This window comes from Aurantimonas marina (assembly GCF_017183135.1).
GTDB lineage: Bacteria > Pseudomonadota > Alphaproteobacteria > Rhizobiales > Rhizobiaceae > Aurantimonas > Aurantimonas marina.
This window is the reverse complement of sequence record NZ_JADDXW010000012.1, coordinates 1-55,984: the sequence shown is the minus strand read 5'-3', so window position 1 is coordinate 55,984 and position 55,984 is coordinate 1. Positions and strand designations below refer to the sequence as shown.

Here is a 55,984-nt window from a genome sequence, read left to right as displayed (position 1 = left end):
CGCCGCGAGCGCATCAACTTCCTTCAACTGAGCCCGACGCTTCGGCTCCGTATAGTCAAGCCAAACAATAGCCCGGTCCGAGCCGAGACGTTCCAGAAAATCCTGTATTTTCGAGGGCAATTCGCCGCTGTGGAGAGTCTCGCATATTGAAGTCGGGAGCACCGCATTGAAGCGCTGTCTCGCAACCACGTTCGGGTCTATATCAAACGAAACGAACTTGGTGAGACCTGCCCTCCGCAGAACGGCAAGATGATCAGAGAGGTGCCTCCCGCCCATGGACAAATAGGCGTATTTATCCGCGCCTTCGCGCGCGACGGCGACGGACACGAGTTCCGCGAAAAGTTCGCGATCAACGTATTTATTGGGGCGCAGTCGATAGGGAAGACCGCTGCCGCTCATTTCTTTACAAGCTCATTCGCTACGCGATCCCAGGCAGCCGCGCCGACGTCGCCGGGCTTGGCCTTGGCGTCATCCAATAGTTCCGCCCCGAGGCGCTCAATTTCGGCACGATCCTTCGAGAACGCCACACGCCGTTTTGTGTTTGCTGACGGGGGGGTCGGCAGCGTCGGCCGGTACACCTTGGCTTCGTAGGGCGAGCCACGAACTATTTTTCCATCCTCCGACGCGGCCAATTTTATGCTCCGGGCTTCGACGCGTTTGCCTGTTGTCAAAAAGGTGTCGGTGTCTTCTTCGCTGCCCTTCCACTTGTTTGTAAACGCAACGAATAGCCGGATACCCTCCATTGCAGCGTTTCGTGCCGGAAGAAAAACGTCCGAATCCGTATCCAAGTCGCGCTTCGTCGTCGAAATTGGCAAACGCTTGGCGTCGAGCGCAGAGAAGATAATGAGGCCACTTATCGCGCGGAACTGGGGATGGTACCTCGGCGTGCTTGCGATGCCCCATCCTGTAATCGTCGTTCTGTCCGAAATTACGACGACACGCTCGTTGCAGATTACCGTGATACCAGCAGCATCGGCGGCAACGCCTTCTCCCTCATCGGGATCGGTCGCCTCTTCAAGCTCTGACTGCCGGGTCAGGTTTCGAAAAAAGCCCAGCGTCACTTTTATCTCGACACCGTTCGCCTGTGCCTCAAAATCATAAGGCTTCACCTGTTCGGAGAAAATAAGTTGCACCGTCTCAGGCGACACTGGATGTCCGTTAAGCGTGACGCTAAATCCCCGGCCCATAATGTAGGCGAAGTGCTGACCCAGTTTGGTTCGCAGGGCATCGAGGAAGGTATCGTCTCGGAAGCGCTTCGCGGTCTCCGGCAGCAAGTCCGTTACGGCGATTTCGACGCCTCGCTCGCCGTTGTCCTCTATATCGTCGATCTGCAGCAACCAATCAGGCGACTCCGGGTCCAGCCAATCGGGGTCGTATCGAACTCGCACTGCCCTCTCCGAAGAGCGCGATGTGACCGTAGCATCGCGCGCCATCTTGAAGATGGCGCGCTTCATTCCAATCCCGTACATTCCGATCGTTGGAAGGTCGCCGTCTAACTCAATGCTTGGTCTCCCTAAGCGGAATGCTGGGCCGAGATAAGCGTTCGGGATCCCTCCGCAATTATCTATAAGACGGAAGCTATCGCCGTCCATTTGCAGATCGCAGCGATATCCCTCGAATGGCCGTGTGGTCTCTAATTCTTCGCGTTTAGATCGCATCGCCCCGTCGACGCTATTATCGACAAGATCGAGGATTGCGTCGTCAAGCTCGATATCCCGAGGGAGCATTTGCACGAAGAAGCGTTTCGTTGGCGCGCCGTCGATTGTCTCGCCACCACCTACCATCTTCTTGTCGCCCATCGATTCATCAGTTCCCATACTTTTCGATCTCCTTCAGAAAAGTATACAGGGTATCTTCCCTCTTCGTCTCGCATTCCCAGATCGTTAGCACCTGCCATCCAAGTGATTGAAGCTTCCTGCGAGATAGCTCATCTCGCTCGATGTTCTGGGCGAATTTCTTTTGCCAGAACGCAATGTTTGACTTTGGCGTCGATGCCTTCCGGCAACCAGGGTGTCTGTGCCAAAAGCATCCGTGAACAAATATCGCCAGCCGCCGCTTTGGAAATACAAGATCGGGCGAGCCTGGGAGGTCGCGTCGGTGGATGCGGAAGCGTAGTCCGCGGCGGTGCGCGGCCGATCTCACTCGTATTTCGGGGGCCGTGTCCTTAGACGATACGCGCGACATCAGCCAAGACCTGCGGTCAGTAGAAAGTCGATCTGTCATAAATCTACTCAGCAGCTACGAAAAAAACCTCAGATAGATCCGCCTTGTTTGTGCCTGTGTTCGCATTATCGCCGAAATTGGCGGAAAACAGCCCGAGATGCGCGCGGATTGCCTTGAAAATGGCTGCGCTCATGATTGGTGATACGCTATTCCCAATCATTCGGAAGCTGTGCCAAACCGTCGGATGGAAAATGTGAGCGTCTGGAAAGCCTTGGAGGCGCGCCGCTTCCCGAACAGTAATCACGCGGTTCTCTGCCGGGTGAATTGGACGTACGGCCTGATAAGATCCTTTGTCCGCACCAGTCCCCGCGCGCAGCGTCGGGCATTGGCCGTCCCATTTTAGTCTTGAATGACGACCAATCGGATCGACCGCCCCAGGTTTCACCAATGCAAATCGGTCGATAACTGCCTGTGAGTGGACCGTCGGCCTGTGCCCAGTGAAAGTCATGTCGTCAGATCGAAGCGGCAAAGCGTAGTCGGAGGGGAGTCCCCGACGCGTAATCGTCCATCGGTCGAAACCCGGAAAACTGTCGCACGAAGGAAGCATACGGGCACATGCGAGATCGGAAATCGCCGCCTTGACCGTAGCTGCCGGACGTTTGAACTTCTCGACTGCTTGCCGATTGATCGGCGCCTTCAGATCTTTACGAACCCCGATCACGAACATGCGATTGCGCTTGGTTGCTGCGCCGAAATCTGAGGCGTCCCAGATTAGCGGCCCAAGCACGTCGTACCGAGGCAGCACTAGTGCCAGTGCACCTTCGAGCACTGGCAAAGCGTCGACGTAGGCCAGGCCGCGTACGTTCTCCATCACGAAAAAATAAGGCTCGATTTCCGAGACAATCCGGAAAAAATGCCCGAGCAACTCACGACGCGGATCATTGCTAGACCGACGCCCAATATCGCTGAAACCCTGGCAGGGTGGCCCGCCAAAAATTCCGGTAATATCATCCGCTACGGCTGCTCGGATTTCATTGCCGGACAGTGTCGCCACATCGCGATGGAAGAGTTCGGTGTTAGGAAAATTTTTCGGGAAGGAGGACGTCAGGATCTTGTCGATATCATAAGCTGCGGCAACCTCGAAACCCGAACTATGAGCGCCCAACGAGAACCCACCGGATCCGCAAAAAAGATCGACCAACTTCATCGCGACGATACCGCCCCTATCTGATTAAAAAAGCAACGGTAAGATCGCATCGGGGTGCTAGGAAAGGCTATCTTTTTGTGCTGCTCAGGGCAAGGGACGACGGCCATCCACAGCCTATGCTGAAAACGTTCGCTTTTAGTGAAACAGAGGCTGGCATTGAATGACTTGCGTGGGCGCCCCACTCCCTCATGCCTTCAGCACCCGCTCGGCCTCGGCGCCGAGCGCCCGGAACACGGCGTCGACGATGCCCTTGCGGTCGAGGGCGGCGGTCTTGACCATCGCTTCCGGCGCGGCGTGGTCGACGAAGCGGTCCGGCATCGTCAGCGGCCGCACCTTGAGCCCGTGATCGAGGAGGCCGCGCACCGCCAGATGTCCAAGGACTTGCGTGGCGAAGCCGCCGCTCGCCCCTTCCTCGACCAGGATCAGCACCTCGTGATCGCGGGCGAGGCGCGCAATCAGATCGGCGTCGAGCGGCTTGGCGAAGCGGGCGTCGGCGACGGTGGTCGACAAGCCGAAGGTGTCGAGTTCCTCGGCCGCAGCCAAGCTGTCGGCGAGCCGGCTGCCGAAGGAGAGGATAGCGACCTTGGTGCCTTCCTTGACGATGCGGCCCTTTCCGATGGCGAGCGCCTCGCCGCGCTCGGGCAGGTCGACGCCGGTGCCGTTGCCGCGCGGATAGCGGAAGGAGATCGGCCCGTCGTCGTAAAGCGTGGCGGTGCGGACCATGTGGCGCAGTTCCGCCTCGTCGGCGGCGGCCATCACCACCATGCCGGGCAGGGGGCACAGGAAGCCGGTGTCGAAGGCGCCCGCATGGGTCGGCCCGTCGGCGCCGACATAGCCGGCGCGGTCGATGGCAAAGCGCACGGGGAGCTTCTGGATCGCGACGTCGTGGACGATCTGGTCGTAGGCGCGCTGCAGGAAGGTGGAATAGATCGCCGCGAACGGCTTGTAGCCCTCCGAGGCGAGGCCGGCGCAGAAGGTGACCGCGTGCTGCTCGGCGATGCCGACGTCGAAGGTGCGGGCCGGGAAGACGGCGCCGAACTTGTCGAGGCCGGTGCCGTCCGGCATGGCGGCATGGACGGCGACGATCCTGTCGTCCTCGTGTGCCTCCTGGATCAGCGTTTCTGCAAAGACGCTGGTGTAGCTCGGCGCGTTGCCCTTGGATTTCGCCTGGGCGCCGGTGATGACGTCGAATTTGGAAACGCCGTGATATTTGTCGTCGGAATCCTCGGCCGGCGCGTAGCCCTTGCCCTTGCGGGTGACGACATGGACGAGGATCGGCCCGGTCTGGGCGTCGCGGACGTTCTTGAGCACCGGCAGGAGGTGATCGAGATCGTGGCCGTCGATCGGGCCGACATAGTAGAAGCCGAGCTCCTCGAACAAGGTGCCGCCGGTAAAGAAGCCGCGGGTGTATTCCTCGGTCTTGCGGGCGCCCTCGCGCATGAAGTCCGGCAGATGCTGGCTCAGCGATTTCGCGCGGTTGCGCAGGGTCCGGTAGGTCTTGCCGGAGACGAGGCGGGCGAGATAGGCGCTCATCGCGCCGGTCGGCGGGGCGATCGACATGTCGTTGTCGTTGAGAATGACGATGAGGCGGGCGTCGAGCGCGCCGGCATTGTTCATCGCCTCATAGGCCATGCCGGCGCTCATCGCGCCGTCGCCGATCACCGCCACGACGTTGTTGGTGCCGCCGGCGAGATCGCGCGCCACCGCCATGCCGAGGCCGGCCGAGATCGATGTCGAGGAATGGCCGGCGCCGAAGGGGTCGTATTCGCTTTCGGTGCGCTTGGCAAAGCCCGACAGCCCGCCTTCCTGGCGCACCGTGCGCATCTTCTCACGCCGGCCGGTGAGGATCTTGTGCGGATAGGCCTGATGGCCGACATCCCAGATCAGCCGGTCGTCCGGGGTGTCGAAGACGTAATGAAGGGCGACAGTCAGTTCGACGACGCCGAGACCGGCGCCGAGGTGCCCGCCGGTCTTCGACACCGCGTCGATCAGGTCGGCCCGCAACTCGTCGGCGACCTGCCGCAGCTCGCTCTCCTTGAACCGGCGAAGGTCTGCCGGCGAGGCGATCTGGTCGAGCAGCGGTGTCGTCAACTCGTTGGGCACTGGCAAACCTCATAGGTCTTGTCGTTGCGCTGGAGCGGCGCGTATCCAGATTAAATTGGTTCCAGCCTGCTCCGTTCAACCCACTGGAGACAACTGAATTTCGGTCGCGCGCCTGCTAGGAGAAGCGCGAGGGCGCGCAGCCGATGGCCCGTGATCGGCCCGTCAGCCGGGATCGAGCGGCTCCGTCCCGACCGGCTTGCCCTGCCGGTTCAGCTTGATCTTCTCGACCTTGTCCTCGGCCGCCGATAACAGCCGGTCGCAATGGTTCTTCAGCTTCTCGCCGCGCTCATAGATGCGGATCGAGCGGTCCAGCGGGACATCGCCGCGTTCGAGATCCGAGACGATCCGCTCCAGCGCCGCGAGCGCGTCCTCGAAGCTCATCCGCTTGATGTCGGAATCGTCGGCCGGAAGGGTGGCCTCGTCGATGTCTGCCATGGGGTTCGCGTCTTTCGAGCTTATCGGAGCGTACGGCGTCAGCCGGTCATCAGCCGTTTGACGTGGGCGGTGGTCGAGACGGCGAGCCCCTCGAGGTCGTAGCCGCCTTCGAGGATGCTCACAAGCCGGCCGTTGCAATGCTTGTCGGCGATGGCCATCAGTTCCGCCGTCGCCTGGTCGAAGTCCGACGCCTCCAGCATGAGATTGGCCAGCGGATCGCGGCGATGGGCGTCGAAGCCGGCCGAGATGATGATGAGATCGGGTTGGAACGCCTCCAGCGCCGGCAGGATGCGCGACGCGAACGCCTCGCGGAACGCCAAACCGCCGTCGCCTGCGGACAAGGGGGCGTTGACGATGTTGCCGGCGCCGGTCTCGTCCTTGGCGCCGGTGCCCGGATAGAGCGGCATCTGATGCGTGGAACAATAGAGAACCGAGGGATCCGACCAGAAGATTTCCTGCGAACCGTTGCCGTGGTGGACATCCCAATCGACGATCGCCACCCGTTCGAGACCGTGCGCCGCCTGGGCGTGGCGGGCGGCGATGGCGGCCTGGTTGAACAGGCAGAAACCCATCGCCGTGCTCGATTCAGCGTGGTGACCTGGCGGCCGCGACGCGACAAAGACGTTGTCTGCCGCACCCGACATCACGTCGTCGACGCCGGCCATGGCGGCACCGACGGCATGGAATGCGGCGGAAAAACTCTTCGGGCTGACGATCGTATCGTTATCGATGCGCGCGAGGCCCTCGTCCGGGATCGCCGTGGCGATCTTGCGGACGAAGGCTTCCGGATGGCAGCGATAGATCGCTTCCAGCGTTCCCTCCGGCGCCTCGACCCGGTCGAGATGCTGGAACGCCTCGTCTTCCAAGGCGGCGGCGACCGCCTTCATGCGGTCCGGCCGCTCAGGATGACCCGCGCCGGTCAGGTGCTCGACGAAGATCGGATGGTGGTAAAGTCGGGTTGTCATAATCTACGAGCTAGCGCCTTTGTCCTGCGGATCAATTCTCTACCTGTGTCAGGCTGGTTCGCACCGTTCCCCCGTCCTCTAGCCGGAGCTCGACCGCCTCGCCGTCGGCGCTGAGCCGAAGGTGTCCGACCGCCCGTGACGCAAGCGCGACCCGAGCGACAAGCGTGATTGCATCGGACCCAAGGCGCACGACCTCCAGCGCCGTGCGCTCGGCATTCGGCAGGATCAGCGCCGGCGCGCCCTTGAGGCTCACGACCTCCGCCAGATCGAGATCGCGCGAGCCGATGACATGGTTGCTGTAGCCGGACCGGCTGGCGCGCAGGCGCAGCTTGCCCTCTTGCCAAGCATAAATTTGCAACGTGCCGCCGATATGCGGGGTTGTCACGATCGCGATTTCCGGACGGTCGTCCCCATCGAGATCGGCGGTGGCCGCGACGTTCAGCCAGCGGCTTGGCCGGCCGATCGGCGGAATCGCGGCGCGCTCGACCAATTGTCCGTCGACCAGTCCGTAAACTGCCAGCGCGGCCCCCTTTGTGACATCGGAGCGGATGACGACGACCTCGTTGCGGCCGTCACCGTCGAGGTCCACAAGGCGCGGCGTCAGATCCTCGAAGACCTGGGTCTCTGGAAGAACCGCTTCGATCGTCCGGCCATCGTGCGTCTTTGCCACCAGCGAGCCGGCCTCGATCGCGTCGCCGAGAATTCCGTGGGCATAGCGCGTGGTCGGGCGGGCGAACCAGGCAACTGCGATGTCGCCGCTGGCCGATGTGGCGATGTCGCCATCCGTGAGGCGCTCGGCCGCCAGCAGTGGCGACAGCGTCGCGGCGAACAGGACGGCGTTCGACAGGCCGGTGGTGAACCAGGCCCAACGGCGTGATTTCGTGGCGGGCGCGTCCCTGCGCATCCGCTTACCCGCGTCCGGTCTGGCCGCGATGGCGCAGATAATGGTCGGCGATCGCGCAGGCGACCATGGCCTCGCCGATCGGAACCGCGCGGATTCCGACACAAGGGTCGTGGCGGCCCTTTGTCATCACGTCGACTTCCTCGCCATCGGCGTTGATCGAGCGCTTCGGCGTCAGGATCGACGAGGTCGGCTTGACCGCGAAGCGCGCCACCACCGGTTGGCCGGTGGAGATGCCGCCGAGAACGCCGCCCGCATGGTTGGACAGGAATTGCGGCTGGCCGTCGGCACCGATGCGGATTTCGTCGGCGTTGTCCTCACCGCTCAGCGTCGCGGCCGTAAAGCCGTCACCGATCTCGACGCCCTTGACCGCGTTGATCGACATGAGGTTCGCGGCGATGTCGCTGTCGAGCTTGCCGTAGACCGGCGCGCCGAGGCCGGCCGGAACGCCTTCGGCCACGACCTCCACGACCGCCCCGACCGACGAGCCCTTTTTTCGGACGGCATCGAGATGTTCTGCCCAGCGCTCGGCGGTTTCCGCGTCCGGGCAGAAGAACGGGTTGCGATCGACCTCGGCCCAGTCCCAGCGCTCGCGGTCGACGGCGATGGTGCCGATCTGCACCAGAGCCGCGCGCACGAGGAGGCCGGGTACGATGCGCCGTGCAATGGCACCGGCCGCGACCCGCGTCGCGGTCTCGCGGGCCGAGGAGCGGCCACCGCCGCGATAGTCGCGGACGCCGTATTTCATATCGTAGGTGATGTCGGCATGACCAGGGCGGTAGCGCCGGGCGATGTCGGAATAGTCCTTCGAACGCTGGTCGACATTCTGGATTTCCAGCGCGATCGGGGTGCCGGTCGAGACCAGTTCGCCCTCGCTGTCGCCCGGCATGACGCCGGACAGAACGCGCGCCTGGTCCGGCTCCTGGCGCTGGGTCGTGTAGCGCGACTGGCCCGGACGGCGCTTGTCCAGAAACGACTGGATCTCGGCTTCCGAGAAGCGGATTCCCGGCGGCGTTCCATCGACGACGCAGCCGATCGCGATGCCGTGACTTTCGCCCCAGGTGGTGACGCGGAACAGATGACCGAAACTGTTGTGAGACATGAAACTCCGCCGGAAGAAGAGGCTTGCGCCCAGTCCGCTTACGTTAGCTTAACCAACTCCGTCAAATGCAACCGATCGACATCAAACGTAACGAGACGGTACGAGAATTGACACAATCCGGGGTGAGATTTGCCTGGTCGGCGAGGTGCTTCGGGCCCTGCCGGCGTGGCCCGCCACCGCGCAAATATTCAAATGCGAGCGCGCACGGACCGACAACGCTACGAGGGCAAGCCGTGACCAGGAAAATTCTCGCATTTTTCGCAACGTCCTTCCTAACCGTTGCAATGACGATCCCGTCGATGGCGCAGGAGGTGGATGGCACGATCGAATCGATCGATCGGGAGCGCGCGCAGCTGAAATTGAGCGACGGGCAGACCTACGACCTGCCGGAGCATTTCGACTATGAGGCCGTTCTGCCCGGCATGAGCGTCGTGCTGATCTTCGATGAGCCGGGAAACATGCATCTGGTGGATGTCGGCTGACCGGGAGCCAATTCAGACCCAACTGACGACCGCCTCGCGATAATGCAGGATGCGGTCCTGTGGGATCCCGACATGCGATGCCTCGTCGGTGGCGAGATCGTTGTAGATGTTTAGAAAGCTGCGCGTGACGCCGCCGTGGGCGGTGACGATGGTTGGCTCGGTCAACGCGTCGAAGACAGGTCGCACGCGCTCAGCGAGCATCGCGTAGGATTCCGCATCGGGACCGGGCGGCACGAAATTCCACTTGTGGGCCTTGCGCGCCGCGATCCCCTCTGGATCGCGGGCACGGACTTCCTTGATGGTCGATCCCTGCCAGTCGCCGAAATGCAACTCGACCAAGCGTCCGTCCGTGGCAAAGTCGTCGGCATCCAGACCAAGCTCGGAGCGGATGATCCGCATCGTTTCGGCGGCGCGGGAGAGCGGGCTCGATAGAAAACGAAATTTCCGCGCGCCCTTGCCGAGGACATTGCGCAGATAGCGGCCATTGCGCTTCGCCTGGGCGCGGCCGAGAGCATTGAGAGGGACATCTTCCTGACCCTGCAGACGGCCTTCTGCATTCCAGTCGGTCTGGCCGTGGCGGCAAAGATAAAGGTCCGGGAGCGCCATGGTCAGCCGTGACGCCGCCGGTCGGCACCTGGAGCAGCGGACCAAAAAGTGGAATCCGGTTTTTGGATCATGCCGATGCTCGATGAGGTGTTAGAGCGTCCTTTATCCGTCCGATCACCCGCACGGCGCTCTAGGGAAGGTCCTTCACCACGGAAATATCGGGCGCATCCACCGCCTTCATGCCGACGGTGTGGTAACCGCAATCGACATGGTGAACTTCCCCTGTGACGCCGCGTGACATGTCGGACAGGAGATACAGCGCCGACTGACCGACCTCGTCGGTGGTCACGGTGCGCTTGAGCGGCGAATTGTACTCATTCCACTTGAGAATGTAGCGGAAATCGCCGATACCCGAGGCGGCCAGCGTCTTGATCGGCCCGGCCGAGATGGCGTTGACCCGGATCGCCTGCTTGCCGAGATCGACGGCGAGATAGCGAACAGATGCCTCCAGAGCGGCCTTGGCGACGCCCATCACGTTGTAGTGCGGCATCACCTTCTCAGCGCCGTAATAGGTCAGCGTCAGGATTGATCCACCATCGACCAGCAGCTTTTCCGCTCGCGCCGCGACTGCGGTGAGCGAATAGACCGAAATGTCCATCGTCTTGCGGAAGTTTTCCCGCGACGTCTCGACATAACGTCCGGTCAGCTCGTCCTTGTCTGAAAAGGCGATGGCGTGAACGAGGAAATCGATCTTGCCCCAGCGCTGTTCGACATCGGCGAAGACGGCGTCGATTGTAGTCTCGTCGGTCACGTCGCAATGTCCGGCAAGAACGGCGCCGATCTCGTCGGCGAGCGGCCCGACGCGCTTCTTCAAGGCATCGCCCTGATAGGTCAGCGCGATCTCGGCTCCCTGCGCGGCAAGCGCCTTGGCGATACCCCAAGCGATCGAGCGGTTGTTCGCAACACCCATGACAAGGCCGCGCTTGCCGTCCATCAGGCTGGTCGACTGGGCCATGGCGTTGTTCCCTTGCATGTCTTGGCAATCGATAGTTTTGCGGCGGCGGGTATGACATAGGCCCGCCCGACCATCAAGCGCAGGGCGTCCGGCCGTTCCGCGCACCCGCTTGATGAACCCATGGCAACACGGCCGGTCAGCCAGCCGCGTTCTCGCTTTCGGCCCGCTGTCTCAGCAAGTCCTCGAGTTCGTGATCGCCGGTCGGCAACATGACCCGCACCGTGGCGAAAAGATCCCCCCGCCCGCCGGACTTGGTGGTCAGGCCCTTGCCGCGAAGACGGAAGGTCTTGCCGGAATCGGTCCAGGCCGGGATCGACAGGGCGATCCGCCCGTCCAGCGTCTCGACCTCGACCTTGCCGCCGAGCACCGCCGTCTTCAGCGGAACCGGCAGATCGTGCACGAGATCGCGCCCCTCGACCCGAAAACGCGGATGCGCGGCGACATTGATGGTCACGAGCGCGTCTCCGGCCGCTCCGCCCGGATAGACCGCCGGCTGGCCCTGTCCCTTCAGCCGGATGGTCTGCCCGTCCTCGACGCCATCGGGAAGCCGGATCGCCAACCGCTTCCCGTTCGGGAAGATGGCCTCGACCTTTTCGTTCGAGACGATGTCGGCAAGCCGCACCCTGAGATTGGCCTTGATGTCGGGAGCCTTGGCCGCCGCTTCGCGCGCCGCCGAAAACCCGCCGCGATCGCCACCCGTGCCGGTACCCGCGCCACGGAATGCCTGTTCGAAGAAGTCGGAGAACGCGCTCTCCGCGCCGAAATCCTCCGCCCGACCCGAGGAGCGGAATTCAAATCCTCCCGGCTGGCCGGCACGCCGCCCGGCGAACGGACTGCCGCCAGTGCCTCCGCCGAAGCCGGAGAAGCCCTGGAATTTCGGCTTGCCTTCGGCATCGATCTCGCCGCGGTCGAATTGCGCCCGCTTCTCCTTGTCACCGAGAATCTCGTAGGCCTGGTTGGCTTCGTTGAAACGCGCCGCAGCGCTGGGATCCTTCGCGTTGGCGTCCGGGTGATACTGCTTGGCGAGCTTGCGGAAGGCCGACTTGATCTCCTTCTCGCTCGCGGATTTTGCGACGCCAAGAGCGGCGTAAGGATCGCGCATGAGGCAATGGGTCCTTCACGATGCGGACGAATGTGGAACGACGGACAGCGGCCAAGCCGCGCCAGAAGCCTATATGTAGGCGGGAGGTGGGAAATTTAAGGGCGAACCGTAAGCCGACAAAGGCAAGTTAGCGATTTTCGTCGAACCGCACGAGCGCCCATTCGCCTTCGCCAATCGTGCAAGCCTCGCCATTGTAGAGGGCGATGCCGTCGAAGCGCTGGCGGGAGGTCTGGAATTTCCGGCAGATCTGCCGTCCCGCACGCACTTCCTGCAGCGCTGTTATGACGCCGCTGGCGCCAGTCTGCGGGTTAGCCCAGGCGTAACGCCCGCCGGCGCCCTCGATATCCGCCGCGGAGACGGCGTTGCGCACCGTGCGCTGGTCCGAGACCTGGTCCGGCGCTTCGGAAATCTGGGCTGGCGCAGCCTTGACCGCCGGCGCAATAGAGCCGGTGATGAGACTTTCATCCACCATGTCGCCATATCCCGGTCCCGCCACGACGCATCCGCCAAGGCCGAGTAGAAGCGCGGTCACTGAAAGAGTTTTGAACGGTGCCATCAATCTCTTATGTCTAAGGTCGCTGCGCGCGATTCGGCAAGGTGTTCCGAAAAGGTAAGTCAGGTTCAATATGGCGAAGGAACTATTAACCCTTGGTGAAACACCGGTCGGAGACGATCCCTATGCCTTGTTCTCCGCATGGCTGGAGGCGGCCGGCGAAGCTGAACCGAATGATCCGGGCGCGACCGCGCTGGCCAGTGTCGACGAAGACGGGCTGCCGGATGTCAGGATGGTGCTCCTGAAGGGGTTCGATGAGCGGGGCTTCGTCGTCTACACCAATTTCGAAAGCGCCAAGGGCCGGCAGATTCTGGCTAGCCGCAAGGCCGCCATGTGCTTTCATTGGAAGTCGCTACGCCGTCAGGTGCGGCTGCGCGGGACGGTCGAGATCGTCAGCGACGCCGAGGCCGATGTTTATTTTGCCGAACGGCCGCGTGGCAGCCGGGTCGGTGCGTGGGCATCGCACCAGTCACGGCCGCTCGAAAGCCGGGCGCTGCTGGAGCGCCGGGTCGCTGAACTCGACGCTCAATATGGCGACGCTCCTATCCCGAGACCGCCGCACTGGTCGGGATTCCGTCTGGTGCCGACGCAGATCGAATTCTGGCAGGATGGCCAGTTTCGCTTGCATGACCGGGCAGTCTTCCGGCGGGAGGGGCCAGGCACGCCCTGGAGCGTCGAACGGTTGTATCCGTAGCGGCCGCCGCCTGCTCGGCGGGTATTCTGTATTGAGACCAAGACGGCCGTCGCGTCAGGTCCCGGAGAGGATTTCGGCCACGAATTCCGGCACCAGGACGCTTGCCTTGCCGTGACGGGCCTCGTCGAAAAGCGGCGTGCCGTCCGATGGCTCGAGATTGAGTTCCAGGGTGTGGATTCCGGCGGCACGCGCCTCGGCGACGAAGCCCGCGGCTGGATAGACCGCGCCGCTGGTGCCGATGGAAACGAACAGATCGGCGGCCAGAAGGCGTTTGTAGATGTCGTCCATGTGATAGGGAATCTCGCCGAACCACACGACGTCCGGGCGCATGCCGCCGGCATGCCCGCAGGCGGCACAGGCCAGATCGACGCGCAAATCACCGTCCGCAACCGAGTGGGCGCCGCAGGTCGCGCAGAACGCCTTGGTGAGCTCGCCATGCATATGGACGATATTTCGCGAGCCGGCGCGTTCGTGCAGATCGTCGATATTCTGTGTGACCAGCGTGACGGCGCCGTCATGGACGCGTTCCAGCTTGGCGAGGGCATGATGGGCCGCATTGGGCTCGACCGTGGAGAGCCCAGCGCGGCGCGCATTGTAGAACGCGTGTACCATCGCCGGATCGCGGGCGAAGCCCTCCGGCGTCGCCACATTCTCCAGTCTCACCCGCGACCAGACCCCGCCCTTGTCGCGGAAGGTTTCGACGCCGGACTCGGCGGAGATGCCGGCGCCGGTCAGGATGAGGATGGAAGAGCGGCGCAAGGGTTTCGGCTGCCTCGTCGAAGTCGGCCCGGCGCGGCCGATGAAAAATATAGTCTCATGCCCGAAGTTATAGTTCCGCTCTGAGGAATGAAGTGCCCTTTAGGCCTCGGTGCCGCCGACCGTCACTTGATCCATGCGCAGATGCGGTTGGCCGACGCCGACGGGCACGCCCTGGCCGTTCTTGCCGCACATGCCGATCCCGGTGTCGAGGGCGACGTCGTTACCGATCATCGACACCCGGTGCATCGCCTCAGGTCCGTTGCCGATCAGCATCGCGCCCTTCACCGGTTCCTCGACCTTGCCGTCGCGGATCCGGTAGGCCTCGGTGCAGCCGAAGACGAACTTGCCGCTGGTGATGTCGACTTGGCCGCCACCGAAGGAGACGGCATAGACGCCGTCCTTGACCGAGGCGATGATTTCCTGCGGCGTGTGCGGCCCTTCCAGCATCATCGTATTGGTCATGCGCGGCATGGGTGAATGGGCGTAGGATTGGCGCCGGCCGTTGCCGGTGGCCGCCATCCCCATCAGCCGGGCGTTCTGGCGGTCCTGCATGTAGCCGACGAGCTTGCCGTCCTCGATCAGCACGGTCCGGTTGGTCGGCGTGCCTTCGTCGTCGATCGTCAGTGAGCCCCGCCGCTCGGCGATGGTGCCGTCGTCGACAACGGTGACGCCCTTGGCCGCCACCTGGCTGCCCATCAGGCCGGAGAAGGCGGACGTCTTCTTGCGGTTGAAGTCGCCCTCCAGGCCGTGGCCCACCGCCTCGTGCAGCATGACGCCCGGCCAGCCGGAGCCGAGCACGATGTCGAAGGTGCCGGCGGGGGCGGGAACGGCACTGAGATTGACCCGGGCCTGGCGCAGCGCCTCGTCGGCAATGCCCTGCCACGTGTCGGTGAGCATGAACTCGCCGAAGCCGGTGCGTCCCCCAGCGCCGAAGGAGCCCGATTCCTGTCGGTCGTCCTTGCCGCAGACGACCGACACGTTGATTCGCACCAGCGGCCGAACGTCCTTGGCCAGGCGTCCGTCGGCGCGCAGGATCTCGACCGTCTGCCATTGCGAGCCGAGCGTCACGGAGACCTGGCGCACATCATCGCCCTTGGCCCGCACGTAGGCGTCGATGTCCTGGAGAAGCCTGACCTTCGCCTCGAAACCCGGCGAGGGGATCGGGTTCTCGTCGCCATAAAGCCTGTGGTTGGTGCCGGTGGGCGGCTCGGCATAGGTCCCGCGATGGCCGGTCTTGACCGCCGAAACGGCCTGGGCCGCGCGTCTCAGAGCGGCGTCGGAAAAGTCACCGGCATGGGCGTAGCCGACTGCTTCGCCCGCGACGGCTCTCAGCCCGAAACCCTGATCGGTCGAGAAATTGCCGGCCTTGAGGCGGCCGTTGTCGAAGACCAGCGATTCCGATTCGCGATATTCAAGGAACAATTCGCCATCGTCCGCGCCGCGAAGCGTTTCGCCCAGGATCGCGTCGATCTCGGCTCGGGAAATGTCGAAGCGCTCGATAAGCGACGCGGTCATGAAGGCTCCTTGGTCGAAAGGTTCGAAGCCACGACATAAGAGCGCGGGAGCCGCATGCCAACGGCTGAAGGACAGGAGTGGATAGCCATGCCGCCGCTCGCGCCGGCCTGCGATCATGGCAGGGCGGCGAAGCCTTCCTTGAAGCCGTCGAGGTCCACCGGGATGCCAATGCCCTGTTCGGGCGTCTGGAAGACGATGAAGGTCGCCATCTTGCCGGCGGACAGCGTTTGCAGCAATTCATCGGCGAGAATCACCTCGGCGAAGCATCCGTCCTGGAAGCAGCGCACGAACTGCGCTCTGCCGATATCCTTGCCGTCGACATAAAGCCCGAGACCATTTGGCAGAAGAATGCCCAGTGGTGCGAGCACACGCAGAATGCGCGCCTGCTGGTCCGCTGTCTTCAGCGCTACGATCGACAGGCCGACTTCGGGCCGGTCTTCGGCCACGACGTTCTGAAGCAGGGCGCATTGTTCGCCGGAGGCACCGGCCGGTTGATCGCAGACAACAGCCCAAGCGCCATGTTGGGACTTGACCGTTCCGGTCGCGCCGGATTGGGCCGCCGCCGGTTGAATGGCTGCTGCGGCGGCGATCAGGACGAAGGCCGCGAGTCGCGGCAAAAAGGTATGTTTCATCGCAAAATCCGAATCAGGCTTGCTTCCCATTTGCCGCATCTATGGCAAATAATTCGTTACCGGCGCAGACGCTTGCCGGCGAGGCGGAGGGCCATCGCGCGCGGACAATCGCACAAAACGAGCATCGCGCGGACCGCTTTCCTTGGCGCAAACCTAGCTAGCGACTGATGTTGCTCGCATTATGCCCGCAGCATCGCGAATATGTCGCAAGCGGGCGGCCGTTCTAAGATGTTGCGGAAAAGCGGGTTTCGTGGTTTGAAGCACTGGGCTACCGGACATATTCGGATTATCGTATGTTTTGGGTGCTGGCGTCAGCCGGATCCAGGCAGTATCCAGTTCGGGACTGGAAACTGACGCGAGCGCGACAGGGAGACAATGCGAGTGAGACGATCGATCTTTGCGGCGACGGCGTTTATAGCGACGACCGGAGCTGCCTTTGCGCAGGAGGCGGCCTTCCTTCCGGGGCAGCCGCATCCGTGGCAGGTGACGCTCCAGGAGGCCATGTCTCCGATCCAGGAGCAGATTCGCTGGTTCAACTGGTACGCTCTGGCCTTCGTCATCCCGATCACCATCATCGTCGCGCTGCTTTTGGGGTGGTGCATCTACCGCTTCCGCGAGAGCCGCAATCGGGTCGCATCGCGTACCAGCCACAATACGCTGATCGAGGTCGTCTGGACCGTGGCGCCGGTGATCATCCTCCTGTTCCTGGCGATCCCGTCCTTCCAGCTTCTGACCGCGCAGTACAATCCGCCAAGCGAGCCGGAGCTGACCGTCAAGGCAACCGGCTACCAGTGGTATTGGGGCTACGAATACCAGCCGGCAGAAGCGTCCTCTGAGGCGCAGGCGGAGCCGGTTTCCTTCGAATCCTATCCGCTGCTCGAAGAGGATCGTGACGGCTTCGGCAAGCAGGACAAGGGGGCCTATCCCCATCTCCTGGCAGTCGACAACGAAATGGTCGTTCCCGTGGATACGGTGATTCGCCTGCTGTCGACCTCCGCTGACGTTATTCACGCCTTTGCGATGCCGTCCATGGGAGTCAAGGTCGATGCTGTGCCGGGCCGCATCAATGAATCCTGGTTCGAGGCGCGGCGGGAAGGCATCTTCTATGGCCAGTGCTCGGAGCTGTGTGGCCAGGCTCACTACAACATGCCGATCGCTATTCGGGTCGTTTCGAAGGAGCAGTTTGCCAACTGGTACGCCGCTGCCTCGCAGGATCTGGAAAATGCCAACGCGCAACTGACCGCAGAGCTCGACTCCGCGGCCGGCATTGCCGTTGCCGGCCGCTGAACATCAACAGGGTTTGAGGGAGATCGACAATGGCCTACGGCGCCACCCACGACGCCCATGACGCTCACAAGCCGTCCGGCTGGACGCGATGGGTCTATTCGACGAACCACAAGGACATCGGGACGCTCTACCTGATCTTCGCGATCTGCGCGGGCATCATCGGCGGTGGCCTCTCGGTCGCGATGCGTATGGAGCTCCAGGAGCCCGGCTTGCAGATCTTCGGCGATCCGCAGCTTTATAACGTATTCACAACCGGGCACGGCCTGATCATGATCTTCTTCATGGTCATGCCGGCCTTGATCGGCGGCTTTGCCAACTGGATGGTGCCGATCATGATCGGCGCGCCGGACATGGCCTTTCCGCGGCTGAACAACATCTCGTTCTGGCTGCTTGCCGTTTCCTTCCCGCTGCTGATCCTGTCGATGTTCGTCGAGGGTGCCCCGGGCTCGAACGGCGCCGGCACAGGCTGGACATTGTATCCGCCGCTGTCGACCTCGGGCCATCCCGGCCCCGCAGTGGACCTCGCGATCTTCTCGCTGCACATCGCCGGCGCGTCGTCGATCCTCGGCGCTATCAACTTCATCACCACCATCCTGAACATGCGGGCGCCGGGCATGACCCTGCACAAGATGCCGCTATTTGCCTGGTCGGTTCTGGTCACAGCTTTCCTGCTGCTGTTGTCGCTGCCGGTTCTCGCAGGTGGCATCACCATGCTGCTCACCGACCGCAACTTCGGCACGACTTTCTTCGCACCGGCCGGTGGCGGCGACCCGATCCTGTTCCAGCATCTGTTCTGGTTCTTCGGTCACCCGGAGGTCTATATCCTGATCCTGCCGGCCTTCGGTATCATCAGCCACATCATCTCGACCTTCTCGAAGAAGCCGGTGTTCGGCTATCTGGGGATGGCCTACGCCATGGTCGCGATTGGCGTCGTCGGCTTCGTCGTGTGGGCGCACCACATGTACACGACGGGCATCTCGCTCAACACGCAGCGCTATTTCGTCTTCGCCACCATGGTCATCGCGGTGCCCACAGGCATCAAGATCTTCTCCTGGATCGCAACTATGTGGGGCGGCTCGCTGTCGTTCAAGACACCGATGTTGTGGGCCCTTGGATTCATCTTCCTGTTCACAGTCGGCGGCGTCACCGGCGTCAAACTGGCCAATGCCGGCCTGGACCGCGTGCTACACGACACCTATTACGTCGTCGCTCACTTCCATTACGTGCTGTCGCTCGGCGCGGTCTTCGCCATCTTCGGAGCCTGGTACTACTGGTTCCCGAAAATGACGGGCTACATGTACAACGAGACGGTGGGCAAGATTCACTTCTGGACGACCTTTATCGGCGTGAACATCCTGTTCTTCCCGCAGCATTTCCTTGGCGCTGCCGGCATGCCACGCCGTTACGTCGACTATCCGGAGGCGTTCGCGGGCTGGAACTTCGTGTCGTCGATGGGCTCCTACATCTCGGCCGTGGGCGTTCTGATATTCCTCTACGGGATCTGGGAAGCCTTCGCGAAAAAGCGGGTCGCCGGGCCCAATCCTTGGGGTGCGGGTGCGACGTCGCTCGAATGGCAGTTGTCCTCGCCGCCACCCTACCACCAATGGGAAGAGCTGCCGCGCGTGAAGTGAGACGCGCCGGCTGACGTCACAGGGTAAATGCGCTACGGTCTTCGGACCGGGCGCGCCAATTCGGGTTCTTCCCTGCCGGGAAGTCGCCCAGCACGACCGGGAAACCGGTCAAATGGACGAGTTCGAGGTTCGACTTGACGCTTCTCGGCCCCACCAATAGCGAAATCCGCTCCAGCGGCGTGAGCCTTGCCGAGCCGCGCGACTTCCTGGCGCTTCTCAAGCCCCGGGTGATGTCGCTGGTGGTGCTTACTGCGATCACCGGACTGGCTCTGGCCCCGGGTTCCGTGCATCCCACGCTGGCGGTCATCTCGATCCTGTCGATCGCGATCGGCGCGGGCGCCTCGGGTGCGCTCAACATGTGGTACGATGCCGACATCGACGGCGTGATGACACGGACGGCGAAGCGGCCGATCCCGGCCGGGCGGGTCGAGCCGGAGACGGCGCTCGCCTTCGGACTCGGGCTGACCCTGCTCGCAGTATCGTTGCTTGGCCTTGCCTCGAACTGGTTCGCGGCCGGGCTGCTCGGCTTCACGATTTTCTTTTACGCCGTCATCTATACGATGTGGCTGAAGCGCTCGACGCCGCAGAACATCGTCATTGGCGGCGCCGCCGGCGCGTTTCCGCCGATGATTGGCTGGGCCGCTGTTACCGGCGGCGTCGCGATCGAGAGCATTGTTCTCTTTTTGATCATCTTTCTTTGGACGCCGCCGCATTTCTGGGCGCTGGCGCTGTTCAAGCTGAAAGACTACGACAACGCCGGCGTGCCGATGTTGCCGAATGTCGCCGGCGAACGCACGACGCGTATCCAGATTTTCCTCTACTCGCTGGTGCTTGTGCCGGTTGGTGTCGCGCCTTGGCTTTTGGGCTTCGCCGGACCGGTCTATGGCATTGCGTCCATCCTTCTTGGCGCGAACTTTCTCCGTCATGCCTATGCCACGTTGCGTATGGCCGACGGTGATCCGAAGATGATCCCTGCCAAGCGGCTGTTTGCCTTTTCCATCCTCTATCTGTTCGGCTTGTTCGTGATTCTCCTCGCGGAGGCCCTTTTGGGGCCTATGCCGACCGTGATCGGAGCCTGATGTGGAAGAGGATCGCGTAAGGCTCACCGATGCGGAGCAGCGGGCGCGGCGGCACCGTTCGATCGCGATCGGCGTCGTCCTCGTGACGCTCGTCGTCATCTTCTATTTCGTCTCGATCGCGAAGATGGCGTCATGAGCGGCGGCGAGCACAATCCTACGAGGCCGCAAACCCGCACGGCCGGGCGCAAGGGCATCGTCATCGCCGTTTCCTGCGCGGCCTTTGCCGTCGGCATGATCGGCGCGGCCTACGCTTCGGTGCCACTTTATCAGCTGTTCTGTCAGGTCACGGGTTACGGTGGCACGACCCAGCGGGCGGAGACCGGCTCCAGTCGCGTCATCGATCGCACCGTGATTGTGCGCTTCGATGGCAACGTGTCCGGTGACCTGCCTTGGGCGTTTCAGCCGAATGATCGGCAGGTTACGGTCAAGCTCGGCGAGACGCGGGAAGTGTCTTATCGGGTGAAGAACAATTCGGACAAGGCGGTCACCGGGCAGGCGACCTTCAACGTCACGCCCAATGCCGCCGGCGTCTATTTCAACAAGATCGCCTGCTTCTGCTTCGACAACCAGACGCTGCAGCCGGGTGAAGAGTTGGATATGCCGATCGTCTTTTACGTCGATCCGGACATGCTGGAAGCGGACGAATTGAAGAATGCGCCGGGCATCACCCTGTCCTACACGTTCTTCAAGGTGGACGATGCCGATGAGTCGGTTGCGGCGGCGCCGGAGATGGGCGCAGGCGAGGATACGATAAACAAGCTGTGAGAGCGTGGGCTGCCGGGATATCGGACGCGTGCCACAGGCAAGAGTGAAGCTGGAATTGGCTCGCGATCTCCGATAGGCAGATCGCGGGCATAGAGGATCAGACCGGGGACCCGTAATGGCAGACACGCACGCCAAGCATCACGACTACCATATCATCGATCCGAGCCCGTGGCCGTTCATCGGCTCCATCGGCGCGTTCATCATGTTGTTCGGCCTCGTCGGCTACATGCGTGACTTCTCCGGCAACCAATTTGTGGTGTTCGGCATCGACATGGCCGGTCCGTGGCTGTTCTTCCTCGGTCTCGCCATCGTCCTCTACGTGATGTTCGCCTGGTGGTCGGATACCATCAAGGAAGGCCGCGAGGGCGCCCATACGCGGGTTGTGTCGCTGCATCTGCGCTACGGCATGATCATGTTCATCGCCTCCGAGGTGATGTTCTTCGCCGCCTGGTTCTGGGCGTTCTTCGACGCCAGCCTTTTTCCCGGCGAAGCCGTGCAGCCGCTGCGCGCCGAAGCGCTGGGCGGGCAATGGCCGCCTGTCGGCATCGACGTGCTCGATCCGCTGCACCTGCCGCTCTTCAACACCATCACGCTGCTTTTGTCGGGCACCACGGTCACCTGGGCTCACCACGCGCTCTTGCACAATGACCGCAAGGGTCTGATCTGGGGATTGGCGCTGACCATCATCCTCGGTGTGATCTTCTCTTACGTCCAGTTCTATGAATACGCCCACGCGCCCTTCGCCTTTGCCGGGTCGATCTACGGTTCGACTTTCTTCATGGCGACCGGTTTCCACGGTTTCCACGTCATCATCGGGACGATCTTCCTCACCGTCTGCCTGATCAGGGCGATGAAGGGGCAGTTCACTCCACAGAAGCATTTCGGCTTCGAGGCGGCTGCCTGGTACTGGCACTTCGTCGACGTCGTCTGGCTGTTCCTGTTCTTCGCCGTCTATATCTGGGGTAGTTGGGGCGCGCCGATCGCCGAGGGCTAAGGCGGTTATCAGCCGGCCGGAGGCGATGTTATGGAGTTGTGGAGGAGGCGGCGCGTGAGCGACCGCCTCTTGCCTTTTCAGGAGATGAACCGATGGGCGAGGACAGGGCGCCGCATACGCTGGCCGAGCCGGCCAGGGCTGGATTGCGAGGCCGCTGTCCCCGCTGCGGCGAGGGGCGATTGTTTTCGGGCTTTTTGACCATCGCGCCGCGCTGTTCCAACTGCGATCTCGATTACGCCTTCATCGATAGCGGCGACGGTCCTGCGGTGTTCGTCATCCTGATCATCGGCTTTGTCGTCGTCGGGCTGGCCCTCTGGCTGGAAGTCGCGGTCGGCCCTCCCTTGTGGGTGCATTTCCTGCTCTGGTTGCCGCTGACACTGATTTTGAGCCTGCCGCTGCTCCGCAGTCTCAAGGGACTGATGATCGCGCTGCAATACAAGCACCAGGCTTCGGAAGGAAGCCTCGACCGTGACCGATGAAGTCGCTCCCGTGAGCCCCACCGCCAAGGACGCGCCAGGCCGCATGTCCCGCGGACGCTTTTGGCTGGCGCTGGCTGGTTGCCTCGTCGGCGTGGCCATCCTCGTCGTGCTTGGCACCTGGCAGGTCGAGCGGCTTCATTGGAAGGAAGGCCTCGTTTCGCGGATCGAGCAACGGACCGATGCCGATCCCATCGACCTCGACACGCTTGTCGCCCGCTTTGCCGAAACCGGCGACGTCGACTACACGCCAGTTACCGCCGAGGGCCGCTTCCTCCACGATGGCGAGCGCTACTTCCTGTCGACCTTCGAGGGCCAGGCCGGCTGGAACGTCTACACACCGTTCGTTACCGCCGGTGGCGACGTCCTCTTCGTCAATCGCGGCTTTGTGCCCTACGAGATGCGCGACCCGGCGACACGGGCGAAGGGGCAGGTCGAGGGACGCGTGACGATCACGGGTCTGGCAAGGAACGCGCCACCCCGGAAGTCAGGTTATTTCGTGCCCGACAACGATACGGCCAAGAAGATCTTTTATTGGCGCGATCTCGATGCGATGGCCGCCGGCCTGACGCTGACGAGCGACGCGCGGCTGCTGCCATTTTTCGTCGATGCAGGGCCGGGGCGCGCGCCCGGCGGTTGGCCTGTCGGTGGGACCACTGTCATCGAGATCGCGAACAGCCATCTGCAATACGCCATTACATGGTACGGGCTGGCCTTGGTGCTCGCCATCATGACGGTCCTGCTCGTGGTGCGGGATCGGCGAGCGGCTCGGGCGGCCACCGGCGCCTCGGGCTGAACTGTTCAGTCGCCGCGTGTCGAATCGGCCCTGCCGAGATTTGAGAGGAGCCGCCGGACCGTGGCGTCCGTATCGCCCCGGTCGTCGCGACCGTCGCTGAATTCGAGGCCGAAATGCCGCATTCGGCGCCAGACGACCTTGGCCGATCTGATCCGCGCGTCATCCCGCTGAACGGAAAACTCGACATCGCGCGAGGGAATGTGTCCACCCGCAGCGACGATTTCGGCGCCATGATCGGACAGGTTCTTGATCCGGACAGGCAGGATCGCGCTTTCGGGGCCGCAGGTCACCGCGCCGGCCAGGCAGACCCGGCGTCGGCGATTGCGTCTTTGCTCGAGCATCGGACCTCTCCCGAATTCATTCGGTATCCTGAGTAAATTCGAAGGACGGCCCCGCCAAGCTTTAGATGTCGTTAGCCTTAACGCCCGTGGCGCTATGGAGCGGCCTATCAGGTCCCGCGAAGCGGTGCTCCGAAAACGGATTCCGATCTCCTGCATCATGCTGTAGGGACGGCGAGACTTGACACATCCCGGACTGATCCCTTCATTCGGCCCCCCAACCGATCCATTCCGCCAACCCCGGAGCCATTCTTGCCCGTCCCCGCCGCAAAGCCGAAACTGACGATCCGCATGTGCGAGCCGCGCGGCTTTTGCGCCGGCGTCGACCGGGCGATCCAGATCGTCGTTCTGGCGCTGAAGAAATACGGCGCGCCGGTCTATGTCCGCCATGAGATCGTCCACAACCGCTATGTCGTCGAAGGTTTGCGCAACATGGGCGCGGTCTTCGTCAAGGAACTCGACGATATTCCCGACGACGGCCAGCCGGTCGTCTTTTCGGCGCATGGCGTGCCGAAATCGGTTCCGGCGGCGGCCGAGGCGCGTGAGATGCTTTATCTCGACGCCACATGCCCGCTGGTGTCCAAAGTCCACAAGCAGGCGATGCGGCACATGCGGCTCGGTCGCCATGTCCTTTTGATCGGTCATCGCGGTCATCCGGAGGTCGTGGGCACCATGGGCCAGTTGCCCGAGGGCGCCGTGACCCTGATCGAGACCGAGGCCGATGTCGCCGCCTATGTTCCGAGCGATCCTTCGGCCCTCGGCTTCGTCACCCAGACGACGCTGTCTGTGGACGACACGATCGGCATCGTGGAAGCGCTGAAGGCGAAGTTTCCGGCGCTGCACGCGCCCTCGTCGGAATCGATCTGCTATGCCACGACCAACCGGCAGGAGGCGGTGAAGGCCGCCGCCCCCGGCGCCGACGTCTTCCTCGTCGTCGGTGCGCCGAACTCGTCGAATTCGCGCCGGCTGGTCGAAGTGGCGGAGCGCTTCGGCGCGGCCGAGGGCGTTCTCGTGGAGGGCGTGGCGGACATTCCCTGGGACGCGGTCGTTCCCGATGGCATCATCGCGATGTCGGCCGGGGCCTCGGCGCCGGAAATCCTCATCGACGCCATCGTCGCTGCCTTCCGCGAGCGGTTCGAGGTCGCCATCGAACTGGTGCGGACGGCGGAGGAGACCGAGAACTTCCCGGTCATGCGCAGCCTTCGCCAGACGCCGCTGACGGCTGCGGACATGGCCTTTGTGAACGGTCAGGTCTGAGCGTGGCGGTCTATACGGACGTTTCGGAATCGCAGCTGACGGCGTTTCTCGCCGACTACGACCTCGGCCCGCTGCTGAGCTACAAGGGCATCGCCGAGGGCGTCGAAAATTCGAACTTTCTGCTGCGCACCGGCGGCGGGACCTTCATCCTGACGCTCTACGAAAAGCGGGTGAACCGCCACGACCTGCCGTTCTTCGTCGGTCTGATGGAGCATCTGGCCGACCGTGGGCTGTCCTGCCCCCTGCCGGTCCACACGCGCGCCGGCGAGTCGCTCGGAGAACTCTCCGGCCGCCCGGCGGCGATCTTCACCTTTCTGGAAGGCATGTGGACCCGCAGGCCCTCATCGGACCATTGCCGGGCCGTCGGCGGCGCCATGGCGCGCATGCACGCCGAAGCTGTCGATTTCCCGCTGCATCGGGCAAACGGCCTGGCACTCGCCGATTGGCGGCCGCTGTTTGCGAGTTGCGATGGCCGCGCCGACGAGGTGGAGCCGGGCCTTTCGGAGGAAATCGCGGCGGAGCTGGCGTTCCTGGAAGCGAACTGGCCGGCGGATATCCCGCGCGGGATCATCCACGCCGATCTCTTCCCCGACAACGTCTTCTTCCTCTCCGGTGAGTTGTCCGGCCTGATCGACTTCTATTTCGCCTGCGATGACCTCCTGGCCTACGATTTGGCGATCGGGCTATGCGCCTGGTGCTTCGAGTCGGATGCAAGCTTCAACGTGACCAAGGGCAGGGCGCTGCTCGAGGGATATGCCGCGGTCAGGCCGTTGCTGGACGAGGAGCTGGCAGTGCTTCCCGTCCTTTGCCGCGGCGCGTCGCTGCGCTTCCTGCTGACGCGGCTCTACGACTGGCTGAACACGCCGGAGGGCTCCTTCGTGACCAAGAAGGACCCGAAGGAATATTTGCGCAAGCTGCGCTTCCACCGCTCGGTCGACAGCGCTTCGGGTTACGGGTTCGATACGGAACGGATGAAGGCATGAGCGGGACGAACCGGGTCGAGGTCCATACCGACGGCGCCTGTTCGGGCAATCCGGGGCCGGGCGGCTGGGGCGCGATCCTGCGCTTCAACGGCGCGGCCAAGGAGTTGAAGGGTGGCGAGGAACTGACCACCAACAACCGCATGGAGCTCACGGCCGTGATCGAGGCGCTGGCCGCTTTGAAGCGACCCTGCGCCGTCGATCTGTACTCCGACTCCACCTATATGCGCGACGGCATCACCAAATGGATTCACGGCTGGAAGCGCAATGGCTGGAAGACCGCCGACAAGAAGCCGGTGAAGAATGCCGAGCTGTGGCAGCGGCTCGAAGCGGAGAAGGGTCGCCACGAGGTCACGTTCCACTGGGTTCGCGGCCATGACGGCAATGAACTCAACGAGCGTGCGGATGAATTGGCGCGGGCGGGCATGGAGCCGTTCAAGAGGGGAAGACGGCCCGCGAGGTAACGTCCGGGCGGACCCTCTTCAAGCGTTTGCCGGAGTGGCTTACAGCTGCTCGAGCAGTGCCTCGGCCGACGATTTGTCCGCCTGACCCGGCGATTCCTCGACATTCAGGGCTTTGACGACGCCGTCCTCGACGATCATCGAATAGCGCTTCGACCGCACGCCGAGGCCCGCCACCGACAGGTCGACGTCGAGGCCGACGGCCTTGGTGAATTCGCCGTTTCCATCCGACAGGAACAGGATCTTGCCGGCCGCGTCATTGGCCTTTTCCCAGGCGCTCATGACGAACACGTCGTTGACCGCCACGACGGCGATGGTATCGACGCCCTTGGCGCGGATCTCGTCATTGTGGGTCAGGAAGCCGGGCAGATGGTTCATCGAGCAGGTCGGCGTGAAGGCGCCGGGCACGGCGAAGAGCACGACCTTCTTGCCGGCGAAGATCTCGTCGGTGGACAGATCAGCGGGCCCGTCCGGCACCTTGGTCTTCAATGTCGCGTTCGGAAGCTTGTCGCCTACGCCGATAGCCATATTTCGTCCCTCTCTGCGCCGCCAAGCGGCTTGATCCTGGCCAAGCGCCAGCGATGCCGGATGTGGGGCACCCAGCCTTTTTGTCGAGCCTGTCAGCCCTGCGAAGGATTGTCCAGAACCACAATGTCGTTGGCCTCGAAGGCGCGTGGACCATCGGTGAAGACGACGTCGATCGTCTCCGGCGCGCCTTCGGCGCCAGGCGGCCGATCCACAACCTCGACCCTGAAGACGAGGTCGTCCGCTTGACTGGTCGGGGCGGCCGGTTCACCGAAATACCAGCCTTCCGGCCCCCGCACGAAAAGATCCGGCGCTTCGGCTGCCCCGGCGTATTCGGCGGTGATCGTCAGCCAGTCACCCGTGCCGTCGGCGACCGCCGATCGGATCCGACCGATGTCGCCCGAGCGGTCCGGCAGCGCCGAGAAGGCCGCTGCGACGACGGGCGCGTCGACGGCCGCGTCGCTCCCGCCGGTGAGGTTCGCCTGTACCGGGATACAGATTTCGGCGCAGACGCCGAGCAGGATCTGCGCTTCGACCGGTCCGATCGCCGCTTGCGGCTTCGGTGCGAGTTCGAAGGCGATCGAGATCGGCTGCTTGTAACCGTTGGCGCGGCTGAAATCCTCACCGAGGCGATGTGGGGCGGGGAAGCGAAGCGTAGCGCCGCCGAGTCCACGGGTCCTTGAAAAGTCGATCGTGGGAGGGATTCCGGAGGCGCCGGGGTCGATCCAGTATGTCTTCCAGCCCGGCGCGAGATCGACGACCAGCGCGCCGCGCACCGTGCCGTCCGGCATGGCGGTCTCGCGCGTCAACCTAATCGTCACCTGATCGGTTGCCAGCGTCGCGCCATCACTCGCGGCGTGAGCTTCGCCGGCCAGAAGAGCGAGGCCAAGCACGGCGGCAACGCCGTGCGCCATCAGGCTGGTCCGTCTCATGATCCACTCCCATCGCGCGGTGGACGAAATCGGGCGAAGACGACCACCGTCAAGCCTCACTAGACCGTATGGCCGTCCGCCCGCCATTCAAAATAACGAGAAGGCATAATTTTCACCCATAGGCGTGGCCCGCTTGCTCTGGTCTAATCGTCCGAATGGTGAGAGTCTTCAGGCCCACATCCGGGCACAATATGTGGTTGGTATGAACATGGATCACGACATCGGACACGACAGCGTCGATACCACGCTCGAGGGGCATTTTCTCATCGCCATGCCGGGCATGGAGGACGAACGCTTCGTGCGCAGCGTGATTTATCTCTGCGCCCATTCGGCGAACGGGGCGATGGGCTTCATCATCAATAAGCCGCAGCCGGTCAGTTTTCCCGCTCTTTTGACCCAACTCGGCATCGTGGCCAGCGAGACAGACATCCACCTGCCGGAGAAGGGACTGGAAGTGTCGGTCTGCATGGGTGGTCCGGTGGAAAAGGGCCGGGGCTTCGTGCTTCACTCGGACGATTACGATTCCGACTCGACCGTGCCGGTGGACGATCGGATTTCGCTGACCCCCACGCTCGATATCCTCAAGGCGATTTCGCAAGGCATCGGTCCCCGCACCGCGATCATGGCGCTCGGCTATGCCGGCTGGGCGCCGGGGCAATTGGAGAACGAAATCGCGGCGAATGGCTGGCTGACCTGCAAGGCCGATCTCGGCATCGTCTTCGATAATCAGCTCGACCAAAAATATGGCCGCGCCCTTGCCTTGCTGGGGATCGACGCGGCGTTCCTGGCCAGCGATGCCGGCCACGCCTAAGGCATCGAACAACAATCGCTTCGCGCTTTTGGCGATCCGCGCTGGTTGCGCCAGCGCGTTACAGCATCAACTAGCCCGCTTCAATCCGGCCATTTGATCGTTCAGCGCCTTGCGTGCCTGCTCGGCCGACAGCGGCTGCGAGAACATGAAGCTCTGGGCGTATTCGCAATTCAGCTGACGCAGCAGGACGACGTCGGCGTCGGTCTCGACGCCTTCCGCGACCACCTGCAAGCCGAGATCGTGGGCCATCGTGACGATCGAGTGCAGGATGATCGGGCGTTGCGGCTGGCTGTTGTTCTTCAGGAACGACTGGTCGATCTTTAGCGTGTCGAAGGGAAAGCCCATCAGATAGGCGAGGGAGGAGTAGCCGGTGCCGAAATCGTCCAGCGAAAGCCCGACGCCGAGGCCGCGCAGCCGCGTCAGCAGTTGCGCCGAGCGCTCGGGATTGTCCATCACGATCGATTCGGTGAGTTCCAGCTTGAGGCTCCCCTGCGGCAGGCGGTAACGCTCCAGAACCGTTTTGACGTCGGCGATCAGGTCCTGACGGATCAACTGCCGGCTGGAGATGTTCACGGACATGAACAGCTTCTGGTTTCCCGTCATCCGGTGCCAGTCGCTCAGTCGCCGGGCAGCTTCCTCGAGGGCGAACTGGCCGAGCTGGACGATCAGGCCCGTGCTCTCGGCGATCGGCACGAACTCGGTCGGCGAGATCGCGCCGCGCCGCGGGTGCTCCCAGCGCAGCAGCGCTTCGAAACCGGCGGTTTCCTCGCCGTCGAGCCGGATGATCGGCTGGAACGCAAGCGACAGCTCGTTGCGCTCGAAGGCGCGGCGCAGGTCCGATTCCACCTGCAGGCGGCCATAGCCGGCGCTCCGGTAGGAGGGTCGGAACGGCTCGATGCGGTCGCCGCCGGACCGCTTCGCCTCGTACATGGCGAGTTCCGCCTCCTTGAGCACCTCGTCCGGGCTGGACGATTCCGTCCAGCCGGTCAGACCGATCGCGCCGGTCAGTACGATTTCCCGGTTGGCGAAGGTGATCGGCGCCTTGATGCCGTCGCGCAGTGTCTCGGCGAAGGCCGCGACGGCCCCGACCTCGGTTTGCGACAACAGGATCAGCCCGAACTGGTCGCTGCCGAGGCGGGCGAGCGAATCCTCGGGCTTCAACAGGCGCTTCAGCCGGCGCCCCAGGGTGAGCAGGATGGTATCGCCGGTGGCGATGCCGAAATCGTCGTTGACCTGCTTGAAGCGATCGAGATCGATCACGAAGATCGTCGGATGGACGTCGGACCGGGTCGCCGCAAGGACGCCAATGGCATCCAGCCGGTCCATGAACAGCTCGCGGTTGGGCAGTCCGGTCAACTGGTCGTGCAGCGCATCGTGCAGCAGCCGCTCCTCAGCCTTCTTGCGCTCGGTCACATCCTTCAGCGTCCCGACGCAGCGCGCAACCTCGCCATCGCTGCCGAGGACCGGGCGGGCGCGCAGCGCCATCCAGTGATAATGCCCGTCTTCGTCGCGCAAACGGAATTCCTGCGAGATGCGCCCGCGGCGATGTTCCAGGATCGTGTCCAAAGTCAGCCTGAAGCGATCGCGGTCGTCGGGGTGGAGGATCGGCAGCCAGTCCCGCGCCGGACCGTTCATCGATGCGACCGGCATGCCGGCGAGAGCGTCGCCGTCGGCGCCGGCGAAGATGCGGTCGCGGCTGACGTCCCAATCGAAGATCGCGTCCCCGGTGCCCGCCAGCGCCAGCGAGCGCCGCTCCATGTCCGACAAAAGTCCCTGCGCGAAGCCACCGCCGGCGAAGGCATGCTGCATCACCGTGAAGCCGATGAGGAGCACGATCAGCACCAGACCGCCGCCGAGCGCCGGCTGGATGATGTCGTTGTCGATGCGGCCGGTTGTCGTCATCCACCCGGCGACGAGCCACAGCAGGATGAGACACCAGGTCGGGATCAGCATGATTGCCCGGTCGAAGCCCTGGGCGGCGAACGTCGCGATCAGCCCAAGCCCGACGACCGCGGTGGCGGCAAGCGAGAGGCGGGCGATTCCCGAGGCGATCACCGGATCGAAGGCGGCCACGGCGCCCAGCGTTCCGAGCGCTGCGAGCCACAGCACGGTAAAGATCGACAATAGGCCGTGCCAGCGGTTGAGATTGAGGTAGGCGTAGAGAAAGACGACCAGCGTGAAGGCGAGCGCCACCTCCGTTCCGGCGCGCCACATTCGTTCCTGTCCCGGCAGGATCGGCACGAGTTTCTGCCAGAAATCGAAGTCGATGCAGATATAGGCGAGCACGGCCCAGGCGAGCGCGGCCGTCGCGGGAAACATCGCCGAGCCCTTGACCACGAACAGGATGGTCAGGAACACCGCCAGCAGGCCGGAAATGCCGAGGACGATGCCGCGGTACAGGGTAAAGGCGTTGATCGTGTCCTTGTAGGCGTTCGGCTCCCAAAGCCGGATATCCGGGAGGTTGTAGGCCGTCAGTTCGGCGACAAAGGTGACGATCGCGCCCGGATCGAGCGTCACCAGAAAGACGTCGGCGTCCGAGCTGGGTTGGCGTTCGAGCGCGAAGCCCTGGGAGGGCGTGATCGAGGCGATACGCTGGGAGCCGAGATCCGGCCAGACGATACCCGATCCGACGAGACGGAAATGCGGCGCGACGACGAGGCGGTCGATCTGCTCGTCGGTGTTGTTGGCGAGAGCAAAGACCGCCCAATTGCCCGAGGCGTCGGGTGAATTCGCCTCGATCTCGATCCGTCGCACGATCCCGTCGGCGCCGGGAACGGTGGCGACCTGGAAGCTGCGTCCCTGGCCGCGATGGATGTCAACGGCGGGTTTCAGGTCGATGGCGGTGTCGTCCCGCGAAATGCTGACGGGCTCCAACGCCCGCGACGGTGCCGCGGTGACGAAAGACGCCAGGACGAGCGCGATGAGCGCGAGAATCAGTTTCCCGGACGGGAGTGTGGATCGCATAGCCGTTCGCGAAGCCTTCTTGCGTCTCTGCGTCACAGCCATGCCGCGATCACTCCGCGGGGAGGGCACAGAGCCGTTCCCTGGACCTCGATCGCGACCATTCTTCGGCGAGCAGCGCGTAAAGATAATGATCCTCCCACCGCCCGGCGATTTTGAGATAGTTTCGCAGATGACCCTCGCGTGTGAAACCGCATTTTTCCAACAACCTTATCGATCGGGTGTTGGACGGCAGGCATGCTGCCTCGATACGATGCAGCCCCTGCACGTCGAAGGCGAACAGCTTCATGAGATCGACCGCCCGTGGCATCAGCCCGGAGCCGGCATAGCGCTCGCCCATCCAGTAGCCCAATGTGCCGGATTGGGCGACCCCCCGCCGGATCTGGCCGATGGTTGTGCCGCCGTACAGCGTTCGGCCTTCCGCGTCGAACAGAAAGAAGGTGAAGCTGGTGTTTTCGCGCGCGTCCTGATTGTAGCGGCGAATACGCAGGCGATAGGCCTCCCACGACAACTCATCTGCCGTCCATAACGGCTCCCACGGCTTCAGGAACTCGCGACTGTCGCCTCTTAGCGCTCGCCAGGCCGCGTAGTCGCCGCGCCGGGGCATGCGCAGCAAGATCCCGTCGCCTTCCAGGCTCGGAAGCTGCGGTCCAGTCAGATGGTCGAGAATGCTCATCGCCCGCGTCAGTGACCTGCGGCGACCCTGGCCTCGGATCCCGCCCCGCTATCGAGGCGGGCGACGATCTCGGCGGTATCTGGCAGGCGCGATACCGGGCCGATGGCGGCGAGCGTCGGGGGCTGGCCCATGAATAACCGCTCGGCGAGGTCGGACAGGCGCGGCGCCGTGATCGCGTCGAGACGTCCGATCAGTTCCTCATTGGCGATCGTCGAACCGTTGAACAGAAGCTGGCGAGCGATCTGCGCGGCCCGGGAGGCGGGGCTCTCCTGCGACATCAACAGGCTGGATCGCATTTGCGCGCGGGCGCGCGTGACCTCCACCTCGGTGATCCCGGCTGCCGCATTGACAAGTTCGTCGACGATCACCGGCGCGAGTTCGGCGAGTTCCGCCTCGCCCGTCGCGGCATGGACGCCGAAGATGCCGGAATCGGAAAAGCTCCAGTGGAAGGCGTAGATGGCGTAGCAAAGGCCCCGCCGCTCGCGCACTTCCTGGAACAGCCGTGACGACATCCCGCCCCCGAGAATCAGCGACAGCACCTGCGAGGCGTAGAAATCGCGAGCGTAATAGGGGCGCCCCTCGAATCCAAGAACCATCTGGGCGTCCATCAGGTCGCGTTCCTGACGGAACTCGCCGCCGGTATAGGCGGCCGGCGTGCGCGGCTCCGAGCGCAGCGGCAAGGGCGACGCCACGCTCGATCCGAACGCGGCCTGCACCTGGTCCACGATCGCCTGGTGGGAGACGGCGCCCGCCGCCGAAACGATCATCCGGTCGGGCGAATAGTGCCGCGCCAGATAGGTCCGCAGGTTGCCCGGGTCGAAGGATTTGACCGTCTGCCGCGTGCCGAGGATCGGCCTGCCGACGATCTGGCCGCGATAGGCCGCTTCCTGGAAATGATCGAAGACGATGTCGTCCGGCGTGTCCTCGGCCGCGCCGATTTCCTGCAGGATCACCTGTTGCTCGCGTTCGAGCTCCTGTTCGTCGAAGCGTGAGTCGATCAGGATGTCGGTCAGAATGTCGAGCGCCAGCGGCACGTCGTTTTTCAGGACACGCGCGTAGTAGGAAGTCGTCTCGGAACTGGTTGCCGCGTTGATCTCGCCGCCGACGTCCTCGATTTGCTCGGCGATCTGGCGGGCGTTGCGGCGATTCGTGCCCTTGAAGGCCATGTGCTCGAGCAAATGGGCGATGCCATGCTCCTCGGGCGCCTCGTCGCGGGCGCCGGCCTTCACCCAGATTCCCAGGCAGGCGCTCTCCAGATGCGGCATGGTCTCGGTGGCGATGGTCAGACCGTTCGAGAGCTTCGTGATGTCGACGCTCATGCTTCGGCTCCCTGACTGACGGCGCGCGATCGCGCGAGAATATAGTCTTGGACCGCGCCGATTTCGTTCGGCAACCGGTCCAGCGTCTCGCGCTTTTGCATGAGGTCGGCGTGGCTCGGCGGCAGCGCCGGCGAAATCCCCGTCGCCTTCTTGATCGCGGCCGGAAATTTCGCCGGATGAGCTGTGCCGAGCGTGATCATCGGCTCGCGGCCGAGGCGGCTTTCCGCGACCGCGACAGCGACGGCGGTATGCGGGTCGATGAGGTAGGCCGTCGTCGTCAGCATCCGCGCGATCGTTTCGGCGGTCGCCGGTTCGTCGGTCGTCCCGGCGTCGAATTCCGCGCGGATCGCGGCCAGAACCGGTTCGCGAAGGGTAAAGCTACCGGATTGGGACAGTTGCTGCATCAGCCGCCGTACCATCTCGCCATCACGTCCGCTCGCCTCGAAGATCAGGCGTTCGAAATTGGATGAGACCTGGATGTCCATCGACGGCGACATGGTGGCGTGGACGCCGGTGGTCTCGTAGCGTCCGCGATCGAGCGTGCGAACCAGGATGTCGTTCTCATTGGTGGCGATCACCAGCCGCTCGACCGGCAGGCCCATGCGCTTGGCGCCGTAACCGGCGAAGATGTCGCCGAAATTACCCGTCGGAACGGTGAAGGAAACAGCTCGGTCCGGCGCGCCAAGGCTGGCCGCGGCGGTGAAATAATAAACGATCTGGGCCATGATCCGGCCCCAGTTGATCGAGTTGACGCCCGAAAGCGCGACCGTCTCGCGGAACCGGCGGTCGTTGAACATCGCCTTGATCAGGGCCTGGCAGTCGTCGAAGGTTCCATCGATAGCGACGGCATGGACGTTGTCGGCCCCGGAAGTGGTCATCTGGCGCTGCTGCACCGGCGAGACGCGCCCATGCGGGAACAGGATGAAGATGTCGGTCCGCTGGCTTGCGGCGAAGGCCGCGATTGCCGCGCCTCCGGTGTCGCCCGAGGTCGCACCGACGATGCTGGCGCGCCGCTTCCGCTGGCCGAGGACATGGTCCATCAGGCGCGCGATGAGCTGCATCGCGACGTCCTTGAAGGCCAATGTCGGTCCATGGAACAGCTCCAGAACGAAGTGCGAGGGGCCGATCTGGACGAGGGGGGCGACCGCTGGATGCGGGAAGGTCGCATAGGCGTCTTCCACCATCCGCTTCAGGTCCGCGGCTGCGATATCGTCGCCCACGAACGGGGCGAGAATGTCGAAGGCCACTTCTGCATAGGGACGTCCGGCGAAACCGCGAATGGTGTCGGCGGACAGGACCGGCCAGGTCTCGGGCACATAGAGCCCACCATCGCTCGCGAGACCTGCCAGCAGGGCGTCGGCGAAGCCGAGCACCGGCGCCTCGCCCCGCGAACTCACATATTGCACATCGTCTCCACTTCGCTTCGGATCGGAGCCGCCCGTGATCTGGCCGACCAGTTTGCCGGTCGCCCGTCTGGCATGACTTCGATCAGTCGCCTATCCGTTCACGGGCTGATATAGAACGGCAGGCCACAATAAGGGAAGAACCGACTGATGCATATGGTGATCGCTGCAAGGGGTCTGGCATTCGGCGGCGCGCTGGCGCTGCTTGCGGCCTGCTCCTCGACGAATTCCGGCGCCGATCTCGCGAGCAACGCGGCACCGCCGGCGTCCACAGCCGACGCGCAGGGGACCGAGGCGCGATATTGTCCGAATGTGAACTTGCGCGAGGGCACCGCCATTCTCACTAAGAAGGCCGGCGACGACATCGACTATGTGGCGTCAGTGACAGAAGCGACCCGCGATTGCCGGATCGTTGATGGAAAGTTGCGAATGAAGATCGGCATCGCCGGAAGGGTGATGCCCGGACCCGCGGCGACGAACCGGACCGTGTCGCTGCCGATCCGGATCGCGATCCTCAACGGCGAGGATGTGATCTATTCCCAGCTCGGCCAGACCAGCGTGCCGGTCACCCGGAACGCGGGCGCGCAGACATTCGTCTATGTCGACGAGGCCATCGCGATCGATCCGGCCTCGGCGCGGGCCGTGGTGGTCTATGCGGGCTACGACGAAGGGGCCCGATAGGGCGACAAGCCGGCGACGCCGATCAGGCGTCCTGCCAGCTCGCAAAGGCGGTGACGACGGCGGGGAAATCCGCCAGCCGGCTGATCACCGTCTCTGCGCCGGATTCGCTCAAGGATTCGGCGTGGCCGAGATGGGTGTGGCGCCCGCCGGTGAAGCCGACCACGCGGCAGCCGGCGGTGCTTGCCGCAGCGACGCCATGGACGGAATCCTCGATGACGATTGCCGTGCGTGGGGCCACCCCGAACGCCTCGCAGGCATACAGAAAGACGTCCGGCGCCGGCTTGACCTTCTGGGTTCCCACTTCCGGCGCGCTGAAGATGTGCGGATGGAAATAGTCCCACAGGCCGACATGCTCGAGTTCCAGCTCCAGCCGCTGCGATGACGAGTTCGAACAGATGCAACGGGGCAGCGCAATGAAATCGAGCGCGGTCCGCGCCCCGGCGATCTCCTCGACGTCGCTGCCGAGCCGCCGATCGATTTCGGCATCGATGCGGGCGGAAAAATCGTCCGGAAAACGGGTGCCGGTCTCGGCGGTCAGACGCTCCATGACCAGCGGCCAGGTGAGTCCAGCATAGCGTGTGGCGAATTCCGCGGCGTCGACCTCGATGCCGTGTTCGGCCAGCATTTCGGTCTGAACCGCGGCGGCGATGATCTCCGAATCGACTAGCACACCGTCGCAGTCGAAGATCACCAACAAAGGTTCGGACATGAAAGGCTCCGGCGTGTCGGGTGGTTCTGATGGTTGAGTCACGCGCCTGGTCCCGGAAACCGTAATCGGGGCCGCCGACCGGCAAGCGCCGGCTCCGATACCACGGGCCGCCGGAAACGACAAAGTCCGGATTTCATCGATTGTTTACGTCGTTCGGTAACCATGTCGTCGGTTTGGTGTTTTTGCGTAACCGGTGGTGAAGATGATTAGCAAGCGTTTCCCGTCCTTGGCGACTGTGCGATCCGAGCAGCCCGACTGGCTCGATCGAATCCACCGGGGGCATTGCGTCGCTCGGATGGAGGCGCTGCCGGCGAATTCGATCGACGTCATCTTCGCCGATCCTCCCTACAATCTGCAATTGGGCGGCGACCTGCATCGCCCCGACCAGTCGAAGGTCGACGCGGTCGACGATGCGTGGGACCAGTTCGAGAGCTTCCAGGCCTACGACGCCTTCACGCGGGCCTGGCTGCTCGCGGCGCGCCGGGTACTGAAGCCGAACGGGACGATCTGGGTGATTGGCTCCTACCACAACATCTTTCGCGTCGGCGCCTCGATGCAGGACCTCGGCTACTGGATGCTTAATGACGTGGTGTGGCGCAAGACCAACCCGATGCCGAATTTCCGCGGCCGGCGTTTCCAGAACGCCCACGAGACGATGATCTGGGCGTCCCGCGACGCGGATGCGAAGGGCTACACTTTCAACTATGACGCCCTGAAGGCGTCCAACGACGACGTGCAGATGCGCTCCGACTGGCTGTTTCCGATCTGCTCGGGGGCCGAGCGGCTGAAGGACGAGGCGGGACGCAAGGCCCATCCGACGCAAAAGCCCGAGGCGCTGCTGGCGCGGGTCATTCTCGCCTCGACGAAGCCCGGCGACGTCGTCCTTGATCCGTTCTTCGGAACCGGCACGACCGGCGCGGTCGCAAAGCGGCTGGGGCGTCATTTCGTCGGCATCGAACGCGAGGACGCCTATATCGAGGCGGCCGAAGCCCGGATCGCCGCAGTCGAGCCGCTGGACGATTCGGCGCTCAAGATGGCGACCTCCAAACGGGCCGAGCCGCGGATTCCGTTCGCCAGCCTTCTCGAGGCCGGCCTTGTAGCGCCGGGCACCGAACTCACCGACTCGAAAGGCCGCTGGACGGCGCGGGTTCGCGCCGACGGAACCATCGCCATCGGCGAGGACGCCGCGTCGATCCACCGGATCGGGGCGAAGGTTCAAGGCCTCGATGCCTGCAATGGCTGGACGTTCTGGCATGTGCGTTCGGGCGAATCGCTGACCCCGATCGACGCGTTGCGACAGCGCATTCGCGACGGACTCGGCGCCGTCGGAGTGTGAGCCTCTTAGTCCGCCGTGGCTGACCCCGAAGGGACCGGCAGACCGAGGTTGGCGAGCTTCTGGCGGAGCCGCTCGCAATGTGTGAAGTGGATCGCCTGCCAGCCAGCCTGGCGGGCGCCGTCGACATTCGGCGCGCTGTCGTCGATGAGGACCGTTCTCGCCGGGTCGAGGTCGAAGCGTGCCGCGTGGTGATCGTAGATCGCGCGGCCGGGCTTGATCAGCGCGATGTCGCCCGAGACGGTGACGCCACGCGTTTCCGTCAGGAACGGGAATTTCGCCTGCGCCTCGCGGAACGTATCCGAGGCGAAATTGGTCAGGAGGGTGACGTCCGTGCCGGCCGCGATCAGGCCGCGCAGGATTGCCACGCTGCCCTCATAGGCATGCGGCACCATCCGGTGCCAGCTGCGGCGAAAGGCGCAAATCTCCTCAGCCATCTCGGGATGACGCCCGATCGCTTCGGCTTCTGCCTCCGGCCACGGCCGGCCGCGATCCTGTTCCAGGTTCCATTCATGCGAGCAGACCTCCCTCAAGAAGAACGCCCGGCGGCCGTCGTCGGGGATGATCTGGCGAAACGGAATGTGCGGATCGTAGTGGATCAGCACCTTGCCGATATCGAAAACCACATGCGTGACGCTCATCCGGTTCGCTTTCTTGACGGTTTCGGGGCGGTCACATCGGAAAGTGCCCGCACGAGCACCTTGCGCATCAGCGTGGGCAGTGCCTCGCTGCCCTGCGCGGCCTCGTTCGACCACCATCCGGCGATCGGCGGATCCTGCGTCAGTTCGGCCCGGTAGACTTCCAGTTCCAGCCGGAAATGCGTGAAGGCGTGGGCGATCGTGCCCTGGAACTCCCACTTCGCTGCAAACGGCGCGGCCTCGGCCCCCGTCGCTCCATCGGCGCGGGCGTTCCAATTGGTCGTCGGCGGTTCGCTCATGCCGCCAAGCATGCCGCTACGGGCGCGTCGGCGCAGCCAGACAGCGCCGTCCGCCGGCCGCACCGCAACGAAGGCGGCGCCCTTGCGCTCCGGCGTGGCCGCTTTGGGTTTCTTGATTGGAAACTGCTCCGCGCGGCCTTCGGCCGCCGCCCGGCAATGGACGCGAAGCGGGCAAAGAATACAGGCGGGACCCGTCGGCGTGCAGACGGTCGCGCCGAGATCCATCATGGCTTGCGCGAAATCGCCGGGACGCCGATCCGGCGTCAGCTCCGCGACGTGGCGGCGAATCGTCTTCCTCGCTCCGGGCAGGGGCGCCTCGATCGCAAACAGCCGCGTGACGACCCGTTCGACATTGCCGTCGACCACGGCCGCCGGCTCGTCGAAGGCGATCGCCGCGATCGCGGCGGAGGTGTAGTCTCCGATACCGGGGAGCGTTTTGAGTTCGGCCGCGCTGCTGGGAAAGCCGCCGGCGAAGGCTTCGGTGACAGTCTTGGCGCAGGCGTGAAGGTTGCGGGCACGGGCATAATAGCCGAGGCCCGCCCACTCGCCGAGCACGTCCGTTTCCGGGGCGGCGGCGAGGTCCTCAATCGTCGGCCAGCGATTGACAAAGCGGGCGAAATAGGATGTCACCGCCGCGACCGTGGTTTGCTGCAGCATGATCTCGGAAAGCCAGACGCGATAGGGCTCCGGGCTTATTCCCGCGGCTCGTTTCTCCGGCGAAACGCGCCACGGCAATTCGCGGGCGTGACGGTCGTACCAGGCTAGAAGCAGCCCGGCGATCGAGGGGACGGGACCGTCCGAATGGGGTTGCTGTTCTGGCTGGAGCATCAACTGAGCTTGCCTTGACATTGCCTGATGTTCGCGCAATCGACACCCGAAACGGGGACTGGCGGCCCGCCCGCGAAAGTATTGTCTTGAAGATCAATTACTACGTCATCAATCTGGATCGGTCTCCGGAGCGCCTTGCGGCGATCGGTGCCGACGCCGCCGCGATCGGCATCGACCTGATAAGGGTGAAGGCGGTCGATGGGAAGACCGTGCCCTCTCAGGCGCGCGACATCCTCGACGAGAGGGGGTTTCGCCGACTCCACGGAAAGATCCCGATGGACGGCGAATATGGCTGCTATCAAAGCCATATCGACGTCTTCGATGCCTTCCTGGCCAGCGACGCCGACATGGCGGTGATCTTCGAGGACGATGTGCGGCTGACGCCCGCGCTCCTGCCGGCGCTCGATCGGATCGTCGCCGTGGATGACTGGGACGTCGTTAAACTGATGCACCATCGCCTGCCGGCGTTTCGCGCCCATCGTTCGATCGGCGGCGGCTGCCGGTTGGGGACGTCGCTGTTCGGCCCGACCGGCAGTTCGGCCGCCTACTTGGTCAATCGGCAGGGTGCGAAGGCGCTGCGGCAGCGACTCGTTCCGATGCGGCTTCCCTATGATGTGGCACTGGAACGCGGCTGGGCGCTCGGCGTCAGGGTTCGCCACGTCGAACCGGATCTGGTGGCCGGCAATCCGCTTACCGAGCGGAGCTTGATCGGCGGACGCAAGAAATACGCGGCGATGCGGCTGGCGCCTTGGCGGCGTTTGACCACCTTGCTCTTTCGGACCGCGGAAGCGGTGAGACGGGCGCGCTCTGGCCTTGTGACGCGGCGCATTCGATGATCAAGCGATGGCTCCTGGCGCGACGGTCCTTCGATGCGCCGCTCCTGGCCCTGGCGATCGCCTTGCTGGCGATCGGCAATCCCATCGCCAAGGGCACGTTTCTCTTCTTCGGCCTGATCGGGGCGAACCTGGCGTTTGCCCGGCATCGGACCTGGCGTTATGCCGACACGGCCTTTTGCGCCGCGATCATTGCCTATGCGAGTTGGTCGATCGGGCTCATGGTGTTCCGTAACGAACCCGTTAACGGTAACCGCATGTTCTCCTACAGCCTGATCATGCTCGGCTTCGCCTTTCTGCCGCTCTCGGTCAGCCTGGTGCGCGAACCGTTGGACGCGTTGATTCTCGGCTCGCGCGCGGCCATCCTGGGGGTCCTGGCTTTGCTTCCCTTCGACCCGATGATCACTGGCCGGTTCGATCTCGGCGGCAACGCCGCGATCCTCGCGTTTCTGGCGGCGGCGGCCGGTCTTGCCGCGCGGCTGGACGCCCGACACCCAGTCTATCTTCTTCCCAACAGCAGACTCTGGTTCTACCTCTCCTTCGTGCCGGTGCTCCTATCGGGCACCCGGGCGGCGTGGTTTGTCTACGTCCTGGTTGCGCTGTTCGACGGACTGGAATTGATTCGGCACTGGCGGAAGGCTCCGTTTCGTCTGCGTTCGCTGGCGCTTCCGACCGCCGCTGTCCTGATTGTGGCGGCGTTCCCCGCAGGTTCGATTGTCAGCCAACGCATCAGCGCTGGAATGGTGGAACTGGAGCAGATGAATGCCTCGGGCGCCGCTTTCGGATCGATGGATATCCGCATGGTCATGTGGATGGGGGCCCTCCGAGTGATTTCCGAGAACCCGGTCGCGGGGGTCGGCGGAATGGAAAGAATGGATGCGGTTGCCGCAGCGGTTTCGCCCACGAACGCAGCCGTCGTCGCCTCCTTCACGCATTTGCACAACCTGTTCGTCGACGAGGCGGCGTCCAACGGTCTCGTCGGGCTGGCGCTGCTGATGTCGATCTTCGCGGTCTTTCTCGTGCGCGTCACGCGATGTTCGCCCGGCCATCTCGTGCCGGAGACCTCCTATGCCTTCGTCTTTCTGGTCGTCACCTTCGGTTCGTTCCACGGTGTCCTCTTGAATGAATGGATGATCCTGTCGATCTTTTCCTTCATGACCCTCATCCTTGTCGCGATCCGCCGGGACGCTTTCCGGGCGCGGTATCGGAGCAGCCACGCAGGGGCTGGAGGATGAAGCGGCGCCGGGCGCCTTCGGCGATTCCGGTGGCCGATCTCATCGGCGGCCTGATGGACCCGATCCTCAGGCGCAAGGCAGGGATGACGAGCGGCCTCGTGGCCGCCTGGTCCGAGATCGCCGGGCCCCGCCTGCAGGACATGACGCGACCGGAAAAGCTGGTCTGGCCAGCCCGGCGATCCGATACCGACGCCTTCGAACCGGCAACGCTCGTAGTCGCCTGCGAGGCGGCTGCGGCCCTGCGTCTGCAGCACCAGACCAGCGAATTGATCTCGCGGGTGAACGCGTTTTTCGGTTTCGCGGCGGTCGAGCGCATCAAGATAGTGCAAAAAGCCGTCCATCAGGTCCGCCCGAACCGTAAGCCCAAGCTCCGTGAACTCGGCCCCGACGATATCAGCCGCATCGACGACATGGTCGCGCGCATCGAGAATCCGAAGCTTCGCGATGCCTTGCGGGCCTTCGCCGAATCGGCGTTACGCCGCAAGGATGGATGATGGGTCTTCCGGAAGCCACACCGCCCGTTCATGAAGAGTTCATTGGAAAAGTCACAATTCTTCCGTAGATCGCAGAGACTGATGCAACCCAATTATCAAAGGTTCCGATCGATGATGAGTATGTATTTCGCCGCTTCCCGCCGCCTCCCGGCTTTCAAAGCCGCCCCGCTTCTCGCCGGTGTCGCGCTTTTGGCGAACACCGGTGGATTGGCGCATGCGGCCGGCGCCTCCGAACCGATCACGGAAATCCGGATCGCGCAGGCGGAAACCGTCCCCGCCACGCCCCCGGCGGTCGAGGCGCCGGCTGCATCGGGCTCCGTCGACGTTTCCAAACTGATGGCCGAGGGGCCGCTTCCCGACATCGTCATCGGCGATGTCAACGCGCCGGTCACCATCGTCGAATACGCGTCGATGACCTGCGGCCACTGCGCCAATTTTCACGTGAATTCCTATCCGCAGATCAAGAAGGATTTCATCGACACCGGCAAGGCCAAGCTGATCATCCGCGAATTCCCGTTCGACCCCCGCGCGCTGGCGGGCGCCATGCTCGCCCGCTGCACAGGCGACGACGCCAAGCGCACGGCGATGATCGACGTTCTTCTGGGACAGCAGGAAGAATGGGTGAGGGCCGAGAACGCTTCTGCCGCGCTGCTCAAATTCGCCAAGCTGGCCGGAATGAGCCAGGAGGACTTCACCTCGTGTCTCAATGACAAGGGCTTGCAGCAGAAGGTCGTGGAAACGCAGGAGCGCGGCCAGAACGAGTTTGGCGTGAACGCTACGCCGACGTTTTTCGTCAACGGCGACAAATACGCCGGCGCCCTCGGACCCGATGAGATGGCGGCGGTGATCAAGTCCCACCTGTAACAAGAGCGATCCGCTGCGCGGCGGTTTTTGCGCTGCAGCAATTGGCGCGTCGGCGATTTTCTTCTAGAGGTGGGCGGGGTTTCCGGCGGAAGGCCCGACTCACCGGGGAGACAGTCGGCGGCGTTCAATGGCCAAACGGATATTCACCTTCCGGCGCGGAGCGGCGGATCGCACCGCCGATGCGGCCGAAGCGCTTGGGCTAAAGGGCGCCAACCTGGCGCTGCTGGCCTCTCTCGATGTGCCCGTCCCTCCAGGTTTTACCATCGCGACGTCGGTCTGGCGCGAGGCGCAAGGGGCTGACGACGGCCTACCCCAGGCGCTGCGGGCCGAGCTGCGGGCCGCGATCGAGTGGCTTGAGGGCGTCACCGACCGCCGCTTCGACGGCGATCGACGCCCGTTGCTTCTAGCCGTCCGCAGCAGCGCCCGGGCGCAGATGCCGGGCGTGGCCGAGACAGTCCTCGATATCGGTCTCAATGACCGGACCGTCGAGGTTCTGGCAAGCGAACTTAACGACCCCGCCTTCGCCTATCGCAGCTACCGGCGCTTCATCGAAAGCTATGCAGCGCTCGTCTTCGACGCCGATCCGTCCCAGTTCGAGGAGATCGCCGACGAGGAACGCGAGCGCGCGGGCTGGACCGTCGAGCCGGAGACACCCACCGACTGGCGCGCGCTTGTCGCGCGTTACCAGGACCATCTCGACAGCGAGATCGGCGCGGTGCTGCCGCAGACGCCGCTCGAGCAATTGTTCAGTGTCGTGGGCGCGAGCTATGCAAGCTGGCGCAATCCGCTTGCGGTGTCGCACCGGCTGATCCAGGGCATTCCCGAAAATGCCGGTCTCGCGGTGACCGTGCACGCGATGATCTTCAATGAGCGCAACTACCACTCCGGGACGGGCCGCGCGGTTTCCCGCGACATGCGCAGCGGGCAATCCCGGCTGTCCGGAGAATTCGCACTGGGCGCTCGCGGGTCCAGCGCCATCGGCGAAAAACCGCCGATCCTCGACCTGGCGGAGTTGGCGAATGGCGAGTGTCGCGAGTTTCCGGCCGATTTGTGCGAGTTGACCCGTCACGTTCGCCGTATCGAAGCCCATGCGGGCGATGCGGTAGAGGTCGATTTTATGGTCGGGGACGGCGAATTGTTCCTGATGCAGTCGCGGATCGCCCGGCGGACGGCGCCGGAGGCGATCCGCGTCGCAGTCGAACTCGTCAAGGAAGGGCTGATCGAGGAATCGGAAGCAATTCTGCGGATCGACCCGGCGTCGCTGGATCAGTTGCTGCATCCGACCATCGAGCGCTCGGCCGATTTCGTCGTGCTGGGACGCGGTATGCCAGCGTCGCCGGGGGCGGCGACCGGTGAGATCGTGTTCACCTCCGAACGCGCCCAGGCGCTGGCGAACGAAAACCGCCCGGTGATCCTGGTGCGCAACGAAACCTACCCGGAAGATATCCACGGCATGCATGTCGCCGACGGCGTCCTGACCATTCGCGGCGGCACGACCAGTCACGCCGCCGTGGTCGCCCGCGGCATCGGCAAGCCGTGCGTGACCGGGGTCGGATCGCTGCGCATCAATGGGCAAAAAGGAACCCTTCACGCTGCCGGCCGCGTGCTCGGGGAGGGCGACCGGATCACCATCGACGGCTCCACCGGCGATGTCATCGAGGGTGCGGTGCCGCTGGTCCGGCCCTCGCTGACCGGCGATTTTGCGACGCTGATGGAATTCGCCGATCGGGCGCGGCGCATGCGGGTGCGGGCCAATGCCGATACACCGATCGAGGCCCGCTCCGCCCGTTCCTTCGGCGCCGAAGGCATCGGCTTGTGCCGGACCGAGCATATGTTCTTCGAGGGCGATCGCGTCCGCGCGATGCGCGAGATGATCCTGTCGTCGGACGAAAGCGGGCGGCGGGCAGCGCTCGAAAAGCTCCTGCCGATCCAGCGCTCCGATTTCATCGAGCTGTTCGAGATCATGGCGGGATTGCCGGTGACGATCCGCCTGCTCGATCCGCCGCTGCACGAGTTTCTGCCCAAGAGCGACGGCGAGATCGCCGAGACGGCGGCGATGCTCGGCGTCGACGAGGCGGTGATAAAGCACAGGATCGCGGCGCTCGAGGAATTCAACCCGATGCTCGGCCATCGTGGCTGCCGCCTTGCGATCTCCTATCCGGAGATTGTCGAGACGCAGGCCCGCGCCATCCTGGAGGCGGCGGTCGAGGCCGGCGAGAAGACCGGCGATGCGGTCGTTCCCGAAATCATGGTCCCGCTCGTCAGCCTGCGCAAGGAGCTCGACTTCGTGAAGGAGCGTGTCGATCGGGTCGCCGAACTCGTCATGGCCGAGCGTGGCCGAAGCATCAACTATCTCGTCGGCACGATGATTGAGTTGCCACGGGCCATCGTGCGCGCCGATACGATCGCCGAGGTCGCCGAGTTCTTCTCCTTCGGCACCAACGATCTGACCCAGACCGTCTATGGCATCTCGCGCGACGACGCCGGCAATTTCCTCTCGACCTACGTCCGTCAGGGGATCATCGAGCGCGATCCGTTTCAGACCATCGATGTCGAAGGCGTCGGCGAACTCATCGGTCTCGCTGTCGAGAAGGCGCGGCGCACGCGCCCGGACATTTCGCTCGGCGTGTGCGGAGAGCAGGGCGGCGATCCCGCCTCGATCGCTTTTTTCGAGCAGACCGGGCTCGACTATGTGTCCTGTTCCCCGTTTCGCGTGCCGATCGCCCGGCTTGCCGCGGCCCAGTCGGCGATCCGAGCGGGCCGCTCGCTCCGCGGCCGGGGGCGGCGTCAGGAGGCGTAGTAGAAGTAGATCGCAATGCAGGTCGTGAAACCGACGATGACGTTCATCGGCGCGCCGATCTTGACGAAGTCGAAGAACCGGTAGTTGCCGGCGGCGTAGACCAGCGTGTTGGTCTGGTAGCCGATCGGCGTCGCGAAGGATGCCGAGGCGCCGAACATCACGGCGACGACGGCGGCCCTTGGATCAAGCCCGAGCGCGGCAGCCAGGCTGATCGCGATCGGCGTCACCACCACGGCGACGGCATTGTTGGTGACGATCTCGGTCAGGACCGAGGAAATCGCGTAGATGCTCAACAGCACGATGAAGGGCGAGGCGCCCCGCAGCAGCGGCTCGATCGTACCAACCAGGAGGTCGACGGCCCCCGACTTCTGCATGCCCAGACCGATCGCCAGCATGGCGAAGATCAGGATGAGGATGTCGCCTCGGATCGAGCGCCAGGCTTCGTCGGCGTCTATCACGCGCACGAGGAGCAGGGCGGCGATGGCGATGAAGGCCAGCACCTGGATACTCGCCAGCCCGTAGGCGGCGACACCGACCACGGCGAGGAGCGCGCCGATCGCGACAGGAGCCTTGCGGCGGCGGAACGGCCTGGCTTCGCTGACGTCGACGCCGATCAGGTCGTTGGCCTCGGCAATGCGGGCGAGCGCTTCTGGGCGTCCTTCGAGCAGCAGCCGGTCGGCCGGCCGCAATTTGGTGTCCTGCAGGGACGGGCCCGGCACGTGCCGATGGCGCTGGACGCCGAGAACCGCGACGCCGGACCCGGAAATCCCGGTCAATTCGGAGATGCGGCGGCCGATGCCGCGCCGGTGCGGCGCGACGGTCGCTTCGACGACGACCCGTTCCTCATCCTTGGTCGCCGAGGGCGCGACCCGGGCAATGCGAAAATTCGGGCTCGCATGCAGCGTCAGGAGTTCTTCCGCCGTGGCGAACACCACGATGCGGTCGCCCTTGCGTATCTCGGTCTCCCCGATGTCCCGGCGCAGCGTCTCCGAGCCGCGCAGGATGGCGACCGGGCGAACGCCCCTGGCCGAGAACGAAGCGGCGTCCTTCAGGTACTTGCCGATCGAACTCGCACCGTCACGCACGACGATCTCGCTGAAATAGAGATTGCCTGTGTCGTCTCCCAAAACGTCTTCGGCCGAACTGCGGTCGGGTAGGAGAAACCGTCCGACGATCAGGAGGTAGATTATCCCCGTGATCGAAGCGACGACGCCGATCGGGGTGATCTCGAAGATCGAAAAAGCTTCCATCCCCTCGCTGCGTGCGACGCCGTCCACCAGAAGATTGGTCGACGTGCCGATCAGCGACAAGGTGCCGCCGAGAATAGTCAGAAACGACAGCGGAATCAGCAGCCGCGTCGATGCGACCCCCAGCTTCTTGGCGATCTCCATCATGATCGGAATGAAGACGATGACGACCGGTGTATTGTTCATGAAGGCCGAGGCGACCATCACGCCGAGACCCATGACGGAAAGGGTCATCAGCGGGTGTCGCTCGACGCTGGCGACGAGCCAGCCGGCGGCTCCTTCCAGCGTACCGGTTCGCACCAGCGCGCCCGACAGCACGAACATGGCCGCGATGGTTATCGGCGCGGGATTGGAAAAGACAGAGGCGAGTTCGTCTGCGTCCAGGTAGCCGAGCACGAGGAAGCTCACGGCGCCGCCGACCGCGATCACCTCCGGCGGGTAGAGCTCGAGCGCGAAGGCCACGAAAACGGCGCCTATCACCGCCAGTGCGACGTAGGAGGAATAGTCCGTGAGAAAGGCGTTCATGAGAGTCCGTCGGCGAGGAGATCCCGGCAGAATTCAGAACTGCGGCGCGCGCGACGGTTTGACAAGCCCGCTGTGCCAATCACGCCGGATAAATATCGATTATTCGGCAAGCGGTCCCGGCGCGACCTGAATTCGGTCGCTGCGGCGTCTTTCACAAGGGCGGTCGGTTCCGTCCTCGACTCGTCCGGCCGAGACGGGACTGCCGCTCGTCAGGCCGAGCCTTCGGTTTCCATGCCGCCGAACGGCATGGCGTCGCGAATGCGTGTTAGGACGCCCACGAAGGCGCGGGCGAAGCCATAAAAGCGCTCGCCGATCTCCTCGCGATCCGGATTGCGGATGGTGTCGCCGGCCTCGTTCAATATCGCGAACAGAATGTCCTCGCGCTGAGGGGTGGCCACGCGCACTGCGGCAATGCGGGATGCATCCTCGACAGAGCCATCCGACGGCATGTCGAACAGGAGCTCTCCACCGACCACGGCGGCAGCCGAACGCACGCATTCGTCGAAGGCGATCCGCGTCGGATCCTGCATGTCCAGGGCCAGTTCGAACTCGACCGCGCCGAGAGCCTCGTTCCCAGACCCCGCGCCGATTGCCGTCTGTGCGTCCACCTGCATCGTATCGCTCCTGGTCCTTACTCTCGTGGGATCGAAATCTGACTCCGGCAAGCGGCCGAACTGTGGCGGCGCCGCGCTCGCGACGGCTGGACAAACGCCTGGCCGTTGTCGACATTGGCGTCGCGAAGGGGAACCGTCAGGGACCCTCGACGCCAGGGAGGAACGTACATGCAGGGTTTGATGCAGCAATGGCCGCTGCTTTGCTCGAAGGTGATCGATCACGCCGCGACCTATCATCCGCGCCGTGAAATCGTCACGCGCTCGGTCGAGGGACCGATCCACCGCACCAACTACCGCGAGGTCCGGGCGCGCTCCCTGCAACTTGCCCAGCGGTTGGAGCGTGATGGTATCAAGCTCGGCGACCGCGTCGCCACCCTGGCCTGGAATACCTGGCGCCACCTCGAATGCTGGTACGGCATCCTCGGCCTCGGCGCGATCTATCACACGCTGAACCCGCGACTGTTCCCCGATCAGATCGCCTGGATCATGAACGATGCCGAAGATCGCTTCATCTTCGTCGACCTGACCTTCATGCCGATCATCGAGGCGATCGCGCCGAAGGTTCCAAGCCTGGAAAAGATCATCGTTCTCACCGGCGCCGCCCATATGCCGGAGACGAAACTGGCCAACGTGGTCTGCTACGAGGATTGGCTGGCCGAGGCGGACGCCGATTTCGCCTGGAAGGCGTTCGACGAAAACACCGCGGCGGGCATGTGCTATACGTCCGGCACCACCGGCAATCCCAAGGGCGTCCTTTATTCCCACCGCTCGAATGTCCTGCATTCGATGATGGCGCAGCAGCCCGATGCGATGGGCCTGTCCTCGCGCGACAGGCTGTTGCCGATCGTGCCGCTGTTTCATGCCAATGGCTGGGGACTTGCCTTGACCTGCCCGATGGCCGGATCCGCGATGGTGATGCCGGGGGCCAAGATGGACGGCGCCTCGGTTTTCGAGTTGCTGACCGAGGAAAAGGTGACCTTCAGCGCCGCCGTGCCGACGGTCTGGCTGATGTTGCTGCAGCATCTGGAGAAGGAGGGTGGTGAACTGCCCGACCTTGAACGGGTGGTGATCGGCGGCGCCGCCTGTCCGCGGGCCGTGACGCAGAAATTCCAGGACAATTACGGCGTCCAGGTCATCCATGCCTGGGGCATGACCGAGATGAGCCCGCTCGGCAGCCTGTGCACGATTAAGCCGGAATATGCCGACCTTGAGGGCGAAGCGTTGCTCGATCTCGAACAGAAGCAGGGCCACCCGCCCTTCGGAGTCGAGATGAAGGTGACCGACGACGCCAATGTCGAGCGGCCGTGGGACGGCAAGACCTTCGGCCGTCTCAAGGTGCGCGGCCCGTCGGTCGCCAGCAGCTACTACAAGAACACGGGGCCGGAAGTGTTCGACGCCGAGGGCTGGTTCGACACCGGCGACGTCGCCCATATGGACGAGCACGGCTATATGCAGATCACCGACCGCGCCAAGGATGTCATCAAGTCGGGCGGCGAATGGATCTCGACGATCGATCTGGAAAATCTCGCCGTTGGCCATCCCGATGTCGCGGAAGCCGCCGTGATCGGCCTCGCCCATCCCAAATGGGACGAGCGACCGCTGCTCGTGATCGTTCGCAAGGAGGGTCGGGAGCCCTCCAAGGACGATATTCTCGGCTTTCTGGAGGGTAAGATCGCCAAATGGTGGATGCCGGACGACGTCGCCTTCGTGTCGGAAATTCCTCACACGGCTACCGGCAAGATCCAGAAGACGACGCTCAGGGACCAGTTTCGTGACTATCGCTTGCCCTCGGCCTGATATATCCGCGACTCGGACGAGCCGGGTCGTGGCTTTTGAGGATCGCCCATGAGTTCGATTTACGGACGGCTCCCGGTGTCGGGGCATTATCTTCGCAAACGGCTGCGGCTGGCGGGGTTTGCCCGCAGGCTGGCGGCGTTCGCGCTGATTTTGTTGGTCACGTCGCTCGTCATCTTCAGGCTCGGGGCGATCGTGCCGCAGGCCTTGATCGGGCTTCTCCTCTTCACCGCCGGCATCGCCACGCTGGCGCTGCTGATCTCCCTCTACGGGCTCGTTCGGGTCTGGTTCCAGGGCATCGCTGGCGGCGCCGCGGCGCTCGGGGCCTTCGTGCTGGCGAGTGTCGTGCTCGCTCCCTTTGCCTACACGGCCTACCTCGCCGCCGTGAATCCGAGCACCAACGCCGCTTATACGGACGGCATGGACCCTGAGGGCCTCCCATCGACGGTCGAGGCCGAAATGCCCGCCGACGCGCCGGTTGCGGTCGCGCCCGAGGCGGCCCTGGTAGAGCCGAGCGTGGTTCCGGGGCGTCGCTTCGTCGCCGCCGCGCCGCGAGTTTACGCCGCCGCGCGTGTGGTGCTGGATGATCTGGGCTGGCAGGTCGGCGGCGTCGTCGCCGAAGGTCCGGCCATTGCCGTCGTCGCGGCGCCGGAACTTGCCGGCGGGGACCTCGGCGTCAGTGGGGCGGGCGACATCCCGATCCCGACGGCACGCGCGGGAATCGATGCCGAGGCCGCTTCCGATCCGCTCGACCGGCCGGATAGCGAACAATACCGGATCACCGCCATCGCCCGCGATCTTCTGTTCGCCCTGCCGAGCGATATCAGCATCCGCATCGTCCAGGATGGCGACGAGAGCTTCGTCGATCTGCAATCGGTCTCACGCTCGATCGATATCGACTTTGGCCAGAATCGCCGTTTTATCGAGCGATTCCTCGAAGATCTCGACACGGCGATGTCCGGGCTGGAGACGGTCGAGACAGGCAGCTGATCCCGTCGTTTCCCGGTGCTGCCTGTCGCCGTCAAGCGGGTGCGAAGCGGGTGCCGAGCGTCGGCGGGCCGTCGGCCGAGACCAGGCCGCGCTCGGCAAGATCCTCCAGATGGGCCAGCACCGACAATCCCGCAGCGCCGTGCAACTTCGGATCGGTGCCGCGATAAATCGCCGCGACGATCGTCGGGATCGTCCGGTCGCCGGCGCGAAGCCGCGTTAGAATCGCATTCTCGCGCATACGGCGATGGCCGATGAGGGCCCGCACGAAGGCCTTCGGCCGTTCGACCGCGCCGCCGTGGCCGGGCAGATAGCGCGAGTCGTCGCGAGCGAGCAGGCGATCGAGCGAATTCATGTAGTCTCGCATGGCGCCGTCCGGCGGCGCGACGATCGTCGTCGACCAGGCCATGACGTGATCGCCGGACAGTACCGTCCCATCCTCGCCGACTGCAAAGGCCAGATGGTTGGCACAGTGGCCGGGGGTGGCGATCACGGTAACGGGCGTGCCACCGAGGACCAGCGTTTCGTCGTCCGCAAGCGTCCGGTCGAAGACGAGGGACGCATCGCCGGCGGCCTCGATCCGAGATGCTTCGCCGGCCAGCAGCGGGCGCATCGGGCGGTGCGGCCCGCCGCCGAGAAGCGGCGCGCCTGTGATGTCCCTCAGCCGGTCGACCAGGCCGGTGTGGTCGCGGTGGGTATGGGTCAACAGGATCGCGTCGACCGGCCGGCCGTCGATCGCAACGAGCAGCGCGTCCAGATGCGCCGGGTCGTCGGGCCCCGGGTCGACGACGAATGAACGATCGTCGCCCACGACATAGCTGTTGGTGCCATGAAAGGTGAACGGGCTCGGATTGCACGCGGTGACGCGCTGGATGGTTTCGCCGAGGGGAACGGCGTTTCCGTAAGCCGGGTCGAAGGCGGTATCGAAATCGGTCACCGGTCCGCTTGGCCTTTGCCGCCCGCGGCGCGCCGCTTCGCCGACGCCGATCGCGCCGAGGCAAGATCGAACATGTCGGTGGTCAGGCGCTGGGACTTGGCGTCCGTGCGGTCCTCATGCGGAGAATCATAGGCGACGAGAAGTTTCGCCACCCCGTCGATCTCGATCGGCGCGATCCCCTCGGCATGGTCGGATCCGCGAATCGCCGGCAGGTCGAGCACCCGGGTCATGGCGCCCGCTCGGTAGACAGGGCGCTCGGGGTCGTAATCCTCGATGGCGAAGACCGATTGCAGGGCTTCCAGATCGGTCGTGGCACCGGACAGGATCAACAGCCGCCCGTCCTGCCAGTGCATGTCGCGAATGCCCTGGCCATTGAGATCGATTGCCTGGATTGCGTAGCGTTCGTCGCCTTCGAGTTTTCGCGGCTTCAAGTGCCCGCTTTTGACGTCCTTCATCTCCATGCGGACGATCAGGGCATAGCCGCCGAGGACCGGACCGCGAAGCCCCAGGAGGACGGTATTACCGGTCACCGCAAGCCCTTCGATGTCAAAGCCGTTCTCCTTGCAGGGGTGATCCATGAACGGGCCGATCAGCCGGTCCTTCGCGAGCATCTTGCGGAGCGGCGTCTTGCGCGATTTCTTCATCGGCATCATCCGGGCGGCGCGGGCAGGAGCCTCGTCGAGCGGGTCGATGGACGCAACGAGGTCGTAAACGCCGTTGCCGCGGTCGAGCAGCGGTACCTTGCCGAGAAAGCCGCGATTGGCGTCCCAGTCGATGTCCTCCATGTCGTCGAGACCGTCATCGCCGGGATCATCGCGTTTCAACGAATGGGATCCGCATATCCACAGATAGCCGTCGGCGACCGCCAGCCCCTCGATGTCCATTTCACCGGCCGGACCCTCCGGCAGGTCGAACGTCTCGCCGAGGACGAAGTGCGTGTGCTCGCCGGCCTTGCCCGTTTGCGGATCGAACAGCACGCGTTCGATGGTCGAGGTCTCGTCACAGGTGCAGAAGATCGAGCGGCCGGTCACCGCGAGGGCCGACACGTCCTGCCAGATCGGATCGTCGACATGGATCAGCCGGTCTTGATGGGTGAAGAACAGGTCGACCGTCGCCGCCCGCCCGCGATCAAGCGGCAGGTCCACCTGCTTCCCCGCGTTGGCCCGTTTGGAGAGTTGGGGTCGCGTGTTCTTTGCCATCTCGTCATCCCATCGCCTGTTCGGTCCGTAACATCGGGCGCGCAGGGAGTGATGCAAGGCGGCCGCGGCGCTCGGCGTGAAATTGGGGGCGCCACGGCGCCTGGGGTCGTTGCATGACGGCCAGCCAGCGGCTATGAGAGCCAGCGGACACGGAGCTTTTGGGGCGTCGCCAAGTGGTAAGGCAGCGGCTTTTGGTGCCGCCATTCGCAGGTTCGAATCCTGCCGCCCCAGCCAGATCGTCTAACTCTTTGAAATCGCTTGATGCCTACTCAGCTGGGGAGCTTTTTCCGCAACTGGGACACAGGACTGCGACACAACCGTGGGACACGGAGTGTCGATCATGGCGATCGGAGCCAATCTCGAGCGGCGAGGGGCCGTCTATTACTGGCGCAAGCGCTTGCCGAAAGGCCTTGCGCTGCGAATTGGGACGAATCATGTAAGATTGAGCCTGCGAACCTGGGAAGCGCGCTATCTTGCCGCGAGTCTCAACGCGAGGGCTGCACAGGTGCCGAGAGACTGTCAGAAATCTTGTGTGCGAGGCCATGATGATGGAACTGAAGGGAGCATCACATGGCGATCGAGAAGGAACTTCTGGACCGGCTTCTGGCCGGCCGTGATTCACAAGATCTGTTCGCGAAGGACGGTCTTGGCGATGAGCTGAAGAAGGCGCTGTCGGAGCGGCATTCTGAGTGCGAACCTGGACGACATCTGGTCGGCGACGCCGGCCCGAGTGGACAGCGTAAGCCCGGAAACGAGCGCTGGCATCAGACGTTGAAGAACCAGGTCGTTCTCGAGAACGACTTTCTGCCGGCCGACCGCGAGGGACAGATAGAGGCTTTCGTCGAGCACTACAATCACCAGCGCTACCACGAGATCCTGGGCAACGTGACCTTGGCCGGCGCCTACTTCGGCAGAGCCGAAATCATCATCAACCAGCGCGAAAGGATCAAGCGGAAGGCCATCGAACATCGGCGCTTGCAGCACCGCGGGATCGCCGCTTAAGAAGCAATCCCCAGACGAGGCCGTGGCTTCTCAGTTCGATGCCGAAAATCCGCGCCAAATGTTCGGACGACGGACACCGGCGATTAGCGTGCCCTACGGGTAGGAAAAAGCGGCTTGGTCTGCCTCCGCGCTGATCAGGTGGTGACCGTTGCCGCACGTGCAGTCGTGGAAACCACGTTCGCAACAGCTGCCACAGCACTCCCGCATCGCTTCTCGCAGCGCCTGACGTGCGCGATGCAGCCGAACTCTGGCGTTTCCCTGTGTAAGGCCGAGCTTGGCCACGGTCTTTTCGCGTGGCTCGTCCGACAAATCGACCCGTTGCAAAATTTCCGCATAGTCCGGCCGCAACGTGGGGACGAGTTTATCAAGGCAACCGCAGGGGCTTTCCTCGGGTTCGACGGCGTCGGGGTTTTCGTCCAGCGCAACCCGCTCGTCCACGTAGCTGGCTTCCCGCCGCCGCCGCGCGGCCTCTCGCCGGTAGTGATCCGTCAGCACCGATCGCAGTACCGTATACAGCCAGGCCACCACGCTTTCGCTTTTCCTGAGGTTGCCGCCGTTGGCGACAACGCGCAGGCAGAAGCCCTGAAGCACATCTTCCGCCGTATCCCGGTCGCCGAGGCGGCGCACGAGGAACCGCAGAAATTCGCTCCGGTGCTCGGTGAGGGCCGTCGTAACGGCCAGGTTGACCGGTCTCGATTCGGGCGCGAGGGTTTGGTGACAAGCCGTATACATCGCCCAGTGCCTCTCCTGATGATTTGTGCTGCGCCGGGAGAAACGTTGCCAATGCCACTTCAGGCCCTTCGGATCGGTACTTCAGCGATTGTCCGGCCCGTCTTCCGGAAAAGCATTCCCAGCGCCAATTTCGGGTCAATCATAGGAGAGGCGTGCGGGGGCACTTTGATCTTGATCAAAACCACCTGACGCTTCGCAAAAAAGCGGGCCGAGAACGATCAGAGGATGGCCACAGGCCTTGGTGCTCGGCGATGCGGACGCGGCCGCAACGCGCGGACGGTCGATCACGTCTGCTGCGGTTCGCGCCGGCGCCCATCGTGAGACCAAAGATGGGAATCACTCCGACGAAACGATACGACCATTGGATCGCCGTCGGATGGGCAACCAGCGATTGGCTTCACAAGGAACTGGCATTGTCAGCCCAGCGCCGAGCCGTCACCGTGCGGCGTCCCGCCGCCGGTCTCATCCACCATGCGGACCGCGGCAGCCAATACTGCGCCATCGATTACCAGGCTGAGGTGAGGAAGCACGGGATCCTGATCTCGATGTCGGGGAAGGGAAATTGCTTCGACAATGCGATGGTCGAGACCTTCTTCAAGACGATGAAGGCCGAACACGTCTGGCGCACCGTCTTCCAGAGCCGGGCAGAGACGACCAACGCAATCGGTCGCTACATCGACGGCTTCTACAATCCCGTTCGGCGCCATTCGGCGCTCAACTTCATCAGCCCGCTTCAATTCGAGGCTGGCCGCATAAACTGAAAACGCTCTCCACTTTGTCGGAGCAAGTCCAGGCCTACGAGGGGACCATGCTGCTCGACTACATGATGCCGCGCTGGGTCACCTATCTAATCTATCTTTTTCTGATCATCGCGCCACCGCTCCTGTCGCGCTATCTGCACATGCGCTATTTCGGTCTGACCATCATCGCCGCGTGACCGTGGACATCTGGTTCCTGCGCTGTGCCTATATCTCATTCTTCTGCCTTCTGCCTTCTACCTTCTGGCGGGGCTCGGGACGCTGCATCTGATCCACATCATACTGCGCAACAAATGCGCCCGCGAATGTCCGTTGCTGTTTGCTTGAGCCTCGCTCGGCAGGCCATTACTGCCATAGTAGGTCAACCGGGTCTGGACGATAACCAGTCCATTGTGAGGGAACGCGCCGGTGTAACGTCGGTCGGGGCCGTGCGTCTTTATGTCCAAAGGGTTGGGAGCGCGCCCTTGAAGCACGACACCGAGGATAATCACCGTGAGGAGGACAGCATTTGTCATCGCCGCGGCCCTCGGATTCGCGGGTCTTTGCCGCCGTAGCGCTGGCGCATGGGATGAATACCGATGGAGGCGGTCTTTATTCGCTGACCGGGTTG

Annotated in this window: 55 protein-coding genes, 1 tRNA gene and 3 pseudogenes (1 of these 59 cut by a window edge); 28 read left to right on the top strand and 31 right to left on the bottom strand. The window is 63.8% G+C overall.

The features are described 5' to 3' along the window. From ING15_RS14000 to aroC, 9 genes are all read right to left on the bottom strand, one after another. A protein-coding gene (locus ING15_RS14000; protein WP_206455451.1) for an O-methyltransferase crosses the window boundary here: on the bottom strand, nt 1–399 show its 5' portion. It extends 579 nt beyond the left edge of the window; only the first 399 of its 978 coding nucleotides appear in the window; the start codon lies at nt 397–399; its stop codon lies beyond the left edge, outside the window. Further along, complete coding sequence (locus ING15_RS13995) at nt 396–1,817, bottom strand: ATP-binding protein (protein WP_206455450.1); 1,422 nt, start codon at nt 1,815–1,817, stop codon at nt 396–398. Before ING15_RS13995 ends, ING15_RS14000 begins: the two co-directional genes overlap by 4 nt. Further along, a complete protein-coding gene (locus ING15_RS13990) occupies nt 1,807–2,223 on the bottom strand; it encodes a very short patch repair endonuclease (RefSeq protein ID WP_206455449.1) in 417 nt (138 codons plus the stop codon). The genes ING15_RS13995 and ING15_RS13990 overlap by 11 nt, the downstream gene beginning before the upstream one ends. A 4-nt stretch (nt 2,224–2,227) precedes the next feature. After that, on the bottom strand, nt 2,228–3,370 hold the full coding sequence (locus ING15_RS13985; RefSeq protein ID WP_206455448.1) for a DNA cytosine methyltransferase: 1,143 nt from the start codon (nt 3,368–3,370) through the stop codon (nt 2,228–2,230). A gap of 186 nt (nt 3,371–3,556) precedes the next feature. Further along, entirely contained in the window at nt 3,557–5,473 is a 1,917-nt protein-coding gene (gene dxs, locus ING15_RS13980) for a 1-deoxy-D-xylulose-5-phosphate synthase (RefSeq protein WP_206455447.1), read from the bottom strand. A 162-nt stretch (nt 5,474–5,635) separates the two neighbouring features. Beyond that, complete coding sequence (locus ING15_RS13975) at nt 5,636–5,908, bottom strand: exodeoxyribonuclease VII small subunit (protein ID WP_206455446.1); 273 nt, start codon at nt 5,906–5,908, stop codon at nt 5,636–5,638. 38 nt (nt 5,909–5,946) lie between these two features. Further along, the gene (locus ING15_RS13970; RefSeq protein ID WP_206455445.1) at nt 5,947–6,873 is read right to left on the bottom strand and encodes a histone deacetylase family protein; all 927 of its coding nucleotides are present in this window, start codon (nt 6,871–6,873) and stop codon (nt 5,947–5,949) included. A gap of 31 nt (nt 6,874–6,904) precedes the next feature. Then, nucleotides 6,905–7,777: an FG-GAP repeat domain-containing protein gene (locus ING15_RS13965; RefSeq protein WP_206455444.1), complete on the bottom strand. Its 873-nt coding sequence runs from the start codon at nt 7,775–7,777 to the stop codon at nt 6,905–6,907. A gap of 4 nt (nt 7,778–7,781) precedes the next feature. Then, on the bottom strand, nt 7,782–8,876 hold the full coding sequence (gene aroC, locus ING15_RS13960; protein ID WP_206455443.1) for a chorismate synthase: 1,095 nt from the start codon (nt 8,874–8,876) through the stop codon (nt 7,782–7,784). Between the two features lie 233 nt (nt 8,877–9,109). Between aroC and ING15_RS13955 the strand changes: the two genes are divergently transcribed. Beyond that, nucleotides 9,110–9,358 (top strand): DUF1344 domain-containing protein, encoded by a 249-nt coding sequence (locus tag ING15_RS13955; RefSeq protein WP_206455442.1) that lies wholly within the window; start codon nt 9,110–9,112, stop codon nt 9,356–9,358. 12 nt (nt 9,359–9,370) lie between these two features. Here the strand turns inward: ING15_RS13955 and ING15_RS13950 are convergent, their stop codons facing one another. From ING15_RS13950 to ING15_RS13935, 4 genes are all read right to left on the bottom strand, one after another. Continuing rightward, nucleotides 9,371–9,964 carry a histidine phosphatase family protein gene (locus ING15_RS13950; RefSeq protein WP_206455441.1) on the bottom strand — a complete coding sequence of 198 codons (594 nt, stop codon included), beginning with the start codon at nt 9,962–9,964 and terminating at the stop codon, nt 9,371–9,373. Nucleotides 9,965–10,094: 130 nt separating this feature from the next. Beyond that, the gene (fabI, locus tag ING15_RS13945) at nt 10,095–10,919 is read right to left on the bottom strand and encodes an enoyl-ACP reductase FabI (protein WP_206455440.1); all 825 of its coding nucleotides are present in this window, start codon (nt 10,917–10,919) and stop codon (nt 10,095–10,097) included. Between the two features lie 136 nt (nt 10,920–11,055). Further along, nucleotides 11,056–12,021: a DnaJ C-terminal domain-containing protein gene (locus ING15_RS13940; RefSeq protein ID WP_206455439.1), complete on the bottom strand. Its 966-nt coding sequence runs from the start codon at nt 12,019–12,021 to the stop codon at nt 11,056–11,058. 127 nt (nt 12,022–12,148) lie between these two features. Next, nucleotides 12,149–12,577 (bottom strand): RT0821/Lpp0805 family surface protein, encoded by a 429-nt coding sequence (locus tag ING15_RS13935; protein ID WP_206455438.1) that lies wholly within the window; start codon nt 12,575–12,577, stop codon nt 12,149–12,151. 70 nt (nt 12,578–12,647) lie between these two features. Here ING15_RS13935 and pdxH point away from each other — a divergent pair, with 70 nt between their 5' ends. After that, a complete protein-coding gene (pdxH, locus tag ING15_RS13930; protein ID WP_206455437.1) occupies nt 12,648–13,268 on the top strand; it encodes a pyridoxamine 5'-phosphate oxidase in 621 nt (206 codons plus the stop codon). Nucleotides 13,269–13,322: 54 nt separating this feature from the next. Here the strand turns inward: pdxH and ING15_RS13925 are convergent, their stop codons facing one another. The 3 genes from ING15_RS13925 to ING15_RS13915 all read right to left on the bottom strand — a co-directional run bounded on the left by ING15_RS13925 (nt 13,323) and on the right by ING15_RS13915 (nt 16,174). After that, the gene (locus tag ING15_RS13925; RefSeq protein WP_206455436.1) at nt 13,323–14,027 is read right to left on the bottom strand and encodes an NAD-dependent deacylase; all 705 of its coding nucleotides are present in this window, start codon (nt 14,025–14,027) and stop codon (nt 13,323–13,325) included. A 99-nt stretch (nt 14,028–14,126) separates the two neighbouring features. Next, nucleotides 14,127–15,542 carry a metalloprotease TldD gene (gene tldD, locus ING15_RS13920; protein WP_206455435.1) on the bottom strand — a complete coding sequence of 472 codons (1,416 nt, stop codon included), beginning with the start codon at nt 15,540–15,542 and terminating at the stop codon, nt 14,127–14,129. 113 nt (nt 15,543–15,655) lie between these two features. Continuing rightward, the gene (locus ING15_RS13915) at nt 15,656–16,174 is read right to left on the bottom strand and encodes an invasion associated locus B family protein (protein WP_206455434.1); all 519 of its coding nucleotides are present in this window, start codon (nt 16,172–16,174) and stop codon (nt 15,656–15,658) included. A 375-nt stretch (nt 16,175–16,549) separates the two neighbouring features. Here ING15_RS13915 and coxB point away from each other — a divergent pair, with 375 nt between their 5' ends. The 8 genes from coxB to ING15_RS13875 all read left to right on the top strand — a co-directional run bounded on the left by coxB (nt 16,550) and on the right by ING15_RS13875 (nt 23,202). Next, nucleotides 16,550–17,461, top strand: coding sequence for a cytochrome c oxidase subunit II (gene coxB / locus ING15_RS13910; protein WP_206455433.1), 912 nt, complete (start codon nt 16,550–16,552; stop codon nt 17,459–17,461). A gap of 29 nt (nt 17,462–17,490) precedes the next feature. Further along, on the top strand, nt 17,491–19,092 hold the full coding sequence (gene ctaD, locus ING15_RS13905) for a cytochrome c oxidase subunit I (RefSeq protein WP_206455432.1): 1,602 nt from the start codon (nt 17,491–17,493) through the stop codon (nt 19,090–19,092). Between the two features lie 134 nt (nt 19,093–19,226). Then, the gene (locus ING15_RS13900; RefSeq protein WP_206455431.1) at nt 19,227–20,171 is read left to right on the top strand and encodes a heme o synthase; all 945 of its coding nucleotides are present in this window, start codon (nt 19,227–19,229) and stop codon (nt 20,169–20,171) included. A 1-nt stretch (nt 20,172) separates the two neighbouring features. Next, nucleotides 20,173–20,307, top strand: coding sequence for a protoheme IX farnesyltransferase (locus ING15_RS13895; RefSeq protein ID WP_206455430.1), 135 nt, complete (start codon nt 20,173–20,175; stop codon nt 20,305–20,307). Further along, complete coding sequence (locus tag ING15_RS13890; RefSeq protein WP_206455429.1) at nt 20,304–20,936, top strand: cytochrome c oxidase assembly protein; 633 nt, start codon at nt 20,304–20,306, stop codon at nt 20,934–20,936. The genes ING15_RS13895 and ING15_RS13890 overlap by 4 nt, the downstream gene beginning before the upstream one ends. A 115-nt stretch (nt 20,937–21,051) precedes the next feature. Beyond that, nucleotides 21,052–21,930: a cytochrome c oxidase subunit 3 gene (locus ING15_RS13885; RefSeq protein WP_206455428.1), complete on the top strand. Its 879-nt coding sequence runs from the start codon at nt 21,052–21,054 to the stop codon at nt 21,928–21,930. A 92-nt stretch (nt 21,931–22,022) separates the two neighbouring features. Continuing rightward, nucleotides 22,023–22,409, top strand: a complete 387-nt coding sequence (locus ING15_RS13880; protein ID WP_206455427.1) for a DUF983 domain-containing protein — start codon at nt 22,023–22,025, stop codon at nt 22,407–22,409. 10 nt (nt 22,410–22,419) lie between these two features. After that, entirely contained in the window at nt 22,420–23,202 is a 783-nt protein-coding gene (locus ING15_RS13875) for an SURF1 family protein (protein ID WP_456298356.1), read from the top strand. Nucleotides 23,203–23,207: 5 nt separating this feature from the next. Here ING15_RS13875 and ING15_RS13870 read toward each other — a convergent pair whose 3' ends face one another. Beyond that, a complete protein-coding gene (locus tag ING15_RS13870; RefSeq protein WP_206455426.1) occupies nt 23,208–23,543 on the bottom strand; it encodes a PilZ domain-containing protein in 336 nt (111 codons plus the stop codon). A 288-nt stretch (nt 23,544–23,831) separates the two neighbouring features. On the opposite strand from ING15_RS13870, the gene ispH reads away from it, so the two are divergent. The 3 genes from ispH to rnhA are packed head-to-tail and all read left to right on the top strand — an operon-like array spanning nt 23,832 to nt 26,241. Further along, nucleotides 23,832–24,797: a 4-hydroxy-3-methylbut-2-enyl diphosphate reductase gene (ispH, locus tag ING15_RS13865; protein WP_206455512.1), complete on the top strand. Its 966-nt coding sequence runs from the start codon at nt 23,832–23,834 to the stop codon at nt 24,795–24,797. Between the two features lie 2 nt (nt 24,798–24,799). Further along, complete coding sequence (locus tag ING15_RS13860) at nt 24,800–25,780, top strand: homoserine kinase (RefSeq protein ID WP_206455425.1); 981 nt, start codon at nt 24,800–24,802, stop codon at nt 25,778–25,780. Beyond that, complete coding sequence (gene rnhA, locus ING15_RS13855) at nt 25,777–26,241, top strand: ribonuclease HI (protein ID WP_206455424.1); 465 nt, start codon at nt 25,777–25,779, stop codon at nt 26,239–26,241. Before ING15_RS13860 ends, rnhA begins: the two co-directional genes overlap by 4 nt. A gap of 39 nt (nt 26,242–26,280) precedes the next feature. Here the strand turns inward: rnhA and ING15_RS13850 are convergent, their stop codons facing one another. Together ING15_RS13850 and ING15_RS13845 are read right to left on the bottom strand one after the other, a co-directional pair. After that, nucleotides 26,281–26,766: a peroxiredoxin gene (locus ING15_RS13850; protein ID WP_206455423.1), complete on the bottom strand. Its 486-nt coding sequence runs from the start codon at nt 26,764–26,766 to the stop codon at nt 26,281–26,283. A 92-nt stretch (nt 26,767–26,858) separates the two neighbouring features. After that, nucleotides 26,859–27,695, bottom strand: a complete 837-nt coding sequence (locus ING15_RS13845) for a protein-disulfide reductase DsbD domain-containing protein (protein WP_206455422.1) — start codon at nt 27,693–27,695, stop codon at nt 26,859–26,861. A gap of 208 nt (nt 27,696–27,903) precedes the next feature. Here ING15_RS13845 and ING15_RS13840 point away from each other — a divergent pair, with 208 nt between their 5' ends. Beyond that, nucleotides 27,904–28,506 (top strand): YqgE/AlgH family protein, encoded by a 603-nt coding sequence (locus ING15_RS13840; protein WP_408628698.1) that lies wholly within the window; start codon nt 27,904–27,906, stop codon nt 28,504–28,506. Between the two features lie 66 nt (nt 28,507–28,572). Here the strand turns inward: ING15_RS13840 and ING15_RS13835 are convergent, their stop codons facing one another. From ING15_RS13835 to thrC, 4 genes are read right to left on the bottom strand one after another with little or no spacing between them, the layout of a single operon-like run. Further along, nucleotides 28,573–31,470, bottom strand: coding sequence for an EAL domain-containing protein (locus ING15_RS13835; RefSeq protein ID WP_206455420.1), 2,898 nt, complete (start codon nt 31,468–31,470; stop codon nt 28,573–28,575). Between the two features lie 49 nt (nt 31,471–31,519). Next, the gene (locus ING15_RS13830) at nt 31,520–32,143 is read right to left on the bottom strand and encodes a GNAT family N-acetyltransferase (protein ID WP_206455419.1); all 624 of its coding nucleotides are present in this window, start codon (nt 32,141–32,143) and stop codon (nt 31,520–31,522) included. 8 nt (nt 32,144–32,151) lie between these two features. After that, the gene (locus ING15_RS13825) at nt 32,152–33,462 is read right to left on the bottom strand and encodes a M16 family metallopeptidase (RefSeq protein ID WP_206455418.1); all 1,311 of its coding nucleotides are present in this window, start codon (nt 33,460–33,462) and stop codon (nt 32,152–32,154) included. Continuing rightward, entirely contained in the window at nt 33,459–34,868 is a 1,410-nt protein-coding gene (thrC, locus tag ING15_RS13820) for a threonine synthase (RefSeq protein ID WP_206455417.1), read from the bottom strand. The genes ING15_RS13825 and thrC overlap by 4 nt, the downstream gene beginning before the upstream one ends. Nucleotides 34,869–35,015: 147 nt before the next feature. On the opposite strand from thrC, the gene ING15_RS13815 reads away from it, so the two are divergent. Continuing rightward, nucleotides 35,016–35,546: a hypothetical protein gene (locus tag ING15_RS13815; RefSeq protein WP_206455416.1), complete on the top strand. Its 531-nt coding sequence runs from the start codon at nt 35,016–35,018 to the stop codon at nt 35,544–35,546. 22 nt (nt 35,547–35,568) lie between these two features. Here ING15_RS13815 and ING15_RS13810 read toward each other — a convergent pair whose 3' ends face one another. Further along, nucleotides 35,569–36,255 (bottom strand): HAD family hydrolase, encoded by a 687-nt coding sequence (locus tag ING15_RS13810; RefSeq protein ID WP_206455415.1) that lies wholly within the window; start codon nt 36,253–36,255, stop codon nt 35,569–35,571. Nucleotides 36,256–36,457: 202 nt separating this feature from the next. Here ING15_RS13810 and ING15_RS13805 point away from each other — a divergent pair, with 202 nt between their 5' ends. Then, the gene (locus tag ING15_RS13805; RefSeq protein WP_206455414.1) at nt 36,458–37,591 is read left to right on the top strand and encodes a site-specific DNA-methyltransferase; all 1,134 of its coding nucleotides are present in this window, start codon (nt 36,458–36,460) and stop codon (nt 37,589–37,591) included. 5 nt (nt 37,592–37,596) lie between these two features. Here ING15_RS13805 and ING15_RS13800 read toward each other — a convergent pair whose 3' ends face one another. Together ING15_RS13800 and mutY are read right to left on the bottom strand one after the other, a co-directional pair. Next, nucleotides 37,597–38,229: an HAD family hydrolase gene (locus tag ING15_RS13800; RefSeq protein WP_206455413.1), complete on the bottom strand. Its 633-nt coding sequence runs from the start codon at nt 38,227–38,229 to the stop codon at nt 37,597–37,599. Continuing rightward, nucleotides 38,226–39,353, bottom strand: coding sequence for an A/G-specific adenine glycosylase (gene mutY / locus ING15_RS13795; RefSeq protein ID WP_206455412.1), 1,128 nt, complete (start codon nt 39,351–39,353; stop codon nt 38,226–38,228). Before mutY ends, ING15_RS13800 begins: the two co-directional genes overlap by 4 nt. 86 nt (nt 39,354–39,439) lie before the next feature. On the opposite strand from mutY, the gene ING15_RS13790 reads away from it, so the two are divergent. From ING15_RS13790 to ppdK, 5 genes are all read left to right on the top strand, one after another. After that, complete coding sequence (locus ING15_RS13790; RefSeq protein ID WP_206455411.1) at nt 39,440–40,189, top strand: glycosyltransferase family 25 protein; 750 nt, start codon at nt 39,440–39,442, stop codon at nt 40,187–40,189. Beyond that, nucleotides 40,186–41,421 (top strand): O-antigen ligase family protein, encoded by a 1,236-nt coding sequence (locus ING15_RS13785; RefSeq protein ID WP_206455410.1) that lies wholly within the window; start codon nt 40,186–40,188, stop codon nt 41,419–41,421. The genes ING15_RS13790 and ING15_RS13785 overlap by 4 nt, the downstream gene beginning before the upstream one ends. A gap of 29 nt (nt 41,422–41,450) precedes the next feature. Beyond that, complete coding sequence (locus ING15_RS13780; RefSeq protein ID WP_332873830.1) at nt 41,451–41,915, top strand: DUF721 domain-containing protein; 465 nt, start codon at nt 41,451–41,453, stop codon at nt 41,913–41,915. A 114-nt stretch (nt 41,916–42,029) separates the two neighbouring features. Next, the gene (locus tag ING15_RS13775; protein WP_332873829.1) at nt 42,030–42,779 is read left to right on the top strand and encodes a DsbA family protein; all 750 of its coding nucleotides are present in this window, start codon (nt 42,030–42,032) and stop codon (nt 42,777–42,779) included. Between the two features lie 127 nt (nt 42,780–42,906). Next, nucleotides 42,907–45,579: a pyruvate, phosphate dikinase gene (ppdK, locus tag ING15_RS13770; protein WP_206455408.1), complete on the top strand. Its 2,673-nt coding sequence runs from the start codon at nt 42,907–42,909 to the stop codon at nt 45,577–45,579. Here ppdK and ING15_RS13765 read toward each other — a convergent pair. Next, entirely contained in the window at nt 45,567–47,351 is a 1,785-nt protein-coding gene (locus tag ING15_RS13765) for an SLC13 family permease (protein WP_206455407.1), read from the bottom strand. The genes ppdK and ING15_RS13765 overlap by 13 nt on opposite strands. Nucleotides 47,352–47,560: 209 nt before the next feature. After that, entirely contained in the window at nt 47,561–47,965 is a 405-nt protein-coding gene (locus ING15_RS13760) for a hypothetical protein (RefSeq protein WP_206455406.1), read from the bottom strand. Between the two features lie 168 nt (nt 47,966–48,133). On the opposite strand from ING15_RS13760, the gene ING15_RS13755 reads away from it, so the two are divergent. Continuing rightward, the gene (locus ING15_RS13755) at nt 48,134–49,762 is read left to right on the top strand and encodes a fatty-acid--CoA ligase (RefSeq protein WP_206455405.1); all 1,629 of its coding nucleotides are present in this window, start codon (nt 48,134–48,136) and stop codon (nt 49,760–49,762) included. Nucleotides 49,763–49,810: 48 nt separating this feature from the next. Then, entirely contained in the window at nt 49,811–50,749 is a 939-nt protein-coding gene (locus ING15_RS13750; protein WP_206455404.1) for a DUF1499 domain-containing protein, read from the top strand. Nucleotides 50,750–50,780: 31 nt separating this feature from the next. Here ING15_RS13750 and ING15_RS13745 read toward each other — a convergent pair whose 3' ends face one another. After that, nucleotides 50,781–51,683: an MBL fold metallo-hydrolase gene (locus ING15_RS13745; RefSeq protein ID WP_206455403.1), complete on the bottom strand. Its 903-nt coding sequence runs from the start codon at nt 51,681–51,683 to the stop codon at nt 50,781–50,783. Next, complete coding sequence (locus ING15_RS13740) at nt 51,680–52,882, bottom strand: DUF3616 domain-containing protein (RefSeq protein ID WP_206455402.1); 1,203 nt, start codon at nt 52,880–52,882, stop codon at nt 51,680–51,682. Before ING15_RS13740 ends, ING15_RS13745 begins: the two co-directional genes overlap by 4 nt. A 159-nt stretch (nt 52,883–53,041) precedes the next feature. Here ING15_RS13740 and ING15_RS13735 point away from each other — a divergent pair. The 3 genes and pseudogenes from ING15_RS13735 to ING15_RS13730 all read left to right on the top strand — a co-directional run. Continuing rightward, nucleotides 53,042–53,116 (top strand) — tRNA-Gln (locus ING15_RS13735). Nucleotides 53,117–53,222: 106 nt separating this feature from the next. Beyond that, nucleotides 53,223–53,378 (top strand): annotated as a pseudogene (locus ING15_RS19955) (DUF6538 domain-containing protein); the annotation flags it as partial. A 257-nt stretch (nt 53,379–53,635) separates the two neighbouring features. Beyond that, nucleotides 53,636–53,884 (top strand): annotated as a pseudogene (locus ING15_RS13730) (integrase core domain-containing protein); the annotation flags it as partial. A gap of 93 nt (nt 53,885–53,977) precedes the next feature. On the opposite strand, the gene ING15_RS13725 reads toward ING15_RS13730, so the two are convergent. Continuing rightward, entirely contained in the window at nt 53,978–54,616 is a 639-nt protein-coding gene (locus tag ING15_RS13725) for an RNA polymerase sigma factor (RefSeq protein ID WP_206455401.1), read from the bottom strand. A 371-nt stretch (nt 54,617–54,987) separates the two neighbouring features. Between ING15_RS13725 and ING15_RS13720 the strand changes: the two are divergent. Together ING15_RS13720 and ING15_RS13715 are read left to right on the top strand one after the other, a co-directional pair. Continuing rightward, a pseudogene (locus ING15_RS13720) lies at nt 54,988–55,377 on the top strand (transposase); the annotation flags it as partial. A 14-nt stretch (nt 55,378–55,391) separates the two neighbouring features. Beyond that, a complete protein-coding gene (locus ING15_RS13715; protein WP_206455400.1) occupies nt 55,392–55,553 on the top strand; it encodes a hypothetical protein in 162 nt (53 codons plus the stop codon). The last annotated feature ends 431 nt before the right edge of the window (nt 55,554–55,984 follow it).

Excerpts from the sequence above, each read along its gene's own strand:
- ING15_RS13995 (WP_206455450.1), bottom strand. The coding sequence starts at position 1,817 with ATGGGAACTGATGAATCGATGGGCGACAAGAAGATGGTAGGTGGTGGC.
- ING15_RS13990 (WP_206455449.1), bottom strand. The coding sequence starts at position 2,223 with ATGACAGATCGACTTTCTACTGACCGCAGGTCTTGGCTGATGTCGCGC.
- ING15_RS13985 (WP_206455448.1), bottom strand. The coding sequence starts at position 3,370 with ATGAAGTTGGTCGATCTTTTTTGCGGATCCGGTGGGTTCTCGTTGGGC.
- ING15_RS13975 (WP_206455446.1), bottom strand. The coding sequence starts at position 5,908 with ATGGCAGACATCGACGAGGCCACCCTTCCGGCCGACGATTCCGACATC.
- ING15_RS13970 (WP_206455445.1), bottom strand. The coding sequence starts at position 6,873 with ATGACAACCCGACTTTACCACCATCCGATCTTCGTCGAGCACCTGACC.
- ING15_RS13965 (WP_206455444.1), bottom strand. The coding sequence starts at position 7,777 with ATGCGCAGGGACGCGCCCGCCACGAAATCACGCCGTTGGGCCTGGTTC.
- aroC (WP_206455443.1), bottom strand. The coding sequence starts at position 8,876 with ATGTCTCACAACAGTTTCGGTCATCTGTTCCGCGTCACCACCTGGGGC.
- ING15_RS13950 (WP_206455441.1), bottom strand. The coding sequence starts at position 9,964 with ATGGCGCTCCCGGACCTTTATCTTTGCCGCCACGGCCAGACCGACTGG.
- fabI (WP_206455440.1), bottom strand. The coding sequence starts at position 10,919 with ATGGCCCAGTCGACCAGCCTGATGGACGGCAAGCGCGGCCTTGTCATG.
- ING15_RS13940 (WP_206455439.1), bottom strand. The coding sequence starts at position 12,021 with ATGCGCGATCCTTACGCCGCTCTTGGCGTCGCAAAATCCGCGAGCGAG.
- ING15_RS13935 (WP_206455438.1), bottom strand. The coding sequence starts at position 12,577 with ATGGCACCGTTCAAAACTCTTTCAGTGACCGCGCTTCTACTCGGCCTT.
- pdxH (WP_206455437.1), top strand. The coding sequence starts at position 12,648 with ATGGCGAAGGAACTATTAACCCTTGGTGAAACACCGGTCGGAGACGAT.
- tldD (WP_206455435.1), bottom strand. The coding sequence starts at position 15,542 with ATGACCGCGTCGCTTATCGAGCGCTTCGACATTTCCCGAGCCGAGATC.
- ING15_RS13915 (WP_206455434.1), bottom strand. The coding sequence starts at position 16,174 with ATGAAACATACCTTTTTGCCGCGACTCGCGGCCTTCGTCCTGATCGCC.
- coxB (WP_206455433.1), top strand. The coding sequence starts at position 16,550 with ATGCGAGTGAGACGATCGATCTTTGCGGCGACGGCGTTTATAGCGACG.
- ctaD (WP_206455432.1), top strand. The coding sequence starts at position 17,491 with ATGGCCTACGGCGCCACCCACGACGCCCATGACGCTCACAAGCCGTCC.
- ING15_RS13890 (WP_206455429.1), top strand. The coding sequence starts at position 20,304 with ATGAGCGGCGGCGAGCACAATCCTACGAGGCCGCAAACCCGCACGGCC.
- ING15_RS13885 (WP_206455428.1), top strand. The coding sequence starts at position 21,052 with ATGGCAGACACGCACGCCAAGCATCACGACTACCATATCATCGATCCG.
- ING15_RS13880 (WP_206455427.1), top strand. The coding sequence starts at position 22,023 with ATGGGCGAGGACAGGGCGCCGCATACGCTGGCCGAGCCGGCCAGGGCT.
- ING15_RS13870 (WP_206455426.1), bottom strand. The coding sequence starts at position 23,543 with ATGCTCGAGCAAAGACGCAATCGCCGACGCCGGGTCTGCCTGGCCGGC.
- ispH (WP_206455512.1), top strand. The coding sequence starts at position 23,832 with ATGTGCGAGCCGCGCGGCTTTTGCGCCGGCGTCGACCGGGCGATCCAG.
- rnhA (WP_206455424.1), top strand. The coding sequence starts at position 25,777 with ATGAGCGGGACGAACCGGGTCGAGGTCCATACCGACGGCGCCTGTTCG.
- ING15_RS13850 (WP_206455423.1), bottom strand. The coding sequence starts at position 26,766 with ATGGCTATCGGCGTAGGCGACAAGCTTCCGAACGCGACATTGAAGACC.
- ING15_RS13845 (WP_206455422.1), bottom strand. The coding sequence starts at position 27,695 with ATGAGACGGACCAGCCTGATGGCGCACGGCGTTGCCGCCGTGCTTGGC.
- ING15_RS13840 (WP_408628698.1), top strand. The coding sequence starts at position 27,904 with ATGGATCACGACATCGGACACGACAGCGTCGATACCACGCTCGAGGGG.
- ING15_RS13835 (WP_206455420.1), bottom strand. The coding sequence starts at position 31,470 with ATGCGATCCACACTCCCGTCCGGGAAACTGATTCTCGCGCTCATCGCG.
- ING15_RS13830 (WP_206455419.1), bottom strand. The coding sequence starts at position 32,143 with ATGAGCATTCTCGACCATCTGACTGGACCGCAGCTTCCGAGCCTGGAA.
- ING15_RS13825 (WP_206455418.1), bottom strand. The coding sequence starts at position 33,462 with ATGAGCGTCGACATCACGAAGCTCTCGAACGGTCTGACCATCGCCACC.
- ING15_RS13815 (WP_206455416.1), top strand. The coding sequence starts at position 35,016 with ATGCATATGGTGATCGCTGCAAGGGGTCTGGCATTCGGCGGCGCGCTG.
- ING15_RS13810 (WP_206455415.1), bottom strand. The coding sequence starts at position 36,255 with ATGTCCGAACCTTTGTTGGTGATCTTCGACTGCGACGGTGTGCTAGTC.
- ING15_RS13805 (WP_206455414.1), top strand. The coding sequence starts at position 36,458 with ATGATTAGCAAGCGTTTCCCGTCCTTGGCGACTGTGCGATCCGAGCAG.
- ING15_RS13800 (WP_206455413.1), bottom strand. The coding sequence starts at position 38,229 with ATGAGCGTCACGCATGTGGTTTTCGATATCGGCAAGGTGCTGATCCAC.
- mutY (WP_206455412.1), bottom strand. The coding sequence starts at position 39,353 with ATGCTCCAGCCAGAACAGCAACCCCATTCGGACGGTCCCGTCCCCTCG.
- ING15_RS13785 (WP_206455410.1), top strand. The coding sequence starts at position 40,186 with ATGATCAAGCGATGGCTCCTGGCGCGACGGTCCTTCGATGCGCCGCTC.
- ING15_RS13775 (WP_332873829.1), top strand. The coding sequence starts at position 42,030 with ATGAGTATGTATTTCGCCGCTTCCCGCCGCCTCCCGGCTTTCAAAGCC.
- ppdK (WP_206455408.1), top strand. The coding sequence starts at position 42,907 with ATGGCCAAACGGATATTCACCTTCCGGCGCGGAGCGGCGGATCGCACC.
- ING15_RS13765 (WP_206455407.1), bottom strand. The coding sequence starts at position 47,351 with ATGAACGCCTTTCTCACGGACTATTCCTCCTACGTCGCACTGGCGGTG.
- ING15_RS13760 (WP_206455406.1), bottom strand. The coding sequence starts at position 47,965 with ATGCAGGTGGACGCACAGACGGCAATCGGCGCGGGGTCTGGGAACGAG.
- ING15_RS13755 (WP_206455405.1), top strand. The coding sequence starts at position 48,134 with ATGCAGGGTTTGATGCAGCAATGGCCGCTGCTTTGCTCGAAGGTGATC.
- ING15_RS13750 (WP_206455404.1), top strand. The coding sequence starts at position 49,811 with ATGAGTTCGATTTACGGACGGCTCCCGGTGTCGGGGCATTATCTTCGC.
- ING15_RS13740 (WP_206455402.1), bottom strand. The coding sequence starts at position 52,882 with ATGGCAAAGAACACGCGACCCCAACTCTCCAAACGGGCCAACGCGGGG.
- ING15_RS13725 (WP_206455401.1), bottom strand. The coding sequence starts at position 54,616 with ATGTATACGGCTTGTCACCAAACCCTCGCGCCCGAATCGAGACCGGTC.